The organism is Burkholderia sp. L-4 (assembly GCF_056856535.1).
The window spans coordinates 1,696,890-1,751,266 of record NZ_JBXEOX010000001.1 but is presented as its reverse complement, the minus strand read 5'-3'; the positions used below and the strand labels follow the sequence as shown (position 1 = coordinate 1,751,266).

The 54,377-nt window shown below is 66.7% G+C and carries 56 protein-coding genes and 5 tRNA genes (1 of these 61 only partly in view); 27 read left to right on the top strand and 34 right to left on the bottom strand.

Annotated features, from left to right (window positions below; genetic code table 11):
• Positions 1-2: 2 nt before the first annotated feature.
• The 3 genes from AC1VVG_RS08210 to AC1VVG_RS08200 all read right to left on the bottom strand — a co-directional run bounded on the left by AC1VVG_RS08210 (position 3) and on the right by AC1VVG_RS08200 (position 3,202).
• Positions 3-1,061, bottom strand: a complete 1,059-nt coding sequence (locus tag AC1VVG_RS08210; protein WP_034186965.1) for a permease — start codon at positions 1,059-1,061, stop codon at positions 3-5.
• Positions 1,058-2,185, bottom strand: coding sequence for a tRNA 2-selenouridine(34) synthase MnmH (gene mnmH, locus AC1VVG_RS08205; protein WP_034186966.1), 1,128 nt, complete (start codon positions 2,183-2,185; stop codon positions 1,058-1,060). The genes AC1VVG_RS08210 and mnmH overlap by 4 nt, the downstream gene beginning before the upstream one ends.
• 69 nt (positions 2,186-2,254) lie before the next feature.
• Complete coding sequence (locus AC1VVG_RS08200) at positions 2,255-3,202, bottom strand: LysR family transcriptional regulator (RefSeq protein ID WP_069705171.1); 948 nt, start codon at positions 3,200-3,202, stop codon at positions 2,255-2,257.
• A gap of 165 nt (positions 3,203-3,367) precedes the next feature.
• On the opposite strand from AC1VVG_RS08200, the gene AC1VVG_RS08195 reads away from it, so the two are divergent.
• On the top strand, positions 3,368-4,789 hold the full coding sequence (locus AC1VVG_RS08195) for a M20 family metallopeptidase (protein WP_034186967.1): 1,422 nt from the start codon (positions 3,368-3,370) through the stop codon (positions 4,787-4,789).
• Between the two features lie 35 nt (positions 4,790-4,824).
• Positions 4,825-6,111, top strand: coding sequence for an MFS transporter (locus AC1VVG_RS08190; RefSeq protein ID WP_482835475.1), 1,287 nt, complete (start codon positions 4,825-4,827; stop codon positions 6,109-6,111).
• Positions 6,112-6,188: 77 nt separating this feature from the next.
• On the opposite strand, the gene AC1VVG_RS08185 is transcribed toward AC1VVG_RS08190, so the two are convergent.
• Both AC1VVG_RS08185 and AC1VVG_RS08180 read right to left on the bottom strand, forming a co-directional pair.
• On the bottom strand, positions 6,189-7,241 hold the full coding sequence (locus AC1VVG_RS08185; protein ID WP_482835474.1) for an NADP(H)-dependent aldo-keto reductase: 1,053 nt from the start codon (positions 7,239-7,241) through the stop codon (positions 6,189-6,191).
• A 146-nt stretch (positions 7,242-7,387) separates the two neighbouring features.
• Positions 7,388-7,825 carry a PaaI family thioesterase gene (locus AC1VVG_RS08180; protein WP_034186970.1) on the bottom strand — a complete coding sequence of 146 codons (438 nt, stop codon included), beginning with the start codon at positions 7,823-7,825 and terminating at the stop codon, positions 7,388-7,390.
• A 176-nt stretch (positions 7,826-8,001) separates the two neighbouring features.
• On the opposite strand from AC1VVG_RS08180, the gene AC1VVG_RS08175 reads away from it, so the two are divergent.
• Positions 8,002-8,490, top strand: coding sequence for a winged helix-turn-helix transcriptional regulator (locus tag AC1VVG_RS08175; RefSeq protein WP_034186971.1), 489 nt, complete (start codon positions 8,002-8,004; stop codon positions 8,488-8,490).
• Positions 8,491-8,629: 139 nt separating this feature from the next.
• Positions 8,630-9,253: a phospholipase D family nuclease gene (locus AC1VVG_RS08170; RefSeq protein ID WP_482835473.1), complete on the top strand. Its 624-nt coding sequence runs from the start codon at positions 8,630-8,632 to the stop codon at positions 9,251-9,253.
• A gap of 150 nt (positions 9,254-9,403) precedes the next feature.
• Here the strand turns inward: AC1VVG_RS08170 and AC1VVG_RS08165 are convergent, their stop codons facing one another.
• Positions 9,404-9,619: a hypothetical protein gene (locus AC1VVG_RS08165; protein ID WP_124607994.1), complete on the bottom strand. Its 216-nt coding sequence runs from the start codon at positions 9,617-9,619 to the stop codon at positions 9,404-9,406.
• A gap of 263 nt (positions 9,620-9,882) precedes the next feature.
• Between AC1VVG_RS08165 and AC1VVG_RS08160 the strand changes: the two genes are divergently transcribed.
• On the top strand, positions 9,883-10,854 hold the full coding sequence (locus AC1VVG_RS08160; RefSeq protein WP_343726783.1) for a sensor domain-containing diguanylate cyclase: 972 nt from the start codon (positions 9,883-9,885) through the stop codon (positions 10,852-10,854).
• Positions 10,855-10,919: 65 nt separating this feature from the next.
• On the opposite strand, the gene AC1VVG_RS08155 is transcribed toward AC1VVG_RS08160, so the two are convergent.
• From AC1VVG_RS08155 to AC1VVG_RS08140, 4 genes are all read right to left on the bottom strand, one after another.
• Entirely contained in the window at positions 10,920-11,393 is a 474-nt protein-coding gene (locus tag AC1VVG_RS08155) for a VOC family protein (RefSeq protein ID WP_034186975.1), read from the bottom strand.
• Between the two features lie 178 nt (positions 11,394-11,571).
• Complete coding sequence (locus tag AC1VVG_RS08150) at positions 11,572-12,111, bottom strand: hypothetical protein (RefSeq protein WP_034187034.1); 540 nt, start codon at positions 12,109-12,111, stop codon at positions 11,572-11,574.
• Between the two features lie 103 nt (positions 12,112-12,214).
• The gene (locus AC1VVG_RS08145) at positions 12,215-12,454 is read right to left on the bottom strand and encodes a hypothetical protein (protein ID WP_366917816.1); all 240 of its coding nucleotides are present in this window, start codon (positions 12,452-12,454) and stop codon (positions 12,215-12,217) included.
• A 190-nt stretch (positions 12,455-12,644) separates the two neighbouring features.
• The gene (locus AC1VVG_RS08140) at positions 12,645-12,953 is read right to left on the bottom strand and encodes a hypothetical protein (RefSeq protein WP_034187035.1); all 309 of its coding nucleotides are present in this window, start codon (positions 12,951-12,953) and stop codon (positions 12,645-12,647) included.
• A 185-nt stretch (positions 12,954-13,138) separates the two neighbouring features.
• Between AC1VVG_RS08140 and AC1VVG_RS08135 the strand changes: the two genes are divergently transcribed.
• Positions 13,139-13,882, top strand: a complete 744-nt coding sequence (locus tag AC1VVG_RS08135) for a DUF695 domain-containing protein (RefSeq protein WP_059557786.1) — start codon at positions 13,139-13,141, stop codon at positions 13,880-13,882.
• A 775-nt stretch (positions 13,883-14,657) separates the two neighbouring features.
• On the opposite strand, the gene AC1VVG_RS08130 is transcribed toward AC1VVG_RS08135, so the two are convergent.
• Positions 14,658-15,059, bottom strand: a complete 402-nt coding sequence (locus tag AC1VVG_RS08130) for a hypothetical protein (protein WP_482835472.1) — start codon at positions 15,057-15,059, stop codon at positions 14,658-14,660.
• A gap of 313 nt (positions 15,060-15,372) precedes the next feature.
• On the opposite strand from AC1VVG_RS08130, the gene AC1VVG_RS08125 reads away from it, so the two are divergent.
• Positions 15,373-15,837, top strand: coding sequence for a plasmid fertility inhibition factor family protein (locus AC1VVG_RS08125; protein ID WP_482835471.1), 465 nt, complete (start codon positions 15,373-15,375; stop codon positions 15,835-15,837).
• Between the two features lie 42 nt (positions 15,838-15,879).
• Here the strand turns inward: AC1VVG_RS08125 and AC1VVG_RS08120 are convergent, their stop codons facing one another.
• From AC1VVG_RS08120 to ssuD, 9 genes are all read right to left on the bottom strand, one after another.
• The gene (locus AC1VVG_RS08120; RefSeq protein WP_034186979.1) at positions 15,880-16,395 is read right to left on the bottom strand and encodes a GNAT family N-acetyltransferase; all 516 of its coding nucleotides are present in this window, start codon (positions 16,393-16,395) and stop codon (positions 15,880-15,882) included.
• Between the two features lie 605 nt (positions 16,396-17,000).
• A tRNA-His gene (locus AC1VVG_RS08115) sits at positions 17,001-17,076 on the bottom strand.
• Positions 17,077-17,130: 54 nt separating this feature from the next.
• Positions 17,131-18,117 (bottom strand): tRNA dihydrouridine(20/20a) synthase DusA, encoded by a 987-nt coding sequence (gene dusA / locus AC1VVG_RS08110; protein ID WP_034186982.1) that lies wholly within the window; start codon positions 18,115-18,117, stop codon positions 17,131-17,133.
• Between the two features lie 128 nt (positions 18,118-18,245).
• On the bottom strand, positions 18,246-18,494 hold the full coding sequence (locus AC1VVG_RS08105) for a hypothetical protein (protein ID WP_482835470.1): 249 nt from the start codon (positions 18,492-18,494) through the stop codon (positions 18,246-18,248).
• 55 nt (positions 18,495-18,549) lie between these two features.
• The gene (locus tag AC1VVG_RS08100) at positions 18,550-18,747 is read right to left on the bottom strand and encodes a hypothetical protein (protein ID WP_034187036.1); all 198 of its coding nucleotides are present in this window, start codon (positions 18,745-18,747) and stop codon (positions 18,550-18,552) included.
• A gap of 142 nt (positions 18,748-18,889) precedes the next feature.
• Complete coding sequence (locus AC1VVG_RS08095; protein WP_006476104.1) at positions 18,890-19,105, bottom strand: TOBE domain-containing protein; 216 nt, start codon at positions 19,103-19,105, stop codon at positions 18,890-18,892.
• A 57-nt stretch (positions 19,106-19,162) separates the two neighbouring features.
• Positions 19,163-20,122 (bottom strand): ATP-binding cassette domain-containing protein, encoded by a 960-nt coding sequence (locus AC1VVG_RS08090; RefSeq protein ID WP_059557793.1) that lies wholly within the window; start codon positions 20,120-20,122, stop codon positions 19,163-19,165.
• Positions 20,119-20,931: an aliphatic sulfonate ABC transporter permease SsuC gene (gene ssuC, locus AC1VVG_RS08085; RefSeq protein ID WP_049036196.1), complete on the bottom strand. Its 813-nt coding sequence runs from the start codon at positions 20,929-20,931 to the stop codon at positions 20,119-20,121. The genes AC1VVG_RS08090 and ssuC overlap by 4 nt, the downstream gene beginning before the upstream one ends.
• Positions 20,932-20,948: 17 nt before the next feature.
• Positions 20,949-22,106 (bottom strand): FMNH2-dependent alkanesulfonate monooxygenase, encoded by a 1,158-nt coding sequence (gene ssuD / locus AC1VVG_RS08080; protein ID WP_482835469.1) that lies wholly within the window; start codon positions 22,104-22,106, stop codon positions 20,949-20,951.
• Positions 22,107-22,447: 341 nt separating this feature from the next.
• Between ssuD and AC1VVG_RS08075 the strand changes: the two genes are divergently transcribed.
• Positions 22,448-22,876: a hypothetical protein gene (locus AC1VVG_RS08075; protein WP_034186987.1), complete on the top strand. Its 429-nt coding sequence runs from the start codon at positions 22,448-22,450 to the stop codon at positions 22,874-22,876.
• 108 nt (positions 22,877-22,984) lie between these two features.
• Here AC1VVG_RS08075 and AC1VVG_RS08070 read toward each other — a convergent pair whose 3' ends face one another.
• The 3 genes from AC1VVG_RS08070 to AC1VVG_RS08060 are packed head-to-tail and all read right to left on the bottom strand — an operon-like array spanning position 22,985 to position 25,010.
• The gene (locus tag AC1VVG_RS08070) at positions 22,985-24,139 is read right to left on the bottom strand and encodes an enoyl-CoA hydratase/isomerase family protein (RefSeq protein ID WP_482835468.1); all 1,155 of its coding nucleotides are present in this window, start codon (positions 24,137-24,139) and stop codon (positions 22,985-22,987) included.
• Between the two features lie 31 nt (positions 24,140-24,170).
• Positions 24,171-24,503, bottom strand: coding sequence for a DMT family transporter (locus AC1VVG_RS08065; RefSeq protein ID WP_376698763.1), 333 nt, complete (start codon positions 24,501-24,503; stop codon positions 24,171-24,173).
• Positions 24,504-24,512: 9 nt separating this feature from the next.
• The gene (locus tag AC1VVG_RS08060; protein ID WP_482835467.1) at positions 24,513-25,010 is read right to left on the bottom strand and encodes a heme-degrading domain-containing protein; all 498 of its coding nucleotides are present in this window, start codon (positions 25,008-25,010) and stop codon (positions 24,513-24,515) included.
• Between the two features lie 197 nt (positions 25,011-25,207).
• Here AC1VVG_RS08060 and AC1VVG_RS08055 point away from each other — a divergent pair.
• The 7 genes from AC1VVG_RS08055 (at position 25,208) to AC1VVG_RS08025 (ending at position 30,502) form a co-directional block, all read left to right on the top strand.
• Positions 25,208-25,284, top strand: a tRNA-Met gene (locus AC1VVG_RS08055).
• Positions 25,285-25,470: 186 nt separating this feature from the next.
• Positions 25,471-26,016, top strand: coding sequence for an NUDIX hydrolase (locus tag AC1VVG_RS08050; RefSeq protein ID WP_021161562.1), 546 nt, complete (start codon positions 25,471-25,473; stop codon positions 26,014-26,016).
• An 11-nt stretch (positions 26,017-26,027) separates the two neighbouring features.
• Complete coding sequence (aat, locus tag AC1VVG_RS08045) at positions 26,028-26,792, top strand: leucyl/phenylalanyl-tRNA--protein transferase (protein ID WP_482835466.1); 765 nt, start codon at positions 26,028-26,030, stop codon at positions 26,790-26,792.
• Positions 26,793-26,825: 33 nt separating this feature from the next.
• Positions 26,826-27,656 carry an arginyltransferase gene (locus AC1VVG_RS08040; RefSeq protein ID WP_034186992.1) on the top strand — a complete coding sequence of 277 codons (831 nt, stop codon included), beginning with the start codon at positions 26,826-26,828 and terminating at the stop codon, positions 27,654-27,656.
• A gap of 98 nt (positions 27,657-27,754) precedes the next feature.
• The gene (locus AC1VVG_RS08035; protein WP_059234588.1) at positions 27,755-28,792 is read left to right on the top strand and encodes a quinone-dependent dihydroorotate dehydrogenase; all 1,038 of its coding nucleotides are present in this window, start codon (positions 27,755-27,757) and stop codon (positions 28,790-28,792) included.
• A 100-nt stretch (positions 28,793-28,892) separates the two neighbouring features.
• Positions 28,893-29,687 carry a cystine ABC transporter substrate-binding protein gene (locus AC1VVG_RS08030; protein WP_034186994.1) on the top strand — a complete coding sequence of 265 codons (795 nt, stop codon included), beginning with the start codon at positions 28,893-28,895 and terminating at the stop codon, positions 29,685-29,687.
• 122 nt (positions 29,688-29,809) lie between these two features.
• A complete protein-coding gene (locus AC1VVG_RS08025) occupies positions 29,810-30,502 on the top strand; it encodes an amino acid ABC transporter permease (RefSeq protein WP_482835465.1) in 693 nt (230 codons plus the stop codon).
• Positions 30,503-30,557: 55 nt separating this feature from the next.
• Here AC1VVG_RS08025 and AC1VVG_RS08020 read toward each other — a convergent pair whose 3' ends face one another.
• The 6 genes from AC1VVG_RS08020 to rnr all read right to left on the bottom strand — a co-directional run bounded on the left by AC1VVG_RS08020 (position 30,558) and on the right by rnr (position 37,762).
• Positions 30,558-31,544, bottom strand: a complete 987-nt coding sequence (locus AC1VVG_RS08020; RefSeq protein ID WP_059557797.1) for a Gfo/Idh/MocA family protein — start codon at positions 31,542-31,544, stop codon at positions 30,558-30,560.
• A gap of 101 nt (positions 31,545-31,645) precedes the next feature.
• Positions 31,646-32,362, bottom strand: a complete 717-nt coding sequence (locus AC1VVG_RS08015) for a FadR/GntR family transcriptional regulator (RefSeq protein ID WP_034186997.1) — start codon at positions 32,360-32,362, stop codon at positions 31,646-31,648.
• 280 nt (positions 32,363-32,642) lie between these two features.
• Positions 32,643-33,338: a ribose-5-phosphate isomerase RpiA gene (gene rpiA / locus AC1VVG_RS08010; protein ID WP_034186998.1), complete on the bottom strand. Its 696-nt coding sequence runs from the start codon at positions 33,336-33,338 to the stop codon at positions 32,643-32,645.
• A gap of 91 nt (positions 33,339-33,429) precedes the next feature.
• Complete coding sequence (locus tag AC1VVG_RS08005; RefSeq protein WP_034186999.1) at positions 33,430-34,302, bottom strand: N-acetylmuramoyl-L-alanine amidase; 873 nt, start codon at positions 34,300-34,302, stop codon at positions 33,430-33,432.
• A 99-nt stretch (positions 34,303-34,401) separates the two neighbouring features.
• Positions 34,402-35,145, bottom strand: a complete 744-nt coding sequence (gene rlmB, locus AC1VVG_RS08000) for a 23S rRNA (guanosine(2251)-2'-O)-methyltransferase RlmB (protein ID WP_059557800.1) — start codon at positions 35,143-35,145, stop codon at positions 34,402-34,404.
• Positions 35,146-35,293: 148 nt separating this feature from the next.
• The gene (gene rnr / locus AC1VVG_RS07995) at positions 35,294-37,762 is read right to left on the bottom strand and encodes a ribonuclease R (protein WP_482835464.1); all 2,469 of its coding nucleotides are present in this window, start codon (positions 37,760-37,762) and stop codon (positions 35,294-35,296) included.
• A 250-nt stretch (positions 37,763-38,012) separates the two neighbouring features.
• Between rnr and AC1VVG_RS07990 the strand changes: the two genes are divergently transcribed.
• The 3 genes from AC1VVG_RS07990 to AC1VVG_RS07980 all read left to right on the top strand — a co-directional run bounded on the left by AC1VVG_RS07990 (position 38,013) and on the right by AC1VVG_RS07980 (position 39,628).
• A tRNA-Leu gene (locus tag AC1VVG_RS07990) sits at positions 38,013-38,099 on the top strand.
• A gap of 342 nt (positions 38,100-38,441) precedes the next feature.
• Complete coding sequence (locus AC1VVG_RS07985) at positions 38,442-39,431, top strand: aliphatic sulfonate ABC transporter substrate-binding protein (RefSeq protein WP_059557801.1); 990 nt, start codon at positions 38,442-38,444, stop codon at positions 39,429-39,431.
• 110 nt (positions 39,432-39,541) lie between these two features.
• Positions 39,542-39,628 (top strand) — tRNA-Leu (locus AC1VVG_RS07980).
• A 160-nt stretch (positions 39,629-39,788) separates the two neighbouring features.
• On the opposite strand, the gene AC1VVG_RS07975 is transcribed toward AC1VVG_RS07980, so the two are convergent.
• Positions 39,789-40,352 (bottom strand): flavodoxin family protein, encoded by a 564-nt coding sequence (locus tag AC1VVG_RS07975; protein ID WP_049033213.1) that lies wholly within the window; start codon positions 40,350-40,352, stop codon positions 39,789-39,791.
• A 236-nt stretch (positions 40,353-40,588) separates the two neighbouring features.
• On the opposite strand from AC1VVG_RS07975, the gene AC1VVG_RS07970 reads away from it, so the two are divergent.
• A tRNA-Leu gene (locus AC1VVG_RS07970) sits at positions 40,589-40,675 on the top strand.
• A gap of 219 nt (positions 40,676-40,894) precedes the next feature.
• Here AC1VVG_RS07970 and AC1VVG_RS07965 read toward each other — a convergent pair.
• Positions 40,895-41,398, bottom strand: a complete 504-nt coding sequence (locus AC1VVG_RS07965; RefSeq protein ID WP_059557803.1) for an Ohr family peroxiredoxin — start codon at positions 41,396-41,398, stop codon at positions 40,895-40,897.
• A gap of 362 nt (positions 41,399-41,760) precedes the next feature.
• Here AC1VVG_RS07965 and AC1VVG_RS07960 point away from each other — a divergent pair, with 362 nt between their 5' ends.
• The 5 genes from AC1VVG_RS07960 (at position 41,761) to AC1VVG_RS07940 (ending at position 47,720) form a co-directional block, all read left to right on the top strand.
• Positions 41,761-43,008 (top strand): ROK family protein, encoded by a 1,248-nt coding sequence (locus AC1VVG_RS07960; protein WP_034190170.1) that lies wholly within the window; start codon positions 41,761-41,763, stop codon positions 43,006-43,008.
• Positions 42,995-44,548 carry a sugar ABC transporter ATP-binding protein gene (locus AC1VVG_RS07955; RefSeq protein WP_482835463.1) on the top strand — a complete coding sequence of 518 codons (1,554 nt, stop codon included), beginning with the start codon at positions 42,995-42,997 and terminating at the stop codon, positions 44,546-44,548. The genes AC1VVG_RS07960 and AC1VVG_RS07955 overlap by 14 nt, the downstream gene beginning before the upstream one ends.
• 40 nt (positions 44,549-44,588) lie before the next feature.
• Positions 44,589-45,626: an ABC transporter permease subunit gene (locus tag AC1VVG_RS07950; protein WP_034190107.1), complete on the top strand. Its 1,038-nt coding sequence runs from the start codon at positions 44,589-44,591 to the stop codon at positions 45,624-45,626.
• 83 nt (positions 45,627-45,709) lie between these two features.
• On the top strand, positions 45,710-46,654 hold the full coding sequence (locus tag AC1VVG_RS07945) for an ABC transporter substrate-binding protein (protein WP_059557805.1): 945 nt from the start codon (positions 45,710-45,712) through the stop codon (positions 46,652-46,654).
• Between the two features lie 130 nt (positions 46,655-46,784).
• Positions 46,785-47,720: a carbohydrate kinase family protein gene (locus AC1VVG_RS07940; protein WP_482835462.1), complete on the top strand. Its 936-nt coding sequence runs from the start codon at positions 46,785-46,787 to the stop codon at positions 47,718-47,720.
• Positions 47,721-47,742: 22 nt separating this feature from the next.
• On the opposite strand, the gene AC1VVG_RS07935 is transcribed toward AC1VVG_RS07940, so the two are convergent.
• The 3 genes from AC1VVG_RS07935 to AC1VVG_RS07925 form a co-directional block, all read right to left on the bottom strand.
• Complete coding sequence (locus AC1VVG_RS07935; RefSeq protein WP_482835461.1) at positions 47,743-49,473, bottom strand: SulP family inorganic anion transporter; 1,731 nt, start codon at positions 49,471-49,473, stop codon at positions 47,743-47,745.
• Between the two features lie 24 nt (positions 49,474-49,497).
• A complete protein-coding gene (locus AC1VVG_RS07930; RefSeq protein ID WP_034190110.1) occupies positions 49,498-50,124 on the bottom strand; it encodes a ParB-like protein in 627 nt (208 codons plus the stop codon).
• Positions 50,125-50,254: 130 nt separating this feature from the next.
• Positions 50,255-50,797, bottom strand: coding sequence for a GNAT family N-acetyltransferase (locus AC1VVG_RS07925; RefSeq protein WP_049031896.1), 543 nt, complete (start codon positions 50,795-50,797; stop codon positions 50,255-50,257).
• Between the two features lie 282 nt (positions 50,798-51,079).
• Between AC1VVG_RS07925 and AC1VVG_RS07920 the strand changes: the two genes are divergently transcribed.
• From AC1VVG_RS07920 to AC1VVG_RS07910, 3 genes are all read left to right on the top strand, one after another.
• Complete coding sequence (locus AC1VVG_RS07920; RefSeq protein ID WP_049031897.1) at positions 51,080-52,300, top strand: MFS transporter; 1,221 nt, start codon at positions 51,080-51,082, stop codon at positions 52,298-52,300.
• 215 nt (positions 52,301-52,515) lie between these two features.
• A complete protein-coding gene (locus tag AC1VVG_RS07915; RefSeq protein WP_482835460.1) occupies positions 52,516-53,337 on the top strand; it encodes a TetR/AcrR family transcriptional regulator in 822 nt (273 codons plus the stop codon).
• A 157-nt stretch (positions 53,338-53,494) separates the two neighbouring features.
• On the top strand, positions 53,495-54,377 hold the 5' portion of the coding sequence (locus tag AC1VVG_RS07910; RefSeq protein WP_124608008.1) for an AMP-binding protein. Its footprint extends 872 nt past the window's final position; only the first 883 of its 1,755 coding nucleotides appear in the window; its start codon is at positions 53,495-53,497; its stop codon lies beyond the right edge, outside the window.

The window sequence follows — 54,377 nt, the reverse complement described above, 5'->3', positions numbered from 1 at the left end:
CGTCAGAACCCGAGCGCGAGCGCGAGCAAGCCGCTCACGATCCCGAATACGACAACGAGCGTCGCGACGATCGCCAGCATGTACGGCTTGAACGAGCGCGCGAGCATCGCGAGCGACGGCACGCTGATCGGCGGCAGCGTCATCAGCAGCGCGGCGGCCGGGCCGACCCCCATGCCGAGCGACAGCATCGCCTGGATGATCGGCACCTCGCCGGCCGTCGGGATCACGAACAGCATGCCCGCGACCGCGAATGCGACGATCCAGCCGAGATGATTGCCGATGTCCGGGCCGATATGCGGGAACAGCCATGCGCGCGCGGCGCCAAGCAGCAGCACGAGCACGATGTATTCGGGCACGAGTCGCACGGCCATGCGCGCGAGCAGCTTCACCCAGCGGACGAACGGATTGCCGGCCGCGGCCTGCTCGGCCGCCAGCGCGGCGAGCTGCGCATCGTCGATGCTGCGGTCTTCAGGCCGCGCGATGCGGTTCAGCAGATAGCCGATCCCGAACACCATCGCGATACCGAGCACGAGGCGCAGCGCGCTCCAGTGCCAGCCGAGCACGAAACCCATGAACACCAGCGCGGCCGGGTTCAGCACCGTGTTGCCGAGCCAGAACGCGACCGCGCCGCCCGGCGACGCATGGCGTGCGCGCAGCCCCGCGACGACCGGCGCCGCGCAGCACGTGCACATCATCCCGGGCAGCGACAGCAGGCCGCCCGCGGCAACGCTGCCGAATCCGGTCCGGCCCAGCACGCGCGCGACCCAGTGCGCGGGCAGCAGCGCCTGCACGGCCGAGCCGAGCAGCAGGCCGAGCACCATCGCCTGCCAGATCGCCTTGCCGTACGCCCAGGCGTAGTCGAGCGCGGCCTTCAACGACGGCTCGGGGGCGCTCGCCGACGTGCCCATCAGGATCGACTGGCCGATCGAATGGTGCTCGGCGGCGACGAACGCCTTGTTGTAGTACGGAAACCATTTCACATAGAACAGCCCCGCGACCGCGATCAGCAGGAAGGTCATCCAGCCGAGCGCCGGATTGGGTTGGGTGCGTGTGGTCGTCATCGTGTAGTCGTCGATTGGTCTTTGTCGGTTTTGGATTGCGTGCCTGCGGCAAGCGCGGCCGATGCGGGCAACCCGGCTCGCGCGAGTTCTGCCAGCAGCGTGCGCGCCTGATCGCGCACGTCGGCGGCGTTGGGCCGGAACGTGAACGTCAGCGCCCGGTTCGGCTTGTTGTAGACCGCGCGGTAGGTTCGTGCGTAGGCGGGATCGTAATGCCTGTCGATCAGTTCGGTGAACAGTTCGGCGCGCGCGTTCGCATCGATCAACGCCTTCCAGTGCGTCACCTGTTCACGGCTATGCAGGCCGATCAGCCGATGAAGTTGCGCCTTGAACGCGTCCGGTTCGTCGAACAGGTGCGCGTAATCGTCGAGAAGGAACGCGATCCGTTCGTCGTGCGCCGCCTCGACATGTACCCACGGGCCGGCATGAAACGCTTCGATCAGCGCGATCGGCAACTGCACGAGCCCGATCCTGCGGCTTTCCGATTCGACGAACACCGGCCATTCGGGGTCGAAACGTGCAAGCGTTTCGACGAGCCCCGAATCGAACCCCTTCTGCGCGGGCTGCGGCTTGCCCGGCAGCGCGCCGAGCAGCGAGCCGCGATGGCACGCGAGCGCCTCGAGATCGAGCGTCTGTGCGCCTACGTCGCGCAATGCGTTCAGCAGGCGCGTCTTGCCGCAGCCGGTATGGCCGACGAGCGCGATGTAGCGAAAGCGCGTCGGCAGCGAATCGAGCGTCGCGCACACCGACTGGCGGTACGACTTGTACCCGCCGTCGAGCTGGCGCGCCTTCCAGCCGATCAGGTTGAACCAGGTCGTCATCGAACCCGAGCGCTTGCCGCCGCGCCAGCAGTAGATCAGCGGCCGCCAGTTGCGCGGCCGGTCGGCGAACGTCGTGTCGAGATGGCGCGCGATGTTGCGCGCGACCATCGCCGCCCCGACGCGCGTCGCCTCGTACGGCGATACCTGGCGGTACATCGTGCCGACGAGCACGCGCTCCTCGTTGCTGAGCACGGGCGCGTTCAGCGCGCCGGGGATATGATCCTCGGCGAACTCGAGCGGCGTGCGCACGTCGATGATCTCGTCGAACTCGCCGGCGCGATCGAGGGTGACAATCAGGTTCTTCAATTTGGCGTCGAACAGGGGCGATGCGGCTCGAAGAGCCGCATGGGCACGGAAGGCGGATTGACGATTATCTCACGGCCGGCGTCTCGGGCCGCGCTCGGCCGTCGGCGGCGTCGATGCAACCCGCATCGCGTCGATCAGGTGGTCGCGGAACGCACGTACCGACGCGGGCAGATCGCGCCCCGCCATCGTCTGCACCTGGATGCTGCGCTCGCGCAGCTGCGGGTTCGTCACGGGCACGACGACGAAACCGTCCGCATCGAAACGGTCGCGTACCGACAGCAGCCCCGTGAACATCACCGCCCCCGTGCGCCGCGCGTAGCCGTACATCGCCGCCGTGTTGTTGCTCGTCAGTTCGGGCTCGAGCAGCAGCCCGTCGAGCGCACACGCAATGTCGATCAGCTGGCGCACCGTCGTGCCGGCCTCGGGCAGCACATGCGCGTGCCGCGCGACATCGGCGAGCGACACCGCGTCGCGCGTCGCGAGCGGATGATCGTGCCGCACCAGCGCGAAGACCGGCGCGCGCTCGGTATGCTCGACGCGCACGCCCTTCTCCGGTGCAAGACTGAACGTCAGCGCGATGTCCGCATCGCCGTCGCGCACGCGCCGCGTCGCTTCCGCCGGCGACACGACCCACATGGTGAAATCGACGCCCGGGTGGCGCGCCTTGAAGCTTGCGAGCGCGCCGGGCAGAAAATCGATCGCGAACCCTTCGGAACACGCGATCTTCAGCAGGCTGCCGTGCAGCGCGTCGAGGCCGCCGATGTCCTTCATCACGTGCTCGGCTTCCAGCAGGCTGCGCTGCGCGAACGCCAGCAGCCGCTCGCCGGCCTCCGACAGCGCCATCCCGCGCGGCCGCCGCTCGAAGAGCGGCGCGCCGAGCTCGCTCTCGAGCTTCGCGATCTGCCGGCTGATCGCCGACACGGCCACGTGCAGCCGCGCGGACGCGTCGCTGATCGAGCCGGTGCGCGCCACTTCGACGAAATACCGCAACGCCAGGCCATGCAGGAAAGCCGCCATCGTTCTGTCTCCGCGCCGCATCCGGCCGCGCCGCTTTGCCTTTTCGGCAAAGAAAGGTTCGAAATTCGATCATTGTGACAAAAAAAACGACTTCCTAGAATCGATCGCACTTCACGTTGCATGCGCGGTCCGCGCGTGTAGCGCCCCCGTCAGAGGAGATACGACTTGAGCCGTACCGCCGCCATCCAGCACGCGCTGAACCAGTTCGAATCCGGCGCGTTCTTCACGACCCTGAGCCGCCGCGTCGGCCTGCGCACCGAAAGCCAGGACAGCGGCAACGACGCCGCGCTGCGCGCGTACCTGACCGACGAGATCGCACCCGAGGCCGCCCGCCTCGGCTTCACCTCGCGGATCGTCGACAACCCCGTCGCTGGCGGCGGCCCGTTCCTGCTCGCGTCGCGCCATGAAGACGATGCACTGCCGACCGTGCTGATCTACGGCCACGGCGACGTCGTGCGCGGCTACGACGCGCAGTGGCGCGCGCCGCTGTCGCCGTGGACGCTGACGGCCGACGGTGACCGCTGGTATGGCCGCGGCAGCGCCGACAACAAGGGCCAGCACACCATCAACCTCGCCGCGCTCGCAAGCGTGCTCGACGCACGCGGCGGCCGGCTCGGCTTCAACGCGAAACTGCTGATCGAAATGGGCGAGGAAACGGGGTCGCCGGGGCTCGACGCGCTGTGCCGCCAGGCGCGCGACGCGCTCGCGGCCGACGTGCTGATCGCGTCCGACGGCCCGCGCATCGCCGCCGCGCGCCCGACCGTGTTCCTCGGCTCGCGCGGCTCGGTCAACTTCAAGCTGAGCCTGCGCGCCCGCGACGGCGCACACCATTCCGGCAACTGGGGCGGGTTGTTGCGCAATCCGGCGATCGTGCTCGCGCATGCGCTTGCGAGCCTCGTCGACGCACGCGGCGCGATTCGCGTCGAGGGACTGCGCCCGCCGCCGATCCCGGCCGCCGTGCGCGACGCGCTCGCCGACCTTTCCGTCGGCGGCGGCCCGGGCGACCCGGCCCTCGATGCCGACTGGGGCGAGCCCGGCCTCACCGCGGCCGAGCGCGTGTTCGGCTGGAACACGTTCGAGATCCTCGCATTCAAGGCCGGCAATCCCGAGCATCCCGTCAACGCGATCCCGCCCGTCGCGTACGCGCACTGCCAGTTGCGTTTCGTCGTCGGCACCGACTGGGAAGCGCTGCATGCGCACCTGCGCGCGCACCTCGACGCGCACGGGTTCACCGACATCGAAATCGACGTCGAACGCGGCGCGCCGGCCACGCGTGTGCCGCCGGACGATCCGTGGGTCCGCTGGGCCGTCGCGTCGCTGGCGCGCACCACCGGCAAGAAGCCCGCGATCCTGCCGAATCTCGGCGGCACGCTGCCGAACGAGGTGTTCGCCGACACGCTCGGGCTGCCGACGCTATGGGTGCCGCACTCGTACCCGGCGTGCTCGCAACACGCACCCGACGAGCACCTGCTCGCGAGCGTCGTCAGCGAGGGGCTGCAGATGATGGCCGGCCTCTTCTGGGATCTCGGCGACGACGCGCCGCCCGTTCGCCGCGCGGCATCCGCCGCGGCCGGCGCTGCCCTGTAACGCGCTTTGCTCCTTTCTCGGGACCTGCCCATACGATGAACACGACCACCCTGACCTCGCAGGACGCCGCCCGCCCCAGCGCGGCGAAGATCCGGCGCATCATCTTCGCGGCGTCGATCGGGAACGCGCTCGAATGGTTCGACCTGATCGTCTACGGTTTCTTCGCGGTGACGATCGCCAAGCTGTTCTTCCCCGCGACGAGCGAAGCGACGTCGCTGATGCTGACGCTCGGCACGTTCGGGCTGTCCTACCTGATCCGGCCGATCGGCGGTTTCGTGCTCGGTGCCTATGCGGACCGCGCGGGCCGCAAGGCATCGCTGCTGCTGTCGATCGCGATGATGATGGCCGGCACGTTGCTGATCGCGCTGATGCCGACCTACGCGTCGATCGGCATTCTCGCGCCGCTCGGGATCATGCTGTCGCGGTTGATGCAGGGCTTTTCCGCCGGCGGCGAATTCGCGAGCTCGACCGCGTTCCTCGTCGAACACGCGCCGCAGCGGCGCGGCTTCATGTCGAGCTGGCAGTTCGCGAGCCAGGGCCTCGCGACGCTGCTCGCGTCGGGCTTCGGCGCATTGCTGACGGCCACGCTGACACCCGCGCAGCTCGAAAGCTGGGGCTGGCGCGTGCCGTTCCTGTTCGGGCTCGCGATCGGCCCGGTCGGGCTGTATATCCGCCGTTATGTCGACGAAGGCGTCGAGTTCAAGACGCAGGCGCGCTCCGAAGCGCCGGTGCGCGAGCTGTTCGCGGAGCAGAAGGTGCGGGTGCTGCTGTCGATCGGCGCGCTCGTGATCTCGACCGCGATCAACTACATGATCCTGTACATGCCGACTTACGCTATCAAGCAGCTCGGGCTGCCTGCGTCGACCGGATTCGCGGCAACGCTCGCGACCGGCTTCGTGCTGACGCTCGTCACGCCGGTCGTCGGCCATCTGTCAGACAGCACCGGGCGCATCCGCATGATGGCGGCCGCGGCACTGCTGATGCTCGTCACCGTGTGGCCGACGTTCGCGTGGCTGACACATCACGCGTCGTTCGCGACGATGCTCGCCGCACTGGTCTGGATCGGCGTGCTGAAGGCGATGTACTGCGGCACGCTGCCGGCGCTGATGGCCGAACTGTTCCCGTCGCAGACGCGCGCAACGGGGCTCGCGGTCAGCTACAACACGGGCGTCACGTTGTTCGGCGGCTTTGCGCCGTTCATGATCACCTGGCTGATCAGCGCGACCGGCAACCGGCTGTCGCCCGCGCTCTATCTGATGGGCTGCGCGGTGCTGAGCCTCGCCGCGCTGTTCGTCGCGCGCACGCGGCTCAAGATGCGATAACCCGGGCAGCGGCAGCGCATCGCTGCGCCGCCGGCGCGGCCCGTCGCGGCATCGCTGCCGCCCGGGCCGCGCGTCGTTTACGGCGCCGGGTTCGGCTGCCGTTCGTGCAGCGCGTCGATCTCGGCAAGGATCTCGTCGGACAGTTTCACGTCGATGCTGCCGATGTTCTCCTTCAACTGCTCGAGCGACGTCGCGCCGACCAGGTTGCTGCGCACGAACGGCCGGCTGTTGACGAACGCGAGCGCGAGCTGCGCGGGCGACAGCCCGTGGCGCTGCGCGAGCGCGACGTAACGCGACGTCGCCTCGACGGCCTGCGGCTTGCTGTAGCGCTGGAAGCGCTCGAACAGCGTGATGCGCGCACCGGCCGGACGCGCGCCGTTCTCGTACTTGCCGGACAGCCAGCCGAACGCGAGCGGCGAGTACGCGAGCAGGCCCACGCCGTCGCGATGCGTGAATTCCGACAGCCCGTTCTCGAACGTGCGGTTCAGCAGGCTGTACGGATTCTGGATGCTCGCGATACGCGGCAGCCCGAGTTTCTCGGCCGCGCGCAGGAACTGCGCGACGCCCCACGGCGTTTCGTTCGACACGCCGATCGCGCGCACCTTGCCGGCCTTCACGAATTCCGCGAGCACACCGAGCGTTTCCTCGATCGGCACCGTGTAGGCGTCGTCGACCCACGGATACGCGGGACGGCCGAACGTCGTCGTGCTGCGATCGGGCCAGTGCAGTTGATAGAGGTCGACATAGTCGGTCTGCAGCCGCTTGAGACTGCCGTCGAGCGCTTCGGTCAGGTTCTTGCGATCGAACTGGTTGCCCTCGCCGCGGATATGGCGCGGGTTGTGCGGCTGCCGCGCGGGGCCCGCGATCTTCGTCGCGAGCACGATGCGCTCGCGCTGCGCACGATGCTGAGCGAGCCAGGTGCCGATGTACTGCTCGGTGCGGCCTTGCGTGTCGGGCTTCGGCGGCACCGGATACATCTCCGCGGCATCGATCAGCGTCACGCCCTGCGAGATCGCGTAGTCGATCTGCTCGTGCGCGTCGCGCTCCGAGTTCTGTTCGCCCCACGTCATCGTGCCGAGCCCGATCAGGCTGACCTCGATGCCCGAATCGCCGAGTGTGCGGTATTCCATGCTGTTCCTGTCGCGTCGGTGGAAAGCAGAAACGCTATCACATTGAAGCGACCGCTTCAGATGTGCGCCGCGCACGCTTACAAGCCGCCTTCGACGCCGCCCGGCGCGTCCCCCGCGGGCCCGAACGGCAGCGTTGCGGCCCGCCGTTACTGCGGCCGCTGGATAAAGCAGGTCGCCGACGCATGCGCGACGATCTTGTCGTCCGGCGTCTTCAGCGTCCCCTCGGCGACGCCCAGCGAACGCGACAGGTGAATCACGCGCCCTTCCGCGACCAGATCGACGTCGCGCGGCACCGGCCGCAGCATCTTCACGTGCAGGTCGACCGTGCCGTAGCCGACGCCCGCGTCGAGCATCGAATGCACCGCGCACCCCGTGACCGAATCGAGCACCGTCGCGGCGAACCCGCCATGCACGCCGCCGAGCGGATTCAGGTGACGGCCGTCCGCCCGCGCGGAAAACTTCACGTAACCGAGTTCGACGTCGAGCGGGCGCATCGGAATCGTCTCGGAAATCGACGCGAGCGGCGCATCGCCCGAGACGGCTGCGCGCAGCAGATCAAGACCTGACAGGGAAAGCGGATTCATCGGGTTGTCTCCGGGTTGAAAGCGCGTCGCCGCGCGAGTAAGTTCTAAATTGGAACTCATTATTGACAACGATGCCGGCCGTTGTCAACGCAGCCGCGCCTGTGACAATCGAAGGCGGGTTCTATAATCGAACCCGCTATTTCGCTGAACCGCAGCAAGACGCAAGAGACTCGACGATGAAATGGGATGACATCGGCACGCTGAACTGTTCGGTCGCGCGCGCGCTCGCCGTGCTCGGCGACCGCTGGACCATGCTGATCCTGCGCAACGCGTTCCTCGGCTGCCGCCGCTTCGATGCGTTCCAGACCCAGCTTGGCCTCACGCGCCACGTGCTGGCCGAACGGCTCGCGCGGCTCGTCGACGAAGGCGTGCTGGTCAAGCGTGCGTATCAGGAGCGGCCGCCGCGCTTCGAATACCGGTTGACGGACAAGGGCCGCGACCTCTATCCGGCGCTGCTGGCGCTGACGGCATGGGGCGATCGCTGGAAGGACGACGGCCAGGGGCCGCCGGTGCAATTGCGCCACCGTACCTGCGGCCAGCTGATGCATGCGGTCACCGTTTGCTCGGCCTGCGGCGAACCACTCGATGCGCGCGACGTGCAACCCGAGCCCGGCCCCGGGTGGATCGCTGCGCGCGAAACCGGCACGCCGACAGTCGAGGATTGACGCGCGACGCAACTTCACTGCATCGGCTCTGCACGAATGAACATCGCGCGCGACATCGCGTCGCGATACGCGCGTGACCGCGCTGCTACGTCTGCGTTACACTCACGGCCCGCTGTCTCGAAATTATTCGCTGTCCAAGATGTTGTCGCGCAATCGCCTCGCCGCTGCCTGTCTCGCCGCCTCCCTGCTCGCCACACCCTTCGCCGCCTTCGGCAAGACGCAAAGAGAATCGCTGCTCCAGCAGGCGATCGACCTCGTGTCGCGATGGCTGCCGACGCCCACGCATGAAGCGCCCGCGACGCAGGTGGTCGAATCGGCGTTCTCGCCCGACGGCGGCGCCGAGGCACTCGTGCTGAAAGCGATCGGCGCCGCGCGCAGTTCGATCCGCGTGGCCGCGTATTCGTTCACGTCGCCGCCCGTCACGCGCGCACTGCTCGACGCGAAGCGACGCGGCGTCAATGTCGCGGTGGTCGTCGACGACAAGGGCAACCGTGCCAAGAGCAGCAAGCAGGCACTGAACCTGCTCGTCAACGCCGGCATCCCGACCCGCACGATCGACACCTATGCGATCCACCACGACAAGTACCTCGTGATCGACGCCGAGCACGTCGAAACGGGTTCGTTCAACTATTCCGCGTCGGCGGCCAGCCGCAATTCGGAAAACGTCGTCGTGGTCTGGAACAATCCGCAACTCGCGTCGCGCTACCTCACGCACTGGCAAAGCCGCTTCGACCAGGGCGCGCCGTACCGCTCCAGCTACTGACGCACGCCACGGGCTGGGCGCCGCTTCCCGATACCCCGCGCTCGCACCGCCGTGATGCAGATGATCGGCGAGCGTGACGCGACGCTCAATTCGGCCGAATGGCCAGTCGCCGCTTCACGCCTCGAACGACATGCGCGCCGGACGGCGCATTCAATGGATTTCAGCGATCCGTCCTGTCGCGGCACCGGCCTGCGTGGTCGGGACACAGCGGTTCGCGTGCCCGTCCACGCTGCTTGCCGGCGTCGTCGACACACCAGGCAGCGCATTGCGCACGCAATCCGTGCTGAACGCCAGGGTGTTCTGAACCATCGGGTAAAGAAGATACAGCGCAAATGCGAGATAACCCGCGTACAGAATTCGAACCATGGGGCGGTGGGATGCGAAGAACGATTGGACTCGCCCTATTTACGGCATTGCACCGCGCACCTTGAGACATCGCGCAGCCGATTCTGCATCGTGATGCAACGCAGACGCATGCCACCCGCTTCTCACTGCATCTGCGTCGATCGGGACAGCGTCGGGAATGCCCGTCACCGAGGGGCGGGTTGGCGACGCGCCGAATAATGCGCGATACTGTCCAACATACGATCCCGTGACCGGCCTTGCAGCCGGGACAAGCGACCAGGCCCATGCAAATCGCACCGAAACCGGCCAACGAGGCGGCTCGACTCGACGCGCTGCATTCGCTGTCGATCCTCGACACGCCGCCCGAAGAGCGATTCGACCGCTTGACGCGTCTCGCGCGCCGGCTGTTTGACGTACCGATCGCGCTCGTCAGCCTCGTCGACGAGAATCGTCAGTGGTTCAAGAGCCACGCGGGCCTCGACGCCACGCAAACATCGCGCGACGTATCGTTCTGCGCGCACGCGCTGCTCGCGGGCGACACGATGGTCATCCAGGACGCGCGGAACGACGGCCGCTTCCACGACAACCCGCTCGTCACCGGCACACCGGGCATCCGCTTCTACGCCGGCCGGCCGCTCGCGGCACCGAACGGCGCCCCCATCGGCACGCTCTGCCTGATCGACACGCGGCCGCGTTCGCTCGAACCCGAAGAACTCGCCCTGCTCGGCGATCTCGCCCACATGACGGAACGCGAAATCGCTGCGCTGCATTTCGCGACCACCGACGAACTCACGCAACTGACGAACCGGCGCGGCTTCGAGATCCTCGCCCGTCATGTGCTGAGCCTGTGCGACCGCCTCGGCCGTCACGCGGTGCTGCTGTTCTTCGACCTGAACGGTTTCAAGGCGATCAACGATCGCTTTGGCCATGCCGAAGGCGATCGTGCGCTCAAGACGTTCGCCGACACGTTGACCGGTGCGCTGCGCGACAGCGACGTGATCGCACGGCTCGGCGGCGACGAGTTCGTCGTGCTGCTGAGCGCCACCGATCCGGCCGACGTCGTCGAGCCGGTCGAACGCGTGACGCAGGCGCTCGCCTTGCGCAATGCGGCCGACGCACGCGGCTACGCGATCCGGTTCAGCGTCGGCCACGTCGCGTACGATCCCGCCCGCCATCCGGGCGTGGCCGACCTGCTCGCATCGGCCGATCAACTGATGTACGAGGACAAGCAGCGCGGCAAGATGACCGGCGCGTAACCGCGGCAAGCCGGCCGCGGGTACTTGCCGCCGCCCCGCCGTTCAGCCGCGGGGGCGCCGCTGCGTCAGCTCCCGCAGGGCGGCGCGCTGGCCATGGCCTCCGCGATCTGCTCGGGCGTCAGGTCGCGCTGATGCGTCGCGAGTGACCAGCGATGGCCGAACGGATCCTCGACCTGGCCGTAACGATCGCCCCAGAACATGTCGGCGGCCGGCATCGTGACCGTCGCACCGGCTGCGACCGCCTTCGCGATCGCCGCATCGGTGTCCGGTACGTACAGATGCAGGCAGACCGACGTGCCTTTCAGCGCCTTCGGCCCGAGCGCGCCGTGTTCGGGCATTTCATCCACCAGCATCAGCGTCGAATCGCCAATCGTGAGGCACGCGTGCGCGAGCCGGCCGTCAGGCATTGCCAGGCGAAACTGTTCGACTGCATTGAATGCGCGCTTGTAGAAGTCGATGGCGGCTGTCGCGCCGGCGCAGATCAGGTGCGGCGTCAGCGTGCGCATCCCTTCCGGGATCGGTTTGACGGACGTGGACATGGGTGTCGCTCCTTCAGTCGGTTGTCGTGTCGAAAATCGGGACGGACGCGCGATGCGCACGCCTCCGATGCTACGACGGACGACCACGGCGGAATTCGACACGACGCCCCGCCTATTTTTTGTTTTTTCGCATCGCGGGTCGCGCGAGCGCCCGAATCGGGCGCCGTCACCCCCGCCGTCACCCCATTCGGTCGGCCCGCTCATCAGGCGCGCCGAACTGACGGCGGCATGCCTCCAGCAATCCGGCCACCGCGTCGAGTGGAAGATCGACAAACCGGGCAATCGGCAGCATCACGCCACCCGGCACCCTGGTGCGCGACGAATGCGGCGAGAACTGGTAGCCGATGTAGCGATTTCCGGCCACGCTGATGATCCGGAATTCGGTGACGTCGCGCCATGGCGTGACGGGTTTTTCACGCGCGGCCCCGATCAGCCTGAAGCCTGTCTCGTCGATATGCAGCGCCATCTTGCGCCGCGACGCGAAGAAGAAGGCCGCGCTGGCCAGCGCCAGCATCGCGGCCAGCGCCGCCACGGGCCAGAGTGCCGGATCGGCCGCATAACCGCACAGGCTCGCCACGGCCAGCACCGCACACACCACCGCCCTTCTCTTCAGGCTCCTGCCATCGACCGCCAGCGTCATCGGCAACTGGCCGATGACCGTTCCCTCGGCGGGATCGACATGCAGGCCGGAATCGTCTGTTACGTGTTCGTCGTTCATTACTCGCTGGCTCGCGTCGACGGCAACCGGCCCATCGACGCGGGTGCCCAATCAGGATTCCAGTCTTGCTTACGCGGCATGCGCCCCGCGCCGACGGCGCCGGTCAATTGCACACCTTGACGGTACCGTTGGTCGTGCACTGACCGACGGCCCAGTGACTCTGCCCTGCCAGATGAGGTGCCATGCCCATGCCGCGAATCGGCTCTGCCGGCGACGCTGCCGGCACGGCTGCCGATGCGGTCTCGGGCGACGGCGGCGGAAGCGACGCTTCGGGCGCGGCCTGGCAGGCTGCGAGCGCCAGACAAAGCGCGGATCCCAACGGAGCGATAACAGGCCTGGACATGATCTCGTACGCGTTTGCGCGATTCGATTCGGATACCGGCTCGCCGAACCTCGCGCGCCCCTCCTGACCGTTAGGCGCAACCCGCATGCAGTATGGCGACGATTCGATACTACGCCTCGCGACCAGTGTCGTGCTAGCGGCCGTTCGGCCAGGTTCCGCAGTCGACGCCGCAGCGCGCGCGCCGGTCCGCTCAGATTTGCGGAAGATCGCGCAACGTGCGCGACTCGCTCGTTGCATCGATGTCGAGCTCGATGCCTTCCGACGCGTCGCGATACAGCACGCGTTTCAGCCTGGGCCCGATCGCGGTGGCGTCCGATGCCGAAAAGATCGCGCGGACATCGCTGCCGGACGCAAGCGCGCGTGCCACGTCCGCCACCGGCGCCTCGCTCGGCGTCGCCGCCCACGACCGATCGGCCGGATTCACGGCCGCCCAGCGCACGTGCGTCACGCGCGCGCTGAGCGGATCGATTCGGACACCATTCACCGCAAACATCGACATCGGAATCTCCTTCGGATTTTTCTCGCGGCCCGCCACACGCCTGCGGAAAGCCGCAGTCGGCCGCGGCTATCGCCGACGTTCGCGCGCGGCACGCGATCATGCGCGCGTCGCTGCCCACGCGATTTTCGATGATACATTGGGACGCTTTGCAACCGTCAACAGACAATCGTGTACGGGAGAAACACATGACCGACGCCTGGGGAACCTTCCCTGCCAGAATGGGCGACCATCAGGCTTTCATCAGCTTCAACCACAGCTTCGCGGAAATCGCCGAAGGCGATCCGCGCACGTCGCTGCTCACCGTGCGCGTTCCGTTCGCGCATCCGACGCCCGAAGGCCTGCCGGCCGGCGACGAATTCGCCGACCTGGCAAAGATCGAGGATCTGCTGGACACGGCGATCACCGCGAAAGGCGGCGTGCAGGTCGGCCGCATCACCGTCGACGGCAACCGGGATTTCCTGTTCTACGTGCCGTTCGACGAAGAGGCTGCGGCCGAGATCGTCGACGCGCTGGCCGAACAGACGACCTACGCGCTTCAGTACGCGCACCAGGACGATCCGGACAAGGCATCGTACTGGCAGACCCTATACCCGACCGACGACGACTGGCAGATGATGCGCGACATGCGCGTACTGGATGCGCTGCGGCAGAAAGGCGACGCCAGCGACGTGAGCCGGCGTGTGATGCACTGGGCGTACTTCCCGGACCCGAGCGACGCGCACCAGTTCGCGGACTGGGCCGAAGGGAAAGGCTATCCGGTCGAGTCGGTCGCGCCGACCGAGGACGGCAAGTCGGCCGTACGGTTTTCGCACGAAGGCACGATGGCGCTGGCCGACATCACGCGTCACACGATCGCGATCAATCGCGAGGTGCGTTCACTCGGCGGGGAATACGACGGATGGGAAACCAGCGTCGAACAGGCTGGCTGAGCGGATTGGCATGGCCGTCGCGCACGACGTGACGCGACGCGTCCGGCGCAAAAAACATCCCGGCAGCGTTGTGACACGCCGCCGGGATCAAGGCATCGCCGGCCGAAACCGGCGATGGGCCTGAGGGTTCGCTCAGGCACGAGGAAAACGATGCGTGCGGATCAGGCGAACGGTTGCCGAGGCGCGCCGTGGGTGCCATCGCGCAGCCTGCCGAACGCCTGTCCGGTTCCGCCGACGCGGTCTTCCGGCGTCGGACGGGCAAAAAGCCCCCGCTCCTGCGCGAGCGAGCGGGGAAATAGTTGACCGGGCCGGGGAAGAACGGTCAACCGGCCAAATTGTGATCGCGGGTCACAAGACGGTCTGTGCGGCAACTCACCCTTTGATGACATGCGGCAACGGGCGACAGCCTCATGAGCCGGGCGCGAAATTCCCGGTCGATTGCCGGGCGATACTCGGGTATGTCGACGATTCAGGAAATTTCTGCCTTCATTGAACGGCATGGCCATGCGGCCCACCAGGTCGGCAGCGATTTTGATCAATGTCAGCCGTTACCGGCGTTTTTCTTTTCATGTCTGGTCTTCTATTTTTTTAGTTCACGCGGACGTCCTCGGAATCGGGCCAGTTTCCGGTAAATCACGTGCATTGTCAAAGCAGGTTTATTCTATTTTTCACGCGACGTGATTCCGGCTGCATTTTCTCGCGCCTGATTTTATGAATTGGCGTTTTTCGAACGCAATAGCATAAATCACATCGGAAACGCGGCAACCCGGTTTCATCATCCAGGCGCGCTGCTGGAAAACCAGTCGGCAACCATGTCGATCCAGTCCGGATCGCTGACGATTTCAACGACGGTTGCGCCGACGATTTCGGCAGCCGATGCGTCCGTCGCCACGCCGCCCCCGGAAACCGCCGCACCGGCCTTCGCGATCTCGGTGGATGCGCCGGACCGCGGGTCGGCAAGCCGTTCCAGCCAGTCGACGATATTGGCGCGCGCATCTTTTTCGTCGGCGAAGTCGTTGCGCGCGAGAAAGCGATCGAACACGATCCAAGCGAGCGTCTTGCCACGTGAGTCGGATTCGAGTCGCCAGTCGACGACGGCTGTCCGGCCGGACGCCCTGATTTCGAGCGTCGCGGTGAAGCAGTAATCGAGATACTCGATCTCAAGTTTCGACGACATGATTTGCGCCCGTCACTCCGCCCTCTCCAGTCTCATGACGAACCACGCGTGCCGCATTGCGCGCCACTGCGTGAATCTTGCATGACTGTTACAACGTATGTCCTTCCGGCTGGCAGTATCACGATAGTCTCGCCCCCTGTCGATATCGACTGCCGATGCATGACCGCCGCTACTTTGCCACCGGCTTTCCCTGCCCCTGCGCCTATGCGGCGAGTCGTTCCGTTTTTCCATTCCGCGTATCGACCTGCTCCGTTGCCGTGATCGCACTGCTAAACTCGAACCCAAGAACCCGCTCGCACCACCAGAGGAAAAAATGACACTCGCCCACGCACAACAAAGCGGCGTGGATGTCTGGATTATCCAGCTCCCCGGGCATGCCCCGTATGCCTATACGCACCTCAAGCGGGTATTCTCGTCCGACGACTCGCGACATCGGGTCGTGATGATCGATCTGAAGAAGTTGCTGGCGTGCGCCGACCGCGACACGACGGACTATGTCCTGCCGTCGGTCCAGTACTGGGCCCCGGGAAAAGCCGCGGGTATCCGCACATTCCTCGCTCCGGGTCAGGACAGGATTCCCGACATGCCGTTCATCACGTTTCGCGAGACCAGAGCGCGAACGCTGCTCGGCATTCCCGGCCTGTCGAAAATCGGCGTCGCGTCGTTTCGCAACGGCCAGCATCGGGCGCGCTATCTTGCCCATGCGGGCGCGACGGCGCTGCCCGTCGAGATCCACGAGACCGAGGCTGATTTGCTCGTTCGATATTGCGGCGAGTAACGGCGAAGCGCGTCCGGCTTTCTCACCGATACCGGCAAGCCCTCAGGCGTCGATCGCGTAGATCCGATCGGTGACCTCCGTCGGGCCGATGCGGCTCGTTTCGATACCGGCCAGTTGCCAGCCGTTGTGTTCGTAGAAACCGATCGCTCGCACGTTGCCGTCCAGCACCTGCAGGTGGACCTTGCCCGCGCCGATCGACCGCGCCCACGCACGGACGGCTTCGATCATGCGCTTGCCCGTCCCGCAGCCGTGATGCGAAGGATGGACATGCAGGCAGTCGAGCAGCACACCGAGCGCCGGATCGTCAGGACGTTCCGCACTGACGAAGCCGACGGGCGCGCCGTCCGACTCGGCGATCAGCACCAGGCCCCACTCGTCTTCGTTGCGATCGAGATACTTGCGCCACCGGATCGCGTGCTCTGTCGGCACCTCATCCGACAGATAGGCGGCCGGAAGGATATGGCTGTATGCGCTCTGCCAACTCTGCGTATGCAGGCGAGCGATGAGGGACGCGTCGTGCGCAGTCGCGGCGCGAAGCGTGGTCCGAGTGTCCGACATGGGTTGGCGACTCCTTGTAGCGTGTTCTATCGATCGGTATGTGTCGTCGCAAAATATACCGTGCCTTGCGAAATGCCTTTCTCGGTGACGCATCGCGGGGGTATCGCTGCATATGCAAAAAAAATCCCGGCGCCTTCATGGGTCGTCGGGATCGAACGGCCCTGCAAAGCATGAGGGCACGAGGAAGGCGATACATTACACCCATGAAAGACTGTTGCGCTTTGTCGGTTGGCGCCAAGTCCCTGTTCCATTCCGCCAATCCAGCCCTCGATGGAATGCCGTAAACGAAAAAAGCCTGCTCGCGCATCACGCGAGCAGGCAAGAAAACGGATCAGCATTCGAGGCACGAGGGCTGTCCAGGAGAGATAACGGCACTGCGCGCGCAAACCTTAGCGGAAAGCAGCGGCGCATGCGAACGCGTGCGGACGTTGTCTGCGCAACGACCGGGAAACGCGAAGTGATTCGAGCGCGGGCCTTCCGAGATATCCCCGATTTGCGCCGCCCGGGCGTCGGACCGATTACCGGTCGCGCTGTGCAATATGCAATACGAACGCCAGAAAGCAAAAAGCCCGGCTCATTGAACCGGGCTTTTTGCTTGAATTCGTTGGGGTGGCTGATGGGACTCGAACCCACGACGACAGGAATCACAATCCTGGACTCTACCAACTGAGCTACAGCCACCACTGATACTGCTTACTTTGCTTCGCTGTTTTGTTTCAGCAGCGAAGAACAAGATTATACGAAGACTTTTGAATCTTGCAAAGCCTTTTTTTCAAAAATTTCTTCGGCTTCGTTCAGATGCGCGCGCGCCTCGTCAAACACGGCCAGATCGCCGCGCGCGAGCTTCTTGTTGTCGGACAGCACGCGGCGCCAGCCACGCGCGCCCGGCATGCCGCGATACAGTCCGAGCGCGTGCCGAACGATCGCGCCGAGATAGGTCCCACGCTTCAGTTCGGCCGCGCAATACTCGATCAGCTGCGCCTCGGCTTCCTCGCGCGTCGGCACCGCTGCGGTCGACCCGTAGAAGCGCGTATCGACTTCGGCCAGCACAAACGGGTTGTGATACGCCTCGCGACCCAGCATCACGCCGTCGACATGTTCGAGGTGCTGCGCAACCTCGTCGAGCGTCGTGATGCCGCCGTTGATGACGATCTCCAGCGACGGAAAATCACGCTTCAACTGATACGCATAGTCGTACTTGAGCGGCGGGATCTCGCGATTCTCCTTCGGCGACAAACCCTTCAGGATCGCGTTGCGCGCATGCACGACGAACGTTTCGCAACCGGCCTCGGCCACCGTGCCGACGAAGTCCCGCACGAACGCGTAATCTTCGACCGCGTCGACACCGATCCGGTGCTTGACCGTGACCGGCACCGACACCGCGTCGCGCATCGCCTTCACGCCGTCGGCAACGAGCTGCGGCTCGTTCATCAGGCACGCGCCGAACGCGCCGCGCTGCACACGTTCGGACGGACATCCGCAATTCAGGTTGATTTCGTCGTAGCCCCACTGCTCGCCGAGCTTCGCGGCGCGCGCGAGATCGTCACGCTCGCTGCCGCCCAGTTGCAGCGCGATCGGCGATTCGCTCGGCGTGAACGCAAGATGCCGCTGCGCGTCGCCGAACAGCAGCGCGCCCGTCGTGATCATCTCCGTATACAGCCACGTGTTGCGCGTCAGCGTACGGTGGAACGACCGGCAATGACGGTCGGTCCAGTCGAGCATGGGCGCGACGGAAACGCGGCGGGGAGGAAGCGAGGACGAAACGGACATGGAATTCGGGCAACAGGCCAGCCGGCACGGGAACAACCGGTTATTTTACCGCAACCGGGGCCACTCCTGCCGGCGCTCCGCTAGCCGCCCTCGCCCAGCTCCGCATCGACGGCCCGGCGCGCCTCGTCGAGCACGCGCTCGATCACGCGTCGCTCGGTCAGCAGCATCCCGTTGACCTTGACGAGCCGCCAGTCGATCCGCACGGCATCGCCTTGCAGCACGCGGTAGTGCGCATGCTCGCCGTCCCAGACCTGCTCGGTCTTCACCTCGATCTCGAAACCGCGGTACGGCTCGCTGAAATCGCCGAGGTCGCTGCCTTTCGGTTCCATCGCACGCTCCATGGCGACGCGGCGCCAGGCCGCCCGGGCAGCCGGCGCCGGGCGCTCAATCGTATTCGTTGGACAAAAAGGATTTGCCGTCGGTCGTCAGGTCGACCCGGTCGGCCGTCGCCTGATAGATCAGCCCCTCGTTCAGCAACGCATAGACAACGTCGTCGAACGCAGCGGGAACCGGCCGGCTTTCGCCGAACTGGTCGATCCACTTCAGCGCTTCGATGGCTTCAGGGGAAAGAATGGGGGTCATGCGTTGGCCTCCGGCGTCGTGTCGCTCCATCCTAGCACTTCGTCCGGACGCCGAATACCGAGGCATGCGCGCTGCGGGAACGCCGATGCGGCGCGGCGGGCGCACTGCCCGCCGGCGCCGCATCGGAGCAGGACACGCGCGGTCAGAGACGCGCGATCGAGACTTCGGTGGACTTCACGAGCGCGACGACTTCCGCGCCGACCTTCAGTTCGAGTTCGTCGACCGAACGGGTCGTGATCACCGACGTGACGATGCCGAACGGCGTCTCGACGTCGACTTCGGAGACCACGGACCCGCGAATGATCTCCTTCACCTTGCCCTTGAACTGGTTACGTACGTTGATTGCAGTGATGCTCATCGGGATGATCGCTCCGAAGAAAAAAGTCTCAAGACGGGCGGCCGGAGCCGCCCGGAATTAAACGGCCCAGCGGATCTGCCCGACCGGTCGAACCTTGTCTGCCTCATGCTCCGCGTCCTGATCGACCGCACCGGGCCCGCCGGCAAGCACGCGCTTCAGCACGCGATCCTCCAGCGCCGCGAATGCGGCCGAGGCGCGGGCGCGCGGCCGGTCGAGCGGCACGGGCTGATCGAGCGCCACACGCCCCTGCTCGATCAGCAGGATGCGGTCGCCGAGCGCGACGGCCTCCTGCACGTCGTGCGTGACGAGCAGCGCGGTGAACCGATGCTCGCGCCACAACCGCTCGATCAGCGCATGCATCTCGATGCGGGTCAGCGCGTCGAGCGCGCCGAGCGGCTCGTCGAGCAACAGCAGTTGAGGCCGGTGCACGAGCGCGCGGGCCAGTGCAACGCGTTGGCGCTGGCCGCCCGACAATTGCGCGGGCCAGTCGTTGGCCCGCTCCAGCAGGCCGACTTCATCGAGCACCGCGCGCGCCTGATCGCGCGCGCCGCGCCCGAGGCCCAGCATCACGTTCTGCAGCACGGTCTTCCACGGCAGCAGACGCGCATCCTGGTACATGATCCGCGTGTCGAGCACGCCGCCGCCCTCGCCGCGCGTCACGAGCGCGCCGCTGCTCGGCTGCTCGAGCCCCGCGACGAGACGCAGCAGCGTCGATTTCCCGCAGCCGCTGCGGCCGACGATCGCGACGAAGCTGCCGCGTGCGATACCGAGCTCGACGTTGTCGAGCACCGTGCGTGCGCCGAAGCGCTTGCTGACGCCCGACAGCGTCACCGCGTCGTCGGGTGCCGGGCTGTCCGCGCGTCGTCGCGCGAGCGGCACGACCGATGCACCGCCGTCGCGCTCGAGAATCGCCGCGTCGCGCGCATCGCCGTCCGCGACGCGTGCCTGTGCCAGTTCGACCTCGAGATCCGCGCCGGCGAGCGGGCCGTAGGCGGCCGCCGAAGTGGTCGCATTCATGCCTTTGCTCCTGATTGATAAGCGGGATGCCAGCGCAGCGTCACGCGCTCGAGCCATTTCGCCAGCACGTCGGCCAGCTTGCCGAGCACCGCGTACAACAGGATGCCGACCACCACCACGTCGGTTTGCAGGAATTCACGCGCGTTCATCGTCATGTAGCCGATGCCCGACTGCGCGGAGATCGTTTCCGCGACGATCAGCATCACCCACATCAGCCCGAGCGCGAAACGCACGCCGACGAGGATCGAAGGCAGCGCACCGGGCAGGATCACGTCGCGGTACAGCGCGAAGCCGCGCACGCCGTAACTCTTCGCCATCTCGATCAGGTTCGCGTCGACCGAACGGATCCCGTGATACGTGTTGATGTAGACCGGGAAGAACACGCCGAGCGCGACCAGGAACAGCTTCGCCTTCTCGTCGATGCCGAACCACAGGATCACGAGCGGAATCATCGCGAGCGCCGGAATGTTGCGGATCATCTGGATCGTCGAATCGAGCGCGACCTCGGCCGCCTTCGACAGGCCGGTCGCGAGCCCCAGCGCGAGGCCGACGCCGCCGCCGATCGCAAAGCCGAACAGCGCGCGCCACGTGCTGACCTTCACGTTCGCCCACATTTCACCCGACGTCACGAGCGACCAGGCCGCGCGGACGACCGCCACCGGTTCGGGCAGCACGCGGGTCGACAGCCAGCCGGTGCGCGCACCGACCTCCCACGCCACCAGCAACGCGAGCGGCACGAGCCACGGCGCGACGCCGCGCCAGGCACGGGCCGCCACGACGGCGCCCGTCGTCGACGTTTTCGTTGTCATCGCAGGCCTCCTGTCGCTCAGCTCTGCGCGGCTTTCGGCAGATAGTTGTTGCCGACGATTTCGCCGAACGGCCCCGACAGCGGGCCGGTCGCCTTCTCCGCGCCCTTGCCCTTGATCAGCGGGAACACGAGCTCGGCGAAGCGATACGACTCCTCGAGGTGCGGATAACCGGACAGGATGAACGTCTCGATGCCAAGATCCGCGTATTCGCGCATGCGTTCCGCGATCTGCTCGGGATTGCCGACGAGCGCCGTGCCCGCGCCGCCGCGCACCAGGCCGACGCCGGCCCACAGGTTCGGGTACACCTCGAGCGCGTCGCGGCCGCCGCGCTTGCCGCCGTGCAGCGCGGCCATCCGGCGCTGGCCTTCCGAATCCATGTTCGCGAACGCCTGCTGCGCACGCGCGATCGTGTCGTCGTCCAGACGGCTGATCAGGCGCTCGGCGTCACGCCACGCTTCGTCCTCGGTTTCACGCACGATCACGTGCAAGCGGATGCCGAACTTGATCTTGCGACCGCGCGCCTCCGCGCGGGCCCGGATGTCGGCGATCTTCTTCGCGACGGCCTCGGGCGGCTCGCCCCAGGTCAGGTAGGTATCGATGTGATCGGCCGCAATCGCGTGGGCGGCCGGCGACGAACCGCCGAACCACAGCGGCGGATGCGGACGCTGCACGGGCGGATAAAGCGCCTTGCCGCCCTTCGACTGCAGGTGCTTGCCGATGTAGTCGAAGCCGCCGTTGTCGTGCGACGCGGCCAGCAGCCCGCGCCAGATGTTCAGGAAATCGTCGGTAATCTCGTAGCGCGTGTCGTGATCGGCAAACAGGCCGTCGCCTTCGAGTTCGGCCGCGTCGCCGCCCGTCACGACGTTGATCAGCAGGCGGCCGCCGGACAGGCGGTCGAACGTCGCGGCCATCCGTGCCGCCAGGCCCGGCGACGCGATGCCGGGACGCACGGCGACCAGGAATTTCAGGCGCTGCGTCGCCGGGATGAGGCTCGACGCGACCACCCACGCATCCTCGCAGGAACGGCCGGTCGGCAGCAGCACGCCTTCGTAGCCGAGCGTATCGGCCGCGACGGCGACCTGCTTGAAGTAATCGTAATCCGCGGCGCGCGCACCTTCGGCCGTGCCGAGATAGCGGCTGTCGCCATGCGTGGGGATAAACCAGAACACATTCATCTGCTGCTCCTGCTTGACTGTCACTGCCGAAATTTGGAAAAGACATCGCCCTGCTCGCGTCGCGGATGCGCGGCGCATGCATGGTGTGCGTTCGATTCGGGATAGCTCGCCGGTCAGGCCGCGCGGCGGGCGAGGACGCGATTGCACGGCTGTTTCTGGGAAATCAGTCTAGGGATCGGTGCAGGGCTTTGGAACGATTTTTTTGAGCTTAGGTTTTCCGCTTTCGTGATTAGCACGACGCTGGAGCGAATATCGCCGCGGACGGGCCCTATAATGGCGCACCTATCCGAATAACTCCGCGCGTCCGGCCCCGGCCGTGCGCGCCTGCGGTGCACTCATCGATGCAGAAAGTCATCCTGCCATTCCTGTCCGGCTTCCTGGCCGCCCTGTTCTTCCGCGAGGCGACGCTCGCGCTCCTTCACACCGCCGACCTGATCGCCGCAACCGGCTTCTCGACGCAGCCGTTCGCGCCGCTCGGCATTCCTGAATTTGTCGCGAATGCGCTGATCAGCGCATGCTGCGCCATTCCGATGGCGTGGCTGCTGCGCGTATCGCCGGAACGCGAGGCATCGTGGATCGGTGCGCTCATATTCGGCGGCATCGTGCTGACGGCCGCCCGCGTGTTCGCGATCGATCCGCTGCGCGGCATCTGGCCGTCGGGCAACATGATGCCCGTGCTCGCGGCCGGCTTCGCGGCGAACGCGGTGTGGGGCTTCGGCGCGCTCGTGTTCATGCGCGCGTTCATGTCCGACGACGCGGGCGACGAATAACGCACGCTCGGGCGCGATGCCCTTCGATCGCCCTCCGCAAAAAAGGCCGCCTGCATCCGCAGGCGGCCTTTTTGTTTCTGTCTAGCGTGCCGGCCGGCCCGACCGACGTCAGTCCTGCAGATTCCGCAGCGGATGCGTGTCCGGCGCCCACGGGCTGTCGAACATCGCGAGCACGTCGGCGCGATCGACATCGGCGGCCGACTTGAGGCGCCAGGCCGGCCGGTGATCCTTGTCGACGATCAGCGCGCGCACGCCCTCGATCACGTCGCCGCGCGCGAACGTCGAGCGCGTGAGATCGAGATCGCGCCGCAGGCAATCGGCCATCGTCGCGCCGCGTGCGCGTTCGACGACCTCGAGCGACACGGCCATCGACAGCGGAGACAGCTGTTCGCGCATCGCATGGGTCGCCTTTTCGACCCAACCGTCGACAGCCGCGCAATCCTGCTCGGCGTCGAGCGATGCGAGGATCGCGTTGACGTCGGGCTGCGCGAAATGCCGGTCGATCCCGGCGCGCGCATCGGCCAGCGCCGACGTGTCGGGCGTCGGCACGACCTTGTGCGCGGCCGCTGCCTCGGCGACGCAAGCCACCGCCCGCGCACCGCTGTCGATCGGCGCGCTGCGCAGCGTATCGAGCAGTGCCGGCAGCGCGGCATCGGGCAGATAGACGTCGGCGAGTTGCGCGTACAGCGCGTCGGCCGCGCCGAGCGCCGCACCGGTCACGGCGAGATAACGGCCGATCGCGCCGGGCGTGCGCGCGAGAAACCAGCTCATCCCGACGTCCGGGAACAGGCCGATGCGCGTTTCCGGCATCGCCATCTTGGTCGAGTCGGTCACGACGCGCAGGCCGCCCGTATGCCGCGCGGCCTGCGAAATACCCATGCCGCCGCCCATCACGACACCATGCATCAATGCGATGTACGGCTTCGGATACGTGAAGATCGCATGGTTCAGCGTGTATTCCTCGATGAAGAACGTGTCGACCGCGTCGCGGTCGCCGCGCTGCCATGCGTCGTGGAAGAAACGCACGTCGCCGCCCGCGCAGAACGCGCGCGGGTGCGGGCTGTGCACGACGACGGCGACGACTTCGGGATCGTTGCGCCACGCGTCGAGTGCCTGCTGCATCAGCCGGATCATGCCGACCGACAGCGCATTCAGCGCCTTCGGCCGGTTCAGCTCGAGAAAGCCGATGCGGTTCGCGACATACGCGTGGACGTCGGGCCGGGCGGATTCGGCGGTAGCAACGGCGGAAGTGGAATCGGTCATGGAAGTCATCCGGCAAACGGCAGTCGCACGGTCAGTGCGCCTGCATCTTCGAGAACAGGTTCAGTACCACGACGCCCGAGATGATCAGCCCGAGGCCGATCACCGCCGGCAGGTCAGGCACCTGACGATAGAGCAGCATCGCGACGAGCGTGATCAGCACGATGCCGGCGCCCGACCAGACTGCATAGATGATGCCGACGGGCATCGTGCGCAACGTGAGCGACAGACAGTAGAACGCGATGCCGTAACCGGCGACGACGAGCGCCGACGGCCAGAAGCGCGTGAAGCCGTCCGCCGCGCGCAACGCGGACGTGCCGACCACTTCCGCGACGATCGCGATCGCGAGCCATGCATAACCGGGCAGTTGCATCGCTCAGCTCCTGGCGAGGGCCAGCATGGCGTAGTCGTGGCCGAGCTCCGCGCACAGCGCCTCGACGACGAACTCGTGATCCGCGCGCTGCGGCAGCCCTGACGCGGTGATCGAGCCGATCACGCCGGCGCCGGCGACGGTCAGCGGGAACGAGCCGCCGTGCGGCGCATATTCGGCGATCGGCAGCCCGTGCTTGTCCGCGAGCGTGGCGCCGGCCTGCTGCAGGCGCAGGCCGATCGCGTACGAGCTGCGGCGGAAATGCGCGACGACGTTGCGCTTGCGGCGCACCCAGTCGGCGTTGTCGGGCGTCGCGCCGGCGAGCGCCGCGTAGAACAGCGGCTGGCCGAACGTGACGATGTCGATCGCGATCGCATGGCCGCGCGTCGTCGCGAGCGCATGCATCCGGTTGCCGAGCGCCCATGCGCGCGCGGGATCGAAATGGGGAAACACGAGCGCCTGTTCCTGCGCGCCGATCGATTGCAGATCGTGAGCGATGTCCATGAATCCGTCGATACTGTAAAGGGAGCCGCAACGGCGCCGACGCGATCGCGCACGGCCCTGCTGCCGGGATGACGACACAAACCGCTCGATTCTAGCGCACGCGCTCCACGTACCGTCCCTACGAGACGCGACACGCGATTGTCAGAAAGTGCTTGCATGCCCTCGGGTAACTCCTTATAATTCATTTCTTCGACGGACGCGGGGTGGAGCAGTCTGGCAGCTCGTCGGGCTCATAACCCGAAGGTCGTAGGTTCAAATCCTACCCCCGCAACCAACCCGTCCAGCATTCCGCAAAAAGCCCGGCCTCGCGCCGGGCTTTTTGTTTTTCCGCGCCCGGGCACGGCCCCCTTTTCGCGCACGCGCACCTCCGCTTCGCGCGACATGCCGCCCGCATGCGCAGGCGTTCTGGAATGGCGTGCCCCGGTGATACACTCGCATCACCTCGTCCCTTCCACTCGACATGAAATTCTGCTCCGTCTGCGGTCACGAAGTCATCGCGCGCATTCCTCCGGGCGACAACCGCGAGCGCTTCGTCTGCGATCACTGCGGCACGATCCACTACCAGAATCCGCGCAACGTCGTCGGCACGGTCCCGGTCTGGGGCGACCAGATCCTGCTGTGTCGCCGCGCGATCGAACCGCGCTACGGATTCTGGACGCTGCCGGCAGGCTTCATGGAAATGGGCGAAACGACGGCCGAAGCCGCCGCGCGCGAAACGCTCGAGGAAGCCGGCGCACGCGTCGAGGTACAGAACCTGTTCACGCTGCTCAATGTGCCGCACGTGCACCAGGTCCACCTGTTCTACCTCGCGCGGCTCACCGATCCGGGGTTCGAAGCCGGCGAGGAAAGCCTCGAAGTGAAGCTGTTCGACGAAGCCGACATTCCGTGGGACGAGATCGCGTTCCCGACCGTCAGCCAGACCCTGCGTTTCTTCTTCGCCGATCGCGCCGCCGGTGATTACGGCGTGCACACCGGCGACATCTTCCGCTCGCTGCGCAACGGCTGAGCCCGCGCCCCATGGTCCCCTGGCTCGGCCCGGACGATCCGTTTCCGCCCATCGAGCGCGCGCTCGGCCCCGCGACCGGCGCGCCCGGGCTGCTGGCCGCGAGCGCAGACCTGCTGCCGTCGCGCCTCATCGAGGCGTACCTGCGCGGCATTTTCCCGTGGTACTCGGACGGCCAGCCCGTGCTGTGGTGGAGCCCCGATCCGCGCATGATCCTCATGCCGGCCGAATTCAAGGTGTCGCCGTCGCTGCGCAAGACGCTGAAGCGCGTGCTGCGCGATCCCGAATGGGAAGTGCGGGTCGACCACGACTTTCCGGGCGTGATGCGCGCCTGTGCGCAGGCGCCGCGGCGCGGGCAACGCGGCACGTGGATCACGGCCGAGATCATCGACGCGTATACGTCGCTCTACCGCTCCGGCAACGCGCACAGCATCGAGACGTGGCACGACGGACGCCGCGTCGGCGGCCTGTACGGCGTGTCGTTCGGGCGGATGTTTTTCGGCGAGTCGATGTATGCGGACGTGACCGACGCGTCGAAAATCGCGCTGGCCGCGCTCATCGCGCACCTTCGCGAGCAGGGGCTGGAGATGATAGACTGCCAGCAGAATACGTCGCATCTAGCGTCGCTCGGCGGCCGCGAGATCGCACGCAAGGCGTTTGTCGCTCACGTGCGCAGCGCGGTGGCCGAACCGCCGATTCCGTGGCAGTTCGACAAGCGCGTGCTCGCCGCGCTGACGGGCTCCGCCGAGAAGGCGGCGCCCTCCGGGATCGAGCGCTAGCGCGGCACTCCTTCCCTGCATCGAGAGCTGCCCATGACTCACCCGACTGAGCTGCCGCTTTCACCGCTTTCGGCGCTGCAATTCTATGCAACGGCGCCCTATCCGTGCAGCTATCTGGACGGTCGCATCGCGCGCTCGCAAGTCGCGACGCCGAGCCACCTGATCAATTCCGACATCTACACCGAACTCGTGAAGGCCGGCTTCCGCCGCTCGGGCGTGTTCACGTATCGCCCGTACTGCGACGGCTGCCGCGCATGCGTGCCGGTGCGCGTCCCCGTGGGCGCGTTCGCGCCGTCGCGCACGCAGCGCAGGATGTGGAAGCGCCACCGCGCGCTGATCGCGACGGTTTCGCCGCTGCACTACGACGAAGAGCACTACGCGCTCTACATGCGCTACCAGTCCGCGCGCCACGCGGGCGGCGGCATGGATCGCGACAGCCGCGACCAGTACGAGCAGTTCCTGCTGCAGAGCCGGATCAACTCGCGCCTCGTCGAATTCCGCGACCTCGACGCGCCGGGCGGCGAACCCGGCAAGCTGCGCATGGTCAGCATGATCGACATCCTCGGCGACGGGCTGTCGTCGGTTTACACATTCTTCGAGCCCGACGACCGGCATACCAGCTACGGCACCTACAACATCCTGTGGCAGATCGAGCAGGCGAAGAGCCTCGACCTGCCGTACGTGTACCTCGGCTACTGGATCCGCGAGAGCCCGAAGATGGCGTACAAGGCGAACTTCCACCCGCTCGAGGGGCTGATCGACGGCCGCTGGAAGACGCTCGATCCGGAACGGATCGACCTGCCGCCCGTCGACGCGGCGCTGGCCCGCGCGCCGTTGCCGGGCGGGCATTCCGGCTCGGGTTGACGCACGCGGCGGGAGCTACGAAGCGAAGCACGCCCCTGCCGCGCAACTCCCGGTAAAATAGCGGGTTGTCATTCATTCCGGCTGCCCGCCCCATTCCCGTGTTCAGTTCCCTCTATCCGCTGGCCCGCGCATCCCTGTTCAAAATGGATGCGGAAGATGCTCACCACCTCACGCTGCGCGCGCTCGGCGCGGCCGGCCGCACGGGCCTCGCCTGCGCGCTGTCGGCCCGCGTGCCCGACGCACCGCGCACCGTGATGGGGCTCACGTTCCGCAACCCGGTCGGCCTCGCGGCCGGCCTCGACAAGGACGGCGCGGCCATCGACGGCCTCGCGGCGCTCGGCTTCGGCTTCATCGAGGTCGGCACGGTCACGCCGCGCGCGCAGCCGGGCAACCCGCGCCCACGGATGTTCCGCCTGCCGCAAGCCGAAGCGCTGATCAACCGGATGGGCTTCAACAACCATGGCGTCGACCAGTTCGTGAAGAACGTCCAGGCCGCCCGCTATCGCGGCATTCTCGGCCTGAACATCGGCAAGAACGCCGACACGCCGATCGAGCGCGCCGCCGAGGACTACCTGTACTGCCTCGAGCGCGTATACCCGTTCGCGAGCTACGTGACGATCAACATTTCGTCGCCGAACACGAAGAACCTGCGCCAGCTGCAGGGCGCCGGCGAACTCGACGCACTGCTCGCCGCGCTGAAGGACAAGCAGCAGCGCCTCGCCGACCTGCACGGCAAGCTCGTGCCGCTCGCGCTGAAGATCGCCCCCGATCTCGACGACGAACAGGTCAAGGAAATCGGCGACACGCTGCTGCGCCACAAGATCGAAGCGGTCATCGCCACCAACACGACGCTGTCGCGCGCGGCCGTCCAGGGCCTGCCGCATGCGGACGAAGCCGGCGGCCTGTCGGGCCGCCCCGTGTTCGACGCGTCGAACGAAGTGATCCGCAAGCTGCACGCGGAAGTCGGCAACGACGTGCCGATCATCGGCGTCGGCGGCATTTTCTCGGGCGAGGACGCCCGCGCGAAGCTCGCGGCCGGCGCGGCGCTCGTCCAGCTTTACACGGGCTTCATCTATCGCGGCCCGGCGCTCGTGTCGGAATGCGTGAAGGCGATCGCCCGCGAGCGCACCGCGTAATATAGACATAAACAAACTATATTTAATGATCGATAGCGTTTTTGCTATCATCGGCCTCACTATCAGAATCATTGACCCGGACAGGGCAAGGACACACACGATGAAATTTTCGCTGCTGAAGAAGCTGCTGGTTGCCGGCCTGGTCGGCACGTCGTTCGCCGCCGCGACCGCGCACGCGGCCGACCTCCTCGACCAGGTCAAACAGCGCGGCACGCTGCGCGTCGGCCTCGAAGGCACGTTCCCCCCGTTCAACTCGAAGAACCCGCAAGGCGAACTCGTCGGCTTCGACGTCGACATCGCGAAGGCCGTCGCCGCGAAGCTCGGCGTGAAGGCCGAATTCGTGACGACCGAATGGAGCGGCATCATCGCGGGCCTGCAGGCCGGCAAGTTCGACGTGATCGCCAACCAGGTCGGCATCACCGACAAGCGCAAGGAAACGCTCGACTTCTCGCCGGCGTACACGTTCTCGTCCGCGCAGCTGATCCAGCGCAAGGACGACACGCGCGAGTTCAAGTCGCTGGACGACCTGAAGGGCAAGAAGCTCGGCGTCGCGCTCGGCACCAACTACATGGACATGGCGAAGTCGGTGCCCGGCATCGACGTGAAGACGTACCCGGGCGCGCCCGAGTACCTGCGCGACCTCGCCGCCGGCCGCCTCGACGCGGCGCTCAACGACCGCCTGATGCTCGCGTACCTGACGAAGAACGCGCAGCTGCCGCTGCGCCCGGGCGCGAACGTCGGCTCGGCGAACCCGTCGGGCATCCCGTTCAAGAAGGGCAACCCGAAGTTCCAGAAGGCGATCGACGACGCGATGACGCAACTCGAGGCCGACGGCACGTTCACGAAGATCTCGGACAAGTGGTTCGGCATCGACGTGACCAAACCGATCAAGTAAGCACGCCTGCATGTCCCGCCTGACGGCGGGCCGGAAAGGGCGGCATCCGTCACGATGCCGCCCTTTGTTTTATGCGTCCGGTTTATGATTGCGCTTTCGCGCACGCATTCGATTCGTACTCCATGTCGACAACGTCCCTGCTCGTCCAATCGCTGCCGGTGCTCGCCCAGGGCGCCGTCCTGACCGTCAAGTTCGCCATGCTGTCGATGGTGTTCGGCCTGCTTGGCGCCGTCGTGCTCGCGATGATGGGCATCCGGCAAAGCGAAGCGCTCGACGGCTTCGAACGCGTCTGGGTCAACGCGCTCGCGTGGCTCGCGCGCGGGTATGTGAGCCTGATGCGCGGCACGCCGCTGCTCGTGCAGATCTTCGTCATCTACTACGGGCTGCCGAGCCTCGGCATCTCGCTCGACCCGACGCCGGCCGGCGTCATTGCGCTGTCCGCGAACGTCGCGGCTTACATGTCCGAAAGCATGCGCGGCGCCATCAACGGGATCGCGCGCGGCCAATGGCTCGCCGCGTACAGCCTCGGGCTGTCGTGGGGGCAGACGCTGCGCTACGTGATCGGCCCGCAGGCGCTGCGCATCGCGGTGCCGAGCCTGTCGAACAGCCTGATCAGCCTGATCAAGGACACGTCGCTCGTCTCCGTGATCACCGTGACCGAACTGCTGCGCAGCGCGCAGGAAGTGATCGCGGCGACCTATCAGCCGCTGCCGCTCTACCTCGCCGCCGCGGCCGTGTACTGGATCCTGTGCCAGATCCTCGAATGGGTGCAGCGCTGGTACGAAAAGCGCCTGTCGCTGCCGTCGCGGCACTGAGCGCACGCACTCCCGCCGGGGTGCGCATGCGCGCCCCGCCCCCTCTCCTTCCCGCTTACTCGCCCGAATAGCGCACGCCGAGCGCGGCGCGCGCCGCATCGGTCATCGCGATCATCCGCCGCGAATGGTCGTGCGTCATGATCGGGCTTTCCGTTTCGCCCGCGCGCAGCAGGTCGCAAAAATGCGCGGTCTCGTAGTTCAACCCGCCGCCCTCGGCCGGCGCGTCGAGTTCGACGGTACGCCCGTCCGCATAGCAAATCGTCGCGCGCGCCGGGTTCCACCACTTCTCGTGAATCGTCACGTGGCCGCCGGCCGCGGCGATCAGCGCGTCGCCGCGCCCCATCACGTCGAGTCCGCAAAAGAGCTGGGCGATCCCGCCGTTCGCATGCACGCTGTTCAGGCTCGCGAACAGGTCGACGCCCGTCGCGCCGACGCGGCCGAGCGTCTGCACGTCGAGCGCCGCCCCGAGCCAGTCGACCGCGAGAAACGCCTCGTAGATCCCGATGTCGAGCAGCGCACCGCCCGCGCGATCGAGGCGGTAGACGGAGTGGTCGTCCGGCACCGACGACGATGCGCATCCTGCCCGGACGAGCCGGATCTCGCCGATCGGGTCGTTGCGCAGATGCGCGCGCAATTGACGGTACAGCGGAAAGAACGGCGGCTTCATCGCTTCCATGAACAGCCGCCCGGCCTCGCTTGCCGCCTGCAGCACGGTGTCGAGCTGCGCCGCGTTCAGCGTCGCGGGCTTTTCGCACAGCACGGCCTTGCCGGCGGCCAGCGCGGCCAGCGCGTACTGCGCATGACTGTCATGGAGCGTCGCGATGTAGACCGCGTCGATATCGCTCGCGAGGAGCGCGTCGAGGCTCGCGGCAGGCGTACCGCCGCAAGTCCCGCAAAAGGCGGCCGCGGCGTCGGCGCGGCGAGCCCAGGCACCGGCGAGCGTGGCACCCGGCACGTGCGCGAGGCTTTGCGCGAAGCGGCGCGCAATGCTGCCCACGCCGACGATGCCGAAGCGCACCGGGCGATGGTCGTTGTCGTTCATCCTGATCTTCCGTGTCGGTCGTATGACGGTAGCCGGCACGCTGCCGGCCGGCCGTCATGATAAACGGCCCGGCGGCACACGGATGAGCGACACGCGCAACGTCAGGCGCGCACGGGCACGTCGACCGAGAAATCGCGCGAAATTTCGTCGGCGCTGAAATCGATCAGCGCGAGCGACGCCGCCTCGGCCTCGCGCGGGTCGCGCCGCTCGATCGCATCGACGACGCGCGCATGCGCCTTCACCGCGATCTCGTGCGCCCCTTCCTTCTGCACGACGCGCGGGTTCACGAGGCGCACCGCACCGCGCACGATCGCCGCCATCTGCTGGAAGAACTGGTTGCCGCTGGCCTGGACGATCCGCGTATGCAGCAACTCGTCCGCCGTGTCGTAGCCGGAATCCCCCGGCTGCAGCACCTTGAACGCATCGAACGCTTCGCGAATGCCCGCGATGTCGGTCGCCGTCGCACGCACCGCCGCCTGCGCGGTCGCACGTGGCTCGATCAGCATCCGAAACTCGATGACGTCGCGCATGAATTGCGGGTCGGGTTTCGCCCGAAATCGCCAGCTCACGACGTCTTCGTCGATCATGCGCCAGTCGCGCATCGGGCGCACACGCGTGCCGACTTTCGGGCGCACGTCGAGCATGTCGCGCGCAAGCAACATCGACAATGCTTCCCGCATCACCGTACGACTCACATCGAACTCTTTCGACAGCACGTCTTGCGGCGGCAAGATGCCGCCATACTTGTCCTCGACGATACCCGAGACAAGCCCATCCATCACTTTGGCGACCAGTGACCGGTCTTTGCCCTGCTCCATGACACCTCCCCGTGCGTCGATTTGCGAACACCTGCTCCGCAGTTCCGCCGGCCCTGGTTACCACTGTTCTTATGATCTATAAGTTGATGAGTTCGACGATATTCCGCTATCTGGTAAACACCTGACAGGGTTATCCCTCTTTTTTGACGAGGTGATTTATACGGCTAAAAAAAAAGCCCGGGAAGCGCGCTGCGCTTGCCGGGCCCCGATTTCCACAAGATTTAAACCTTCAGTCCATTAATGATCGACAACGCCGTTACGGACTGCTTCTCATTCAGGTTCAGCCAGCCGGATAAACGATCGTTTCAACGCCGTTTTCCGTGCCAAGCAAGCACAGATTCGCGCCGCGCCCGGCGAACAGGCCGACCGTCACGACGCCCGGCCATGCATTCACCTGCGCTTCGAAACCGCGCGGATCGGCGATCTGCAGCCCCTTCACGTCGATGATCTCGTTGCCGTTGTCGGTGATGTACGGTGCGCCGTCCTTCGTCACGCGCAGCACGGGCACGCCGCCGAGCGCGGCGACGCGCCGGCCGATCGCCGTGCGCGCCATCGGCACGACCTCGATCGGGAGCGGGAACGCGCCGAGCACCGGCACGCGCTTGCTGCCGTCCGCGATGCAGACGAACGTGTCGGCCACCGACGCGACGATCTTCTCGCGCGTCAGCGCGCCGCCACCGCCCTTGATCATCGCGCCGCTCGCGTCGATCTCGTCGGCGCCGTCGACGTACACCTGCAGCGAGTCGACCTCGTTCAGGTCGAACACCTTGATGCCGTGCGCTTTCAGGCGCTCGGTCGTCGCGACCGAGCTCGATACGGCGCCGCGATAGCGCGACTTGACGACGGCGAGCGCGTCGATGAAGCAGTTGGCGGTCGAGCCGGTGCCGACGCCGATCACGGCGCCTTCCGGCACGTTCTGGATCACGTAGTCGGCGGCGGCCTGGCCGACGAGGCGTTTGAGTTCGTCTTGAGTCATGGCGTGGTAATGCTGCGGGATTGCGAAAAACCGCCAGTTTACCGGAGTCGGGGGACGGCCCGTGTTTTTCGGCGTGCGACGCGCCGCGTGTTCACGGTGCGCCGGACGCGGGTGCGTTATCCGCCGGCTGCGTGCCGGGGAAGTACTTGTCGAGCAACGCCTGTGCGATCGCGTCGGTTTCGGCGTCCGGATTGCCCGCATAGTCGGACGGGCGGAAATGCATCTGGAACGCGGCGAACACGCGCCGCGTGCGCACATCGAGCATTCCGTCGGTCGGCACGTCGTAGCCGTAGCGTGCGAGCTTGAGCTGCAGTTCACGCACGTCGACCGGCGCGCGCGGGTCGCGGCCGCCGAGCCGCGCGGCCACGGTCGCCTCGTCCGGCCACGCGCCGACACCGGCCTGCGCCAGCGCATGCCACGGGAACAGCGGCCCCGGATCGATCTTGCGTTGCGGCGCGATGTCGCTGTGCCCGACCACGCGTGTCGGTGGAATGCCGTAGCGCGCGACGATGTCCTTCGACAGGTCGATCAATGCGACGACCTGCTCGGGGGGATACGGCTGCCAGGTGCGATTCTGCGGATCGAGCGGGCCGCGGTTCACGTTCTCGATGCCGATCGACACCGCGTTCAGCTCGGTCGTGCCTTGCCATTCACTCACGCCCGCGTGCCAGGCGCGCTGCGCTTCCGGCACGAGCTGATAGACGACGGGCATCCCGCGCTCGATGCGCGGCTGCGGCGGGACGACGTAATGCACGCTGACCGAATCGCCCGTCAGCGTGCGCAACGACTTCGCCTCGTCGCTTTCGGTGTAGTGCATCACGAGAAAGCGAACCCGCGAATCGGCGCCGCGCGCATGCAGGCTCGTGTCGGCGTAGTAGGTCCCGCGTTCGACGAGCGACGGCGACGTGCAGGCCGCCAGCAGGCACAGCACGGCGCAGGAGGCGCCAACACGGAGCAGGGTCATCGGTCGCGGGTTCCGGAGAGCCGCGTGCCGCACCCCATCACGGCACGCGTCGTTCGGGTCATTCGAAGCCCCGCGCGGCTCGCGCGGGACGGGCGGGCGTCAGCCCTTCGCGCGCCGCTGGCGCACGGCCTCGTACAGGCACACGCCGCTCGCGACCGACACGTTCAGGCTTTCCACGCTGCCGGCCATCGGGATGCTCATCACTTCGTCGCAGGTGTCGCGCGTAAGCCGGCGCATGCCTTCGCCTTCGGCGCCCATCACGAGCGCGACGGGGCCGTCGAGCTTGGTCTCGTAGAGCGTCGCCGGCGCCTCGTCCGACGTGCCGATGACCCACACGCCGGCTTCCTTCAGCTCGCGCAGCGCGCGGGCGAGGTTCGTCACCGTGATGTACGGCACCGTGTCGGCCGCGCCGCTCGCCACCTTGGCCGCCGTCGCGTTCAGGCCGACTGCGCGGTCGCGCGGGGCGATCACCGCATGCGCGCCGGCCGAATCGGCGACACGCAGGCACGCGCCGAGGTTGTGCGGATCGGTGACGCCGTCGAGCACGAGCAGCAGCGCGGGACCCTGGATGCCGTCGAGCAGCTCCGACAGGTTCTGCGCAAGCGGCATGTCCTCGACCCGCGCGACAACGCCCTGGTGGCGCTCGGTGTGCGCGAGGCCCCACAGGCGCGTTTCGTCGGCTGCAATCAATCGCACGCCCGCTTCCTTCGCGGCGTGCAGGAAGTCCTGCATGCGGCGGTCGCGGCGCGTCTGGTCGTACAGCACCTCCGCAACCGTCGATGCATCGTGCCGCAAACGTGCGGTCACCGCATGAAAACCGTAAAGAACCTTCAGACGTGACATGACTGGAACAACCTTCGATCAAACGTGCGGCCGCGCGACACGCGCAGCCGCGATCCATGGAAAAGGAAAGCGCCGCGTTGCCGGCCGATGACCGGTGACGCGGCGTCTCTCGATACTGCGGAGCGTGCGCTTGCGACGCCCCGAACGCTCAATACTTCTTGCGGGCGCGAGTCTTCTTCGCGGTCGGCTTCGCGGGCGCACCGCTCCCGCCACCGCCCTTCTTCTTCGCGGCGGCGCGCGCGTCCTTCACCGCGACGCTCGGCGCGCTCGCGGCCTGCTTGCGACGCGGCGCCGACTCTTCCGACGGCGGCAGCGCGCGCACGCGCGGACCGTTGCCGTTGCGATCGGCACCGGCGGCAGCCGGCGCGGGCGACGGACGCGGCGCCTTCACCGGCGTATCGCGCACGAGGCGGAAGTCGATCTTGCGCGCGTCGAGATCGACGCGGCTCACCTGGACGCGCACGCGATCGGACAGGCGATAGCGGATGCCCGTCCGCTCGCCGCGCAGCTCGTTCTTGATCTCGTCGTACTGGAAGTAGTCCGAGCCGAGTTCCGTGACGTGAACGAGCCCTTCGATGAACAGCGTGTCGAGCTGCACGAAGATGCCGAACGACGTGACGCCGTTCACCATCCCGCCGTACTCCTCGCCGAGCTTGTCGCGCATGAAGTAGCACTTGAGCCATGCCTCGACGTCGCGCGACGCTTCGTCCGCACGACGTTCGTTCGCCGAGCAGTGCAGGCCGAGTTCTTCCCAGATCGCCGTGTTCGAGCGCGAGCGGCCGCGCGATTCGTCGTCGGCCTGCTGCATGGCGCGCGCGCGCGGCGACAGCGCGGTGTTCAGCTCGAAGCCGTCCGGCGCCTTCGGCACGTACTTCTTGCCCGACAGGATCGCGTAGATCGCACGGTGCGTGAGCAAGTCCGGATAACGGCGGATCGGGCTCGTGAAGTGCGCGTACGCGTCGTAGGCGAGGCCGAAGTGGCCGATGTTGTCCGGGCTGTAGACGGCCTGTTGCATCGAGCGCAGCAGCATCGGCTGCAGCATCTGCGCATCGGGCCGGTCGCGGATCTGCGCCATCAGCGCCGCGTAGTCGCTCGCATGCGGCTTGTCGCCGCCACCGAGCGACAGGCCCATGCCGCGCAGGAAGGCACGCAGGTTCTCGAGCTTCTCCGGCGTCGGCCCCGCGTGCACGCGGTACAGGCCCGGATGCTTGTTGCGCTTCAGGAAGTCGGCCGCACAGACGTTCGCGGCCAGCATGCATTCCTCGATCAGCTTGTGTGCGTCGTTGCGCTGGCGCGGCACGATCTGCTCGATCTTGCCCTGCGAGTTGCAGACGATGTAGGTCTCGGTCGTGTCGAAGTCGATCGCACCGCGTTTCTGGCGTGCGGCGAACAGCGACTTGTAGACGCCGTACAGATCCTGCAGGTGCGGCAACAGGTCGGCGCGGCGCGCGGCCTCCGGCCCCTTCGTGTTCGACAGCACGGCCGCGACCTCGGTGTACGTGAGGCGTGCAGCCGAATGGATCACGGCCGGATAGAACTGGTAGGCCTTGATCTCGCCGCGCGCGGTGATCACCATGTCGCACGCGAGCACGCAGCGGTCGACGTGCGGATTCAGCGAGCACAGGCCGTTCGACAGCTTCTCCGGCAGCATCGGGATCACGCGGCGCGGGAAATAGACCGAGGTGCTGCGTTCGAGCGCATCGGCGTCGAGGCCCGTGCCCGGCTGGACGTAGTGCGACACGTCGGCGATCGCGACGATCAGCCGGAAGCCGTCGCCACGGCCGACCTTGACCGGCTCGCAGTACACGGCGTCGTCGAAGTCGCGGGCGTCCTCGCCGTCGATCGTCACGAGCGGCACGTCGCGCAGATCGACGCGGAAACGCAGGTCGCCCGGCCGGACCTTGTCCGGCAACGCGGCGGCTTCGTCGAGCGCCGGCTGGCTGAATTCGTGCGGCACGCCGTACTTGCGCACCGCGATTTCGATTTCCATGCCCGGATCGTCGATGTCGCCGAGCACTTCGACGACACGGCCGAGCGGCTGCGAATGACGGCTCGGGAAATCGGTCAGCTCGACGACGACGACCTGCCCGACCTTCGCCTTCTTCACGTTCTGCGTGATCAGGATGTCGTGGCCGATGCGCTTGTCTTCCGGCGCGACGATCAGCGCACCGTTCTCGTTGAGCAGGCGGCCGATCACGCGCTTGTTCGCGCGTTCGGTGACTTCGACGACATGCCCTTCCGGGCGGCCGCGGCGATCGTAGCCGACGATCCGCGCGAGCACGCGGTCGTTGTGCATCACCTTCTGCATTTCGCCGTTCGGCAGGAACAGGTCGTCCTGGCCGTCGTCGCGGATCACGAACCCGTAGCCGTCGCGATGCCCCTGCACGCGCCCGGCGACGAAGTTCGACGGATGGGTCAACTGGTAATGGCCGCGCTTGTCGAGGCGGATCTGGCCGTCGCGCTCCATCGCGGCGACACGCCGGAAGAACCCCTCGCGCTCTTGACGCTTGATCGACAGGGCCTCGGCGATGTCGTTGGCAGCCAGCGGCGCGTCGCTCGTACGCAGCACGCCGAGAATTTCTTCACGGCTCGGAATGGGGTACGGATATTTGCTCAAGGGTTTGTCGATGATTGTTCTCGTTGCGTTGACTGATGGTGCACGGCATCAACATAGAGGTGTCCGTCAGACAGTTCTATATTGACGGCGGCGGGTCATTCTATCACCCGCCTGAGTCGCCAAATGACGGGAATGCCGCGAGCGGGCGCGACAGCAGCCGGTTTGCGATGCATCGCAAAAAAGTGTTGACACGAATAATTGGGGCGCTATAATTTTGCTTCTTTGCAGCAAGCAGCTCACTGCAAAACGTGCCCAGGTGGCGGAATTGGTAGACGCACTAGGTTCAGGTCCTAGCGGTGGCAACATCGTGGAGGTTCGAGTCCTCTCCTGGGCACCACTTGATTTATAAAAAAGGTCGGCTTCTAGCCGGCCTTTTTCATTTTCAGCCCAGGAAGCAAAGCGCCTGCGCGCTTTGCGCGAGGACTCGAAGGGCTGCGCTTGCAAGCGCAGCCGGGGTCGCGCCCGTGTGACCGAGTCCTCTCCTGGGCACCACTTGATTTATAGAAAAGGTCGGCTTCTAGCCGGCCTTTTTTCATTTCGGCACCCGCATCGCGGCGACTGCCGTCGGCCCTTATGTCGGCCATTCCGATCGATAGCAGAATTTATCGCTTATCAATCGCCCTCCCCGTTGCTACATTAGCCGCCTTGCTTTCAATGCATCCAACGAGGAGCACGATTCATGACGTCGATGAACCGCCGCGCATTCGCGCGCGCGATGCTGGCCGCCGGCCTCACTGTCGCGGGCGTCAGGGCCCGCGCCGAGAACACGCCCGCGACGCTGCGCATCGGCTACCAGAAATCTTCGACGCTCATCACGTTACTGAAGACACGCGGCACGCTCGAGCAGGCGCTGACACCGCTCGGCCTGCGCGTGTCGTGGCATGAATTCGCGAGCGGATTGCCGCTGACCGAAGCGCTCAACGTCGGCGCCGTCGATTTCAGCGCCGACGTGGCCGACACGGTTCCGGTCTTCGCGCAGGCAGCCCATGCGCGTTTCGTGTACATCGCGCAGGAAGCACCTTCGCCGAAAGCGCAGGCGATCGTCGTGAAGCAGGACAGCGCGCTGCACACGCTCGCCGATCTCAAGGGCAAACGCATCGCGGTCACGAAGGCGGCCGGCAGCCACTACCTGCTGCTCGCGGCGCTCGCACGCGCGAAGCTCGCGCCCGCCGATACAGCGATCCACTACCTGACGCCTGCGGATGGGCGCGCGGCGTTCGAGCGCGGCAGCGTGGATGCATGGATCACGTGGGATCCCTATGTCGCATCGGTCGACCGGAATCCCGACGTGCGGATTCTCGCCGACGGCGAGGGGCTCGCATCGTACCAGCGCTACTACCTTGCCTCGAGCAGTTTCGCGACCGCTCGACCCGACGTCGTCCAGGTCCTGTTCGACCAGCTGTCGCAGGCCGGCACGTGGCTGCGTGACCACCCGCAGGACGCCGCGAACACACTCGCGCCGATCTGGGGGCTCGACGCGGCAACGATCGCGCGCGCAAACGCGCGGCGCAGCTATCTCGTCCGCACCGTGGTCGCGCAAAACTTCAGCGAACAACAGAAGATCGCCGACACCTTCCTCGCGGCGGGACTGCTGCCCGCCCGCGTCGATACGGGACAGGCGCTGCGCTGGAATTTCGCTGCAAAGCGTGCGGAGCCGGTCGGCGCGTGAAGCCCTGCCGCGCAAGCGGCCAATATTTTTATCACTTCGGATGAAATTCTGTTGACAGACTCCGGCCACACGCTAGAATAGCGGTCTTCGCACTGCAGTAAGCGAAACGTGCCCAGGTGGCGGAATTGGTAGACGCACTAGGTTCAGGTCCTAGCGGTGGCAACATCGTGGAGGTTCGAGTCCTCTCCTGGGCACCACTTGATTTATAAAAAGGTCGGCTTCTAGCCGGCCTTTTTCATTTTCAGCCCAGGAAGCAAAACGCCTGCGCGCTTTGCGCGAGGACTCGAAGGGCTGCGCTTGCAAGCGCAGCCGGCGTCGCGCACACCGGCCGCGGCAATCTCGGGCATTCGACGCAGATCAGGCGCCGCTCCAGCGCTTCGCCGCAATCGCAACGCGCTCGCCCAGCACTTCAGCCGTCTTGCGGTCACTCTCGAGAATCGCGTCGCCGCTCTGGTCCGCATTCGCCTGCGCCATCGCGCCGAGAAACGAGCCGAGCCGGTTCAGATCGTTGACGGACCCCGTGCTGCTATTGTTGCCGGGCATCAGGCCGAGGCTGACCCACAGCATCTGATGCTGGGCCGCAAACACGGCGAGCTGCTGCAACGTCGACAGCTTGTCGCCGCTTTGCGAAGCCGACACCGTGAACCCCGCCGCCAGCTTGTCCCGCCACTTTCCCCAATACTTCGACGACGCATCCATGAAGCCCTTGAACTGGGCGGATGCGCTGCCCATGTAAGTCGGCGAACCGAAGATGATCGCGTCGGCATCACGCTCCAGATACGCCCAGTGTTCATCGATCGTATCGACCGGAATCAGCTTGACCGATGCACCGTCGACTTTCTCGACACCGCGCGCGACCGCGTCCGCAATGACGGCCGCGTGGCCATAACCGCTATGAAAAACGACTGCGATTTCAGACATGAAGCACTCCTTGTTGGCAGGCACAAAAACGTTACCGAGACAGTAACATAAAATGCCGGCTCGGGCCTCTTGGTTCATGTGTATGGTTGCCCCCTCTTCCGTGGACGAAACAACGTGCGAGCCATCGTCACGCGCTGCCGGATCGTGCCAATGAAGATACTTTGCAGGAAACTGTTGACAACGATTCCGGCCACGCTATAATTGCGGTCTTCGCTTCGCAACAAAAAGCGAAACGTGCCCAGGTGGCGGAATTGGTAGACGCACTAGGTTCAGGTCCTAGCGGTGGCAACATCGTGGAGGTTCGAGTCCTCTCCTGGGCACCACTTGATTTATAAAAAGGTCGGCTTCTAGCCGGCCTTTTTCATTTTCAGCCCAGGAAGCAAAGCGCCTGCGCGCTTTGCGCGAGGACTCGAAGGGCTGCGCTTGCAAGCGCAGCCGGGGTCGCGCCCGTGTGACCGAGTCCTCTCCTGGGCACCACTTGATTTATAAAAAAGGTCGGCTTCCAGCCGGCCTTTTTTCATTCCAAGCTCCGGAATCGCGACTTACCTCGCCCCGATCACACGCACCGCGTGCCGGATGCCGCCTCTCGCCATCTTCGCATACGGACATATCGCTTCGGTTTCCGCGACCAGCGCACGCGCGTCATCGGGATCGACGCCCGGCATGCCGACCTCGACATCCAGTTCCAGTTCGAACAAGCCGTCCGACGGATCGCGCTGAAACGTCACGCGGGCCGAGACGGCGAGGTCCGCCGGCAAGCGAACCCTGCGCTTCATCGCGACCAGCGTCAGCGCGCCGTGAAAACATGCGGCAAACCCAGCGGCAAACAACTGCTCCGGATTCGTCCCGCCACCCACACCGCCCAACTCCACCGGCAAACGCAACGACAGATCGAGTTCGCCGGTTGCCGCGCGTGCGTGCCCGGACGATCGGCCGTGCGCCGCCTCGCCGCCGGTCACGACCACCGTCGTCGTGTAAAGCGGCAGCGGCTCGCTGCCGGAATAAGGATCAAGCAGCGACTCCGAAGGCCGCGTCGCAGGTTGCATGGGTTTCTCCCGGAAAAGGCACGGCGCCCTCCCGATCGCGCCGTGCCGGATGTCCAATGAACGATACCGGACCGTGCCAGCAGGCACCGTCGGGCTTCGCCTCGCGCGGATTGCGGCGACCCGCCATCCCGCGAGCAATCGTGACGCGCAGCCGCATCCCGGTCCATCAGACGAATTCCAAATTTCCCGATTTGAGGGCATTCTCGATCCATCCCCGATTCCCCGCGCCGACACGAAGCGCCCCCACCCCACCACCCCGACCGGGATTTCCCTAGGCTGACATGTCGGCGCGCACGCGGTTAAATAAATCAACGTGATTTATTTAATGCACCGCCACACGGTGCAACATGGAAGGAGACGCCATGAGAAGCCCGCACATCGGCCAGGGAAGCAACTCGGCCAACGTGCGCCGTTACAACGAGCGCCTGCTGCTGAAGACGCTGCGCCGCGTGGGCAGCGCGTCGAAGGCCGACCTCGCCCGTCTCGCGAACATGACGGGCACGGCGGTCGGCAGCATCATCGAATCGCTCGCCGACTCAAAGCTGATCGAATTCGCGGGCCGCACCGAGGGCCAGCGCGGCCAGCCGGCCTCGTTGATCCGTCTCGACCCGCGCGGCGCGTTCGGCATCGGCGTCCACCTGGACCGGATGCGCATCGAGACCGCGCTGGTCAACTTCGCCGGCGACGTGCTCGGCCGCCGCTCGCACGACACGCTGCTGCCGCCCCCCGCCGACGTGCTCGAGATCGTGCGTCGCGACATCGACGCGATGCAGGCCCTGCTCCCCGACCATGAACGCGCGCGCCTGACCGGCGTCGGCGTCGCGCAACCCTACAACCTCGGCGCGTGGATGCGCGAGCTCGGCCTCGCGCCCGACACGTTCCGTGCGTGGGAAGACGTCGATTTCGCGGCCGACCTCGGCCGCATGCTGGCGCTGCCCGTGTTCGGCGAAAACGACGGCAATGCGGCCGCGATCGCCGAGCTGTTCTACGGCTACGGCCGGCAATGCGACGACTTCGTCTACCTGTTCATCGGGCCGGCGATCGGCGGCGGCATCGCGATCGACGGCGACTGTCTGCGCGGCGTGACCGGCAATGCAGGCGACATCGCGGTGATTCCGGTACTGCCGAGCCGGCTCGCCTCCGCACCGCCGCCGCGCGGCGCGTGGGACATCCTGCTCGCGCGCGCGTCGCTGCACGCGCTCGTGCGTCACCTGCGCCATCACGGCGAGACGGTCGAGAACCGCGCCGATCTCGAAGCGTGCATCGCCCGCGGCCTGCCGGCCGTCGACGAGTGGATCGACGACTGCGTCGACGCGCTCGCACCGGCGTTGCGCGCGGTGCTGTGCGTGGTCGACGCGCCGGTCGTCGTACTCGACGCCGACACCGACGCGGGCCTGCTCGACGCAGTCACGACGCGCCTGCGCTCGGCGCTGGTCGCGACCGCCCCCGAAGCACGCGGCACGCCGACGCTCGTGCGCGGCACGTTCGGCGCGGACGCCGGCGCGATCGGCGCCGCCACGCTGCCGATGTTCTTCAACTTCTCCCCGCGGGCCGGCATCCTCAAGGGCGCCCGCACCGACTCGCAGGAGGTCCACCATGTCGCGTTCTGAGTCGCCCCGTCCGTTGCTCGAGATGCGCGGGATCAGCAAGACGTTCCCGGCCGTACGCGCGCTCGACAAGGTCAGCCTGACCGTCTATCCCGGCGAGATCCACTCGCTGATGGGCGAGAACGGCGCGGGCAAATCGACGCTGATGAAGATCCTGTCCGGCGCATACCGCGCCGACGCCGGCGGCGAAATCCTGATCGACGGCGAACGCATCGAGATCGACGGACCGCTCGCCGCACGCGATGCGGGTGTCGCGGTGATCTACCAGGAGCTGTGCCTGTCACCGAACCTGACCGTCGCGGAAAACATCTACATCGGCCGCGAACTGCGGCGCGGCAACCGGCGCTGGGGCACGATCGACCGCGCGGCGATGGCGCGCGGCTGCCAGGACGTGCTCGCGCGCCTGGGTGCGCCGTTCGGCCCCGACACGCTCGTCGACACGCTGTCGATCGCCGAACAGCAGCTCGTCGAAATCGCGCGCGCGGTGCATACGCGTGCCCGCATCCTCGTGATGGACGAGCCGACGACGCCGCTGTCGTCGCGCGAAACGGAACACCTGTTCAGCCTGATCCGCCAGTTGCGCGAGGAAGGCCTCGCGATCATCTACATCAGCCACCGGATGGCGGAGATCTACGAACTGTCCGATCGCGTGTCGGTGCTGCGCGACGGCACATACGTCGGCACGCTCGAACGCGCATCGCTGTCGGCCGAGCGGCTCGTCGCGATGATGGTCGGCCGCGACATCTCCGGCTTCTACAAGAAGGAACATGCGCCGTACGACCCCGGCCACCTGCTGCTGTCGGTCCGCGACATCGCCGACGACACGCGCGTGCGCGGCTGCAGCCTCGACCTGCACGCCGGCGAAGTGCTCGGCATCGCGGGCCTCGTCGGCGCGGGCCGCACCGAGCTCGCGCGGCTGATCTTCGGCGCCGAACCACGCGTGCGCGGCGACGTGAAGCTGGGCGAGCGCACGTTCGGCGCGCACTCGCCGCGCGACGCGATCGACGCGGGCCTCGTCTACCTGACCGAGGACCGCAAGCGCCAGGGCCTGTTCCTCGACATGAGCGTGCGCGACAACATCAACATTTCGGTGTGCAACCGCGACGCACGGCTCGGCGCGCTCGACCTCGCACGCGGCGCCGAACGCGCACGCGACGCGATCGCGTCGTTGTCGATCCGTGTCCCGCACGCGAACGTCAACGTTGGCGCGCTGTCGGGCGGCAACCAGCAGAAGGTGCTGCTGTCGCGGCTGCTCGAGACGAAGCCGCGCGTGCTGATCCTCGACGAACCGACACGCGGCGTCGACATCGGTGCGAAGTCCGAGATCTACCGGATCATCAACGAACTGGCCCGCGCCGGCGTGGGCGTGATCGTGATCTCGAGCGAGCTGCCGGAAATCATCGGCGTCGCGGACCGCGTGCTCGTGATGCGCGAGGGCGAGATCGCCGGCGAACTCGGCGGCCACACGCATACGCCCATCACGCAGGAAGCGATCATCGCGCTCGCCACCGGCTCGCAGGCCGAACTCGCCGACGCGCACTGAGCCCGCCCTTTCATTTCACTCTTACCTTCAGGTTACCGACATGATCAATCCGACCAAGCAGCGGAACCTCGCTTCCGCGACGGCCCATCCGGTGCCCAACCGTACGCCGCTGCTGCGCGGCGCCGATCAACGCGCCCGCATGCAATCGCTGATCCGCACGGCCGGCATGCTGCCGGTGCTGCTGGTTCTGTGCATCGGCTTCGGCTTCCTGACCGACGGCTTCTTCACGCTGCAGAACCTGTCGATCGTCACGCAGCAGGCGTCGATCAACATCGTGCTCGCGGCCGGCATGACCTTCGTGATCCTGACGGGCGGCATCGACCTGTCGGTCGGCTCGGTGCTCGCCGCCGCGGCCGTCGCCGCGCTGCTCGCGTCGACGATCCCCGGCTGGGGCTGGCTCGGCGTGCCTTTCGCACTCGTCGTCGGCCTCGTGTTCGGCGCGATCAACGGCGGGCTGATCTCGTTCCTGCGCCTGCCGCCGTTCATCGTCACGCTCGGCGCGATGACGGCCGTGCGCGGCGTCGCGCGCCTGATCGGCAACGACACGACCGTCTTCAACCCGCAGCTGCCGTTCGCGTTCATCGGCAACGGCACGATCCTCGGCGTGCCGTGGCTCGTCGTGATCGCGTGCGCGGTGATCGCGATCTCGTGGTTCATCCTGCGCCGCACGGTGCTCGGGATGCGGATCTATTCGGTCGGCGGCAACCCGGAAGCCGCGCGCCTGTCGGGCATCAACGTGCGGGCGATCCAGATGTTCGTGTATGCGGCGTCGGGGCTGCTCGCCGGCCTCGGCGCGGTGATGTCGGCCGCGCGGCTCTATGCGGCCAACGGCCTGCAGCTCGGCCAGTCCTACGAACTCGACGCGATCGCCGCGGTGATCCTCGGCGGCACGAGCTTCGTCGGCGGCGTCGGCTCGATCGTCGGCACGCTGATCGGCGCGCTGATCATCGCCGTCCTGACGAACGGGCTCGTGCTGCTCGGCGTATCGGACATCTGGCAGTACATCATCAAGGGGCTCGTGATCATCGGCGCCGTCGCGCTCGACCGCTATCGCCAGCGCGACTCGGCGCGCACCTGACAGCATCCCGTCGATTCAACCTCGCGGCGCAGGCCGGTCCGCCTGCGCCCGTTCGCCAACAAACCTCTCGGAGACACCACGACATGTTCAAGCACACCGCCGCCCTGACCGCCGTCGCCTGCGCGCTTGCCTTCGGCGCTTCCGCCGCACACGCGGCCGACAAGCCGCTCAAATCGATCGGCGTCACAGTCGGATCGCTCGGCAACCCGTACTTCGTCACCATCGTCAAGGGCGCCGAAGCACGCGCGAAGCAGCTCAACCCGAACGCGAAGGTGACGGCCGTGTCGGCCGACTACGACCTGAACAAGCAGTTCACGCAGATCGACAACTTCATCTCCGCGCACGTCGACATGATCCTGCTCAACGCAACCGATCCGAAAGCCATCGAGCCGGCGGTGAAGAAGGCGCAGGCGGCCGGCATCACGGTCGTCGCGGTCGACGTCGCGGCAGCCGGCGCGAACGCGACCGTGCAGACCAACAACGTGAAGGCAGGCGAGCTCGCCTGCGACTACATCGCGAAGAAGCTCAACGGCAAGGGGAACGTGATCATCGAGAACGGCCCGCAGGTGTCGGCCGTGATCGATCGCGTCAACGGCTGCAAGGCCGTGCTCGCGAAAAACGCCGGCATCAAGCTGCTGTCGAGCGACCAGGACGGCAAGGGCTCGCGCGAAGGCGGGATGAACGCGATGCAAGGCTACCTGACGCGCTTTCCGAAGCTCGACGCGGTGTTCACGATCAACGACCCGCAGGCGATCGGCAGCGACCTCGCCGCGAAGCAGCTGAACCGTCCGGGCATCGTGATCACGTCGGTCGACGGCGCGCCCGACATCGAGGTCGCGCTCAAGTCCAACACGCTCGTGCAGGCATCGTCGAGCCAGGACCCGTGGGCAATGGCGCAGCAGGCCGTCAACGTCGGCTACGGGATCATGAACGGCCAGAAGCCGGCCAATCCGATGATCCTGATCGAGCCGACGCTCATCACGCGCGACAACGTGAAGACCTACAAGGGCTGGAGCGCGCCGCGCTGATCGCGCCGCCGTCCGCCCGCGCAACCGGGCAGTGCCGGGCCGGGTCGCCATGCGCGGCGGCCCGCGCTGCCCGCCCTTTCGGATCAACCGCCGTACGGCCGTGCGCGACGCCACGGCACAAGGTTTCGACATGACGACCACGTTCCCCCGCCTGATCGTATTCGGCGAAGCGCTGACCGACTTCATCCGCGACGACGCGCAGCACTGGCACAGCGTCGCCGGCGGCTCATGCTGGAACGTCGCGCGCGTCGGCGCGCGACTCGGCGTGCCGACGGCCTTCGCCGGCACGGTCAGCCGCGACACCTTCGGCGACGAGCTGATGCGCAAGAGCGCGGACGCCGGACTCGACATGCGCTTCATCCGGCAGGTCGACCGCGCACCGCTGCTCGCGATGGTCGTGTCGAAGCAGCCGCCCCACTATTTCTTCATCGGCGAGAACAGCGCCGATCTCGCATTCGATCCGGCGGACCTGCCCGCCGGCGCCTTCGACGCGGCCGAGATCGTGCACGTCGGCTCGCTCGGTGTCGTGCGCGAACCGCTCGCGTCGCGCCTGATCGAGGTCGCACAGGCCGCGCGTGCGGCCGGCAAGCGGATCTCGTTCGACCCGAACTTCCGCGCACCGATGGCCGCGCCGTCGTATCGCGACACGCTGCGCCGGCTGTCCGCGCTCGCGGACTGGATCAAGGTTTCCGACGAGGATCTGCGCGGGCTGTTTCCCGAACTCGACGAAGCCGCCGCGCTCGCGCAACTGCGCGCATGGTCGCCCGACGCGACACTGCTCGTCACGCGCGGCGCATCGGGCATGCAGCTCCTGCATCGCGACACCGTGCTGTTCCAGCCCGCATTCCCGGCCGAAGTCGCCGATTCGGTCGGCTGCGGCGATGCGAGCATCGGCGGCTGGCTCGCGAGCCAGCTTGCGCGCCCCGATGCAACGGCCGCCGACCATCTGCGCTACGCGGCCGCATGCGCGGCGGTCGCCTGTGCGCACGCAGGCGCCTATGCGCCGACGGCCGGGGAAGTGGCCGACATGATCGATCGCACGACGGACGTCGCGCTTTCGCGATAGACGGCACCGACACGGCCGGCAGTCATGCGGCAGTCGCGCCGTCGCCGCCGTCCGGCGGCATGCCGGCCTGCAACAGCTGCAGGCTTTCGTCGACGCTCAGCTCCGACATCGCGTCGCCGTGAAGCGTATCGTCCGCCGCGCGGCGCAATGCATGCAGCGCATGCACCTTGAGCCGCACGATCGCGAGCCGCAACTCGCGCGCCGCGCATTCGGCCGCAAAGGTGCGCAGCGATTCGATCGTCGTACCGTCGACGTCCGGCGTCTCCTCGAGGCTCAGCATCACGGTATGCGTATCCGGCGTGGCCTTCATCAGCGCACGCACGCGATTGAGCATCCGGTCCGCGTTCGCGAAGAACAGTTGCGCCTCGGGCCGCACGATCAGCACGCCCGGCACCGGTTTCGCATCGGCGTGGCTCGCGACATCGACGAAATCATGGCTGTCGCGTAGCCGGCCGAGCACGCTCACGTTCGGCTCGGACAGCTTGCGCAGCGTCAGCAGCAGGCTCACGCCGATGGCCGCGAGCAAGCCGTGCAGCACGCCGAGCACGAGCACCGCGAGCAACGCGGCGATCACGACGAGCCGGTCGCGATGCCACGCCCAATACGGCCGGAAGACGGACGGATGCAGCGAGTGGCTGACCGCGAAGATCACGATCGCCGCGAGCACGGGCTCCGGCGTGCGGGCAAGCTGCGGCAGCAGCAGCCAGACGATCAGCGCGACCACGCCGGCCGCCCACAGGCCGGCAAAGCGCGACTGCGCGCCAGCCGCCTCGTTCGCCGACGTCGCCGAATAACCGGCGCCGACCGGCATGCCGTGCAGCAGGCCCGACACGAGATTCGCGCAGCCGAGCGCGACGAGATCGCGGTTCGGCGACACGGTATCGCCATGCTTGAGCGCGAAATTGCGGATCGATCCGTACGACTCCGCGTACAGGATCAGCATCAGCGCGAACGCGAGTTCGACCGTCTGCATCCACGCGTTGCGGTCGAGACGCGGCAAGCCGAATTCGAGGTGCCGGAAGTCGATCTGGCCGACGATCGCGATGCCGTACCGTTGCCAGTCGATCGCGTAACCTGCCGCGATCGACAGCACGATCACGACGAGCGTCGCGGGCACGCGCGCGCCGCGCCCGAGCACGAACAGCAGCGCCAGCGCGGTCGCGCCGAGCACCATGCTCGCGAGGTTCGCGTGCGGCGCGCCGGCGATCAGGTCGAGCGCGACGTGCGGCGCATCGCTGTGCTGCACGGAGATCGCGAGGATCTTCGGCAACTGCTTGATGACGATCGTCAGCGCGAGGCCGAACGTGAAGCCGCGCAGCACGGGCCGCGCGACGAAATCCGACATGCCGCCGAGCCGCGCGACGCCCGCGAGGATGAACAGCATGCCCGTCATCGCGACGAGCGCCGCCGCGAGCGCGAGTTGCGCGGCCAGCGCCATGCCCGATTCGGCGAGCACGGTTGCCGCGAGTACCGCGGCCGACGACGACGTCGACGACACGATCGCAAAGCGGCTGCTGCCCGTGAGCGCATAGACGACGAGCCCCGACAACAGCGCGATCAGGCCGGCCTGCGGCGGCAGGTTGGCCAGCCCCGCATACGCGACCGCTTCGGGAATCAGCAGCCCCGCGATCGACAGGCCGGCCAGCGCATCGAGGCCGATGCGCCGCCTGGGCGGCGGCGAAGCCGTATCGAGCGCGGCGAAATGGTCCGCATGCTGCGGGCCGGCATCGGGGCGGATCGGGGTGGTCGTCATGAGGCGGTCGGCGCCGTGCGCCGGTCAGGGTTTGACGGCGATGACGCCCGACCAGCCGGGCAGGTAGCGCGCATCCTGCTCGTGCGCGCGATGCAGCGCGATATCGAGCGCCTTCGAAAAATTCTTGCGGATCTGGTCGAGCGACACGTGCTGGCGCAGGTAATCGGCCCACAGGAATTCGCTGAACGGCGTCGCGTCCTTCGCATAGCCGCCCGCCGTGCGCAGTTCGCCCGCGAGGCTGCGGTACGGATCGTCCTCGAGCCCCGTCAACGCCTTCGGCAGATGCGCATAGTCGCGCCGCGATCCGTCCGCGCCGAACGGATGCACCCACTGATTGTGCTCCATCATCCGCCAGAAGATCGTGTCGTCGAGCCACGACAGATCCTTCAGCAGCATCGCGTTCACGCGCGACTCGCCCTCCTCGATCAGCGCGAGGCCGAGATGGTGGTGATCGGTGATGTAGTGCAGCCCGTCCGGGCCGAGGACGGCCGGGAACCAGTGCGATTCGATCGCCGCCTTGCGCGCACGCTTGTCGAGCCCCTTCCAGTGCTTGCGCTTCGCCTTGACCTCGCGATACCCGACCGTCATCTGCGTCGGACGCAGCGCGTCGAGCCGGACGGGAATGAGATGAACGTCGTTGCCGAGTGCCATGGTCGTACCCCATGTTGCGAAATTCCGGCAACGATACTCCGGATCGCATGGGCCGTTAATCCGTCATGACCTCGATACGCCTCCGATTGACAATCCCTGACAACCGTCCGCGCCTGCGCGCGACACGGCGCTACGCGCGCAGGTCGTTGCGTTCGAGACGATGACGAATGTAAGGAATGCCATCGTGCACGACGCTCACGCGCTGCATCCCGAGCTTGCGCGCGACGTTCAGCGAGCCGCCGTTGGCTTCCGCGATATCGGCGATCACGCGCGGCAGGCGCACGGTGTCGAACGCGTGACGCACGAGGGCTTGCGCAGCCTCGCTCGCGATGCCGCGCCCCCAGGCCGCACGCACGAGCCGCCAGCCGATCTCCACGTCGCGCGCGCCGTCCGCGTAGTCGGGAATCAGCAGGACCCAGCCGATGAACGCGTCGGGCGCGGCCTTCTCGAAGATCGACCAGTAGCCGAGGCCCGGCGGATAGTCGCGCGTGATCCGGTGCGTGACGAAGCGGCGATGCGCGTCGGGGTCGTGCCACGGGCCCGCGATGTGCCGCGTGACTTCCGGATCGCGATCCATCTCGACGCACGCCTCGAGGTCGGCCAGCACGCGCGGACGCAGCCACAGCCTGTCGGTTTCGAGCACGGGCAATTCGGCGGCGGAACGTTGATTCATCCGGACTCCTGATTCGGTGACGATGCGCATCGGGCGCATTACAGAATTGATACAAAAAGCCTTCCGGAATGATACAGACGCCTGTCGCTTGGCTCGCGCCGCCTCGTTGCCATTTCCGAAACAGTTCATTTCGTAGGGATTATTCCCGATTCGGGCTTATCGCGCCCCACATCGCGCGGCGCGGAGGCCTACACTCGATCAGTGCCTCCCGCGCCGCGCGCATGCCGGGCCGGCATCCGCATGCATATCGCGAGCGCGCAAGCCAACGAGGAGACCCCGGACATGAGCTGGACCCGCGAACAACGCAACGTCACGATCGCCGCCTACCTGGGCTGGACGCTCGATGCGTTCGATTTTTTCCTGATGGTTTTCGTGCTGAAGGACATCGCCGCGGAATTCGCGTCGACGATCCCCGCCGTCGCGTTCGCGCTCACGCTGACGCTTGCGATGCGCCCGCTCGGCGCGCTGATCTTCGGCCGGCTCGCCGACCGCTTCGGCCGCCGCCCGACGCTGATGGTCAACATCGCGTGCTATTCGCTGCTCGAGCTCGCGTCCGGTTTCGCGCCGAGCCTCACCGCGCTGCTCGTGCTGCGTGCGCTGTTCGGCATCGCGATGGGCGGCGAATGGGGTGTCGGCTCCGCGCTGACGATGGAGACCGTGCCGACCCATGCGCGCGGCTTCGTATCGGGGCTCTTGCAGGCCGGTTATCCGAGCGGCTACCTGCTCGCGTCCGTCGTGTTCGGCCTGTTCTACCAGTACATCGGCTGGCGCGGCATGTTCATGATCGGGGTGCTGCCCGCGCTGCTCGTGCTGTATGTCCGGGCGCACGTGCCGGAATCGCCCGCATGGAAACAGATGGAGAAGCGCCCGCGCCCGAGCCTCGGCGCCACGCTGAAGCAGAACTGGAAGCTCACGGTCTACGCGATCGTGCTGATGACCGCGTTCAACTTCTTCTCGCACGGCACGCAGGATCTCTACCCGACCTTCCTGCGCGAACAGCATCACTTCGACCCGCATACCGTGTCGTGGATCACGATCGTGCTGAACCTCGGCGCGATCGTCGGCGGCCTGTCGTTCGGCACGATCTCGGAGCGGATCGGCCGGCGCCGCGCGATCTTCATCGCCGCACTGATCGCGCTGCCCGTGCTGCCGCTGTGGGCATTCTCGAGCGGGCCGGTTGCCCTCGCCGCCGGTGCGTTCCTGATGCAGATCTCGGTCCAGGGCGCGTGGGGCGTGATCCCGGTTCACCTGAACGAGATCTCGCCCGACGAAATCCGGGCAACCTTTCCCGGTGTCGTCTATCAGCTCGGCAACCTGCTCGCGTCCGGCAACGCGACGATGCAGGCGTCGCTCGCCGTTTCGCACGGCAACAACTACAGCCTCGCGCTTGCGCTCGTGGCCGGCACCGTCGCGGTCGTGATCGCCGTGCTGATCCTGTTCAGCCGCGAACGGCGCGGCATCGACATGACGCAATCGGTCAATACGCGTAGCACCGTCGGCTGAATCCGCACGTTTGCGCATCGCACCATCGCGCGCGCCCCGCCAGGCCGGGGCCGCGCGTCGCACTTTCCGCATTCGCACATCGAACTAGAGGAATTTGTCCAGATTCCCCGCTTGCCCGCCGTGCCCGCGTTTTTTTATCTTAATAAAAACGACTGTTTGAATCAGATAATCAAATCACCTGTTCGCGGCCGGGAAACCGGCATGGGAGGCGGAACATGGCAGTAAGTCAGGAGGGGCGACCATCCGCGGGACGGCCGTCCGGGGCACGGTCATCCGGCACGCGGCAGACCGGCGGGACGAAGGCGCGCATCCTCGATGCGGCCGAGGACCTTTTTATCGAGCATGGCTTCGAGGCGATGTCGATGCGGCAGATCACGTCGCGCGCGGCGGTCAATCTCGCCGCGGTCAACTACCACTTCGGCAGCAAGGAGGCGCTGATCCACGCGATGCTGTCGCGCCGGCTCGACCAGCTCAACCAGGAACGCCTCGGTATCCTCGACCGCTTCGATGCGCAACTCGGCACGCACATCACCTGCGAGCACGTGCTCGGCGCGATGTTCATCCCCGCGCTGAAGGCGTCGCGCAACCCGGAACGCGGCGGGCCCGGGTTCCTCCGGCTGATCGGGCGCGCCTATACCGATCCGTCGCCGTTCGTACGCAACTTCCTGACCGCCCACTACGCGAGCGTCGCGGGCCGCTTCTTCGACGCATTCCAGCGCGCGCTGCCGCACCTGCCGCGCACCGAGCTCGGCTGGCGGCTGCATTTCGCGATCGGCGCGTTGTCCGGCGCGCTCGCCGGCGCCGAAACGGAGAGCCTGATCGACGAATTCTCGCAAGGCCGCACGATGAACGACGTACAGATGATCGCGCGGCTGTCGTCGCTGATCGTCGCCGCGCTGAAGGCGCCGATGCCCGACAGCGCGCAGTTGTCGATCTTCGCCGCGGTACTCGACGACGCGGGCGCGAGCGAAGCGTTCGGGCTGCCGCAATCGGGCGCGACGAGCGCCGGCACGGCGACGCTGCATTCCGCGAACTGAGCGCGCGAGGCCACGCGCGGCTTCCTGTTCACGATTTGATTGATACGCGCGGTCAGGCGGGGCGTCGAGGCGCCCGCGCCGATCGACCGCGAAGCACGGGGCATGGGCAGGCGCCGAAGCGCCCGCCCTCGCCGAAAGCAAAGACCGGAGACACGTCATGTCATCTTCCGCAGCAACCACGACGGCCCAGATCCCGCCGAACACCGACGGCATCTGGTACGCGTCATATCCGCCCGGCGTCCCGCACGACATCGACGTCACGCAATACGCGTCGCTCGTGCAGTTCTTCGACGAATGCACGACCCGCTTCGCCGACCGCGTCGCATACGTGAGCGCCGGCGCGTCGATGACCTACCGCACGCTCGCGCGGAAGGTCGACGCATTCGCGTCGTACCTGCAAAGCCTCGGCGTGAAGCCGGGCGATCGCGTCGCGATCATGCTGCCGAATACGTTCCAGTACCCGGTCGCGCTGTTCGGCACGCTGAAGGCTGGTGCGATCGTCGTCAACGTCAATCCGCTCTACACCGTGCGCGAACTCGCGCACCAGCTGAAGGACAGCGGCGCGCAGACGATCGTCGTATTCGAGAACTTCGCACGCACGCTGCAGGACGCGCTGCCTGAAACGCAGGTGAAGCACATCGTCGTCACAGCACTCGGCGACCTGCTCGCCGACGGTTTCAATGCGAAAGGACGCCTGATCAATTTCGTGCTGAAGCACGTGAAGAAGCTCGTGCCGGCCTACCACCTGCCGCAGGCCATCCGGCTGCGCTCCGCCCTCGCGCTCGGCGCGCGCGGCAAGCCGCAGCCCGTGCAGACGACGCGCGACGACCTCGCGTTCCTGCAATACACGGGCGGCACGACCGGGGTCGCGAAAGGCGCGATGCTCACGCACGGCAACCTGATCGCGAACCTGCTGCAGGCGAAGGCGTGGATCGCCGACCAGGTGTCGGGCGACGTCGAGACCGTGCTCACGCCGCTGCCGCTGTATCACATCTATTCGCTGACGGTGAACGCGTTCATCTTCATGGGACTGGGCGGAC

What these genes read in the sequence shown, in the direction of transcription:
- AC1VVG_RS08210 (WP_034186965.1), bottom strand. Translation starts at nt 1,061, where the DNA reads ATGACGACCACACGCACCCAACCCAATCCGGCGCTCGGCTGGATGACC.
- AC1VVG_RS08200 (WP_069705171.1), bottom strand. Translation starts at nt 3,202, where the DNA reads ATGGCGGCTTTCCTGCATGGCCTGGCGTTGCGGTATTTCGTCGAAGTG.
- AC1VVG_RS08190 (WP_482835475.1), top strand. Translation starts at nt 4,825, where the DNA reads ATGAACACGACCACCCTGACCTCGCAGGACGCCGCCCGCCCCAGCGCG.
- AC1VVG_RS08185 (WP_482835474.1), bottom strand. Translation starts at nt 7,241, where the DNA reads ATGGAATACCGCACACTCGGCGATTCGGGCATCGAGGTCAGCCTGATC.
- AC1VVG_RS08180 (WP_034186970.1), bottom strand. Translation starts at nt 7,825, where the DNA reads ATGAATCCGCTTTCCCTGTCAGGTCTTGATCTGCTGCGCGCAGCCGTC.
- AC1VVG_RS08175 (WP_034186971.1), top strand. Translation starts at nt 8,002, where the DNA reads ATGAAATGGGATGACATCGGCACGCTGAACTGTTCGGTCGCGCGCGCG.
- AC1VVG_RS08170 (WP_482835473.1), top strand. Translation starts at nt 8,630, where the DNA reads ATGTTGTCGCGCAATCGCCTCGCCGCTGCCTGTCTCGCCGCCTCCCTG.
- AC1VVG_RS08165 (WP_124607994.1), bottom strand. Translation starts at nt 9,619, where the DNA reads ATGGTTCGAATTCTGTACGCGGGTTATCTCGCATTTGCGCTGTATCTT.
- AC1VVG_RS08160 (WP_343726783.1), top strand. Translation starts at nt 9,883, where the DNA reads ATGCAAATCGCACCGAAACCGGCCAACGAGGCGGCTCGACTCGACGCG.
- AC1VVG_RS08155 (WP_034186975.1), bottom strand. Translation starts at nt 11,393, where the DNA reads ATGTCCACGTCCGTCAAACCGATCCCGGAAGGGATGCGCACGCTGACG.
- AC1VVG_RS08150 (WP_034187034.1), bottom strand. Translation starts at nt 12,111, where the DNA reads ATGAACGACGAACACGTAACAGACGATTCCGGCCTGCATGTCGATCCC.
- AC1VVG_RS08145 (WP_366917816.1), bottom strand. Translation starts at nt 12,454, where the DNA reads ATGTCCAGGCCTGTTATCGCTCCGTTGGGATCCGCGCTTTGTCTGGCG.
- AC1VVG_RS08140 (WP_034187035.1), bottom strand. Translation starts at nt 12,953, where the DNA reads ATGTCGATGTTTGCGGTGAATGGTGTCCGAATCGATCCGCTCAGCGCG.
- AC1VVG_RS08135 (WP_059557786.1), top strand. Translation starts at nt 13,139, where the DNA reads ATGACCGACGCCTGGGGAACCTTCCCTGCCAGAATGGGCGACCATCAG.
- AC1VVG_RS08130 (WP_482835472.1), bottom strand. Translation starts at nt 15,059, where the DNA reads ATGTCGTCGAAACTTGAGATCGAGTATCTCGATTACTGCTTCACCGCG.
- AC1VVG_RS08125 (WP_482835471.1), top strand. Translation starts at nt 15,373, where the DNA reads ATGACACTCGCCCACGCACAACAAAGCGGCGTGGATGTCTGGATTATC.
- AC1VVG_RS08120 (WP_034186979.1), bottom strand. Translation starts at nt 16,395, where the DNA reads ATGTCGGACACTCGGACCACGCTTCGCGCCGCGACTGCGCACGACGCG.
- dusA (WP_034186982.1), bottom strand. Translation starts at nt 18,117, where the DNA reads ATGCTCGACTGGACCGACCGTCATTGCCGGTCGTTCCACCGTACGCTG.
- AC1VVG_RS08105 (WP_482835470.1), bottom strand. Translation starts at nt 18,494, where the DNA reads ATGGAACCGAAAGGCAGCGACCTCGGCGATTTCAGCGAGCCGTACCGC.
- AC1VVG_RS08100 (WP_034187036.1), bottom strand. Translation starts at nt 18,747, where the DNA reads ATGACCCCCATTCTTTCCCCTGAAGCCATCGAAGCGCTGAAGTGGATC.
- AC1VVG_RS08095 (WP_006476104.1), bottom strand. Translation starts at nt 19,105, where the DNA reads ATGAGCATCACTGCAATCAACGTACGTAACCAGTTCAAGGGCAAGGTG.
- AC1VVG_RS08090 (WP_059557793.1), bottom strand. Translation starts at nt 20,122, where the DNA reads ATGAATGCGACCACTTCGGCGGCCGCCTACGGCCCGCTCGCCGGCGCG.
- ssuC (WP_049036196.1), bottom strand. Translation starts at nt 20,931, where the DNA reads ATGACAACGAAAACGTCGACGACGGGCGCCGTCGTGGCGGCCCGTGCC.
- ssuD (WP_482835469.1), bottom strand. Translation starts at nt 22,106, where the DNA reads ATGAATGTGTTCTGGTTTATCCCCACGCATGGCGACAGCCGCTATCTC.
- AC1VVG_RS08075 (WP_034186987.1), top strand. Translation starts at nt 22,448, where the DNA reads ATGCAGAAAGTCATCCTGCCATTCCTGTCCGGCTTCCTGGCCGCCCTG.
- AC1VVG_RS08070 (WP_482835468.1), bottom strand. Translation starts at nt 24,139, where the DNA reads ATGACCGATTCCACTTCCGCCGTTGCTACCGCCGAATCCGCCCGGCCC.
- AC1VVG_RS08060 (WP_482835467.1), bottom strand. Translation starts at nt 25,010, where the DNA reads ATGGACATCGCTCACGATCTGCAATCGATCGGCGCGCAGGAACAGGCG.
- AC1VVG_RS08050 (WP_021161562.1), top strand. Translation starts at nt 25,471, where the DNA reads ATGAAATTCTGCTCCGTCTGCGGTCACGAAGTCATCGCGCGCATTCCT.
- aat (WP_482835466.1), top strand. Translation starts at nt 26,028, where the DNA reads ATGGTCCCCTGGCTCGGCCCGGACGATCCGTTTCCGCCCATCGAGCGC.
- AC1VVG_RS08040 (WP_034186992.1), top strand. Translation starts at nt 26,826, where the DNA reads ATGACTCACCCGACTGAGCTGCCGCTTTCACCGCTTTCGGCGCTGCAA.
- AC1VVG_RS08030 (WP_034186994.1), top strand. Translation starts at nt 28,893, where the DNA reads ATGAAATTTTCGCTGCTGAAGAAGCTGCTGGTTGCCGGCCTGGTCGGC.
- AC1VVG_RS08025 (WP_482835465.1), top strand. Translation starts at nt 29,810, where the DNA reads ATGTCGACAACGTCCCTGCTCGTCCAATCGCTGCCGGTGCTCGCCCAG.
- AC1VVG_RS08020 (WP_059557797.1), bottom strand. Translation starts at nt 31,544, where the DNA reads ATGAACGACAACGACCATCGCCCGGTGCGCTTCGGCATCGTCGGCGTG.
- AC1VVG_RS08015 (WP_034186997.1), bottom strand. Translation starts at nt 32,362, where the DNA reads ATGGAGCAGGGCAAAGACCGGTCACTGGTCGCCAAAGTGATGGATGGG.
- rpiA (WP_034186998.1), bottom strand. Translation starts at nt 33,338, where the DNA reads ATGACTCAAGACGAACTCAAACGCCTCGTCGGCCAGGCCGCCGCCGAC.
- AC1VVG_RS08005 (WP_034186999.1), bottom strand. Translation starts at nt 34,302, where the DNA reads ATGACCCTGCTCCGTGTTGGCGCCTCCTGCGCCGTGCTGTGCCTGCTG.
- rlmB (WP_059557800.1), bottom strand. Translation starts at nt 35,145, where the DNA reads ATGTCACGTCTGAAGGTTCTTTACGGTTTTCATGCGGTGACCGCACGT.
- AC1VVG_RS07985 (WP_059557801.1), top strand. Translation starts at nt 38,442, where the DNA reads ATGACGTCGATGAACCGCCGCGCATTCGCGCGCGCGATGCTGGCCGCC.
- AC1VVG_RS07975 (WP_049033213.1), bottom strand. Translation starts at nt 40,352, where the DNA reads ATGTCTGAAATCGCAGTCGTTTTTCATAGCGGTTATGGCCACGCGGCC.
- AC1VVG_RS07965 (WP_059557803.1), bottom strand. Translation starts at nt 41,398, where the DNA reads ATGCAACCTGCGACGCGGCCTTCGGAGTCGCTGCTTGATCCTTATTCC.
- AC1VVG_RS07960 (WP_034190170.1), top strand. Translation starts at nt 41,761, where the DNA reads ATGAGAAGCCCGCACATCGGCCAGGGAAGCAACTCGGCCAACGTGCGC.
- AC1VVG_RS07955 (WP_482835463.1), top strand. Translation starts at nt 42,995, where the DNA reads ATGTCGCGTTCTGAGTCGCCCCGTCCGTTGCTCGAGATGCGCGGGATC.
- AC1VVG_RS07950 (WP_034190107.1), top strand. Translation starts at nt 44,589, where the DNA reads ATGATCAATCCGACCAAGCAGCGGAACCTCGCTTCCGCGACGGCCCAT.
- AC1VVG_RS07945 (WP_059557805.1), top strand. Translation starts at nt 45,710, where the DNA reads ATGTTCAAGCACACCGCCGCCCTGACCGCCGTCGCCTGCGCGCTTGCC.
- AC1VVG_RS07940 (WP_482835462.1), top strand. Translation starts at nt 46,785, where the DNA reads ATGACGACCACGTTCCCCCGCCTGATCGTATTCGGCGAAGCGCTGACC.
- AC1VVG_RS07935 (WP_482835461.1), bottom strand. Translation starts at nt 49,473, where the DNA reads ATGACGACCACCCCGATCCGCCCCGATGCCGGCCCGCAGCATGCGGAC.
- AC1VVG_RS07930 (WP_034190110.1), bottom strand. Translation starts at nt 50,124, where the DNA reads ATGGCACTCGGCAACGACGTTCATCTCATTCCCGTCCGGCTCGACGCG.
- AC1VVG_RS07925 (WP_049031896.1), bottom strand. Translation starts at nt 50,797, where the DNA reads ATGAATCAACGTTCCGCCGCCGAATTGCCCGTGCTCGAAACCGACAGG.
- AC1VVG_RS07920 (WP_049031897.1), top strand. Translation starts at nt 51,080, where the DNA reads ATGAGCTGGACCCGCGAACAACGCAACGTCACGATCGCCGCCTACCTG.
- AC1VVG_RS07915 (WP_482835460.1), top strand. Translation starts at nt 52,516, where the DNA reads ATGGCAGTAAGTCAGGAGGGGCGACCATCCGCGGGACGGCCGTCCGGG.